52 protein-coding genes (2 of these 52 only partly in view) are annotated in these 56717 nt (G+C 66.2%); 41 read left to right on the top strand and 11 right to left on the bottom strand.

Features of this window, described 5'->3' with window-relative positions:
- The 3 genes from AC07UK_RS05725 to AC07UK_RS05715 all read left to right on the top strand — a co-directional run.
- A protein-coding gene (locus tag AC07UK_RS05725; RefSeq protein WP_494685924.1) for an aminotransferase-like domain-containing protein crosses the window boundary here: on the top strand, window positions 1-1514 show its 3' portion. 37 nt of this gene lie to the left of the window's left edge; 1514 of the gene's 1551 nt are visible here — the last part of the coding sequence; its start codon lies beyond the left edge, outside the window; the stop codon is at window positions 1512-1514.
- Window positions 1515-1637: 123 nt separating this feature from the next.
- Window positions 1638-3545 (top strand): molecular chaperone HtpG, encoded by a 1908-nt coding sequence (htpG, locus tag AC07UK_RS05720; protein ID WP_436222259.1) that lies wholly within the window; start codon window positions 1638-1640, stop codon window positions 3543-3545.
- A gap of 73 nt (window positions 3546-3618) precedes the next feature.
- Window positions 3619-4131 (top strand): DNA-deoxyinosine glycosylase, encoded by a 513-nt coding sequence (locus AC07UK_RS05715; RefSeq protein WP_494685923.1) that lies wholly within the window; start codon window positions 3619-3621, stop codon window positions 4129-4131.
- 18 nt (window positions 4132-4149) lie between these two features.
- On the opposite strand, the gene AC07UK_RS05710 is transcribed toward AC07UK_RS05715, so the two are convergent.
- The 3 genes from AC07UK_RS05710 to AC07UK_RS05700 form a co-directional block, all read right to left on the bottom strand.
- A complete protein-coding gene (locus tag AC07UK_RS05710) occupies window positions 4150-4944 on the bottom strand; it encodes a type IV pili methyl-accepting chemotaxis transducer N-terminal domain-containing protein (protein ID WP_494685922.1) in 795 nt (264 codons plus the stop codon).
- 13 nt (window positions 4945-4957) lie between these two features.
- Window positions 4958-5638, bottom strand: a complete 681-nt coding sequence (locus AC07UK_RS05705) for a methyl-accepting chemotaxis protein (protein ID WP_494685921.1) — start codon at window positions 5636-5638, stop codon at window positions 4958-4960.
- Between the two features lie 228 nt (window positions 5639-5866).
- A complete protein-coding gene (locus AC07UK_RS05700; RefSeq protein ID WP_494685920.1) occupies window positions 5867-6784 on the bottom strand; it encodes a LysR substrate-binding domain-containing protein in 918 nt (305 codons plus the stop codon).
- A 197-nt stretch (window positions 6785-6981) separates the two neighbouring features.
- On the opposite strand from AC07UK_RS05700, the gene AC07UK_RS05695 reads away from it, so the two are divergent.
- From AC07UK_RS05695 to AC07UK_RS05660, 8 genes are all read left to right on the top strand, one after another.
- Entirely contained in the window at window positions 6982-8427 is a 1446-nt protein-coding gene (locus tag AC07UK_RS05695) for an N-acyl-D-amino-acid deacylase family protein (RefSeq protein ID WP_494693864.1), read from the top strand.
- 83 nt (window positions 8428-8510) lie between these two features.
- Window positions 8511-9494, top strand: a complete 984-nt coding sequence (locus tag AC07UK_RS05690; RefSeq protein ID WP_494685919.1) for an MFS transporter — start codon at window positions 8511-8513, stop codon at window positions 9492-9494.
- Window positions 9479-9781, top strand: a complete 303-nt coding sequence (locus tag AC07UK_RS05685; RefSeq protein WP_494693863.1) for a hypothetical protein — start codon at window positions 9479-9481, stop codon at window positions 9779-9781. The genes AC07UK_RS05690 and AC07UK_RS05685 overlap by 16 nt, the downstream gene beginning before the upstream one ends.
- Window positions 9782-9807: 26 nt before the next feature.
- Complete coding sequence (locus tag AC07UK_RS05680) at window positions 9808-10563, top strand: alpha/beta fold hydrolase (protein ID WP_494685917.1); 756 nt, start codon at window positions 9808-9810, stop codon at window positions 10561-10563.
- 248 nt (window positions 10564-10811) lie between these two features.
- The gene (locus tag AC07UK_RS05675; protein WP_436222252.1) at window positions 10812-11249 is read left to right on the top strand and encodes a universal stress protein; all 438 of its coding nucleotides are present in this window, start codon (window positions 10812-10814) and stop codon (window positions 11247-11249) included.
- A 144-nt stretch (window positions 11250-11393) separates the two neighbouring features.
- A complete protein-coding gene (locus tag AC07UK_RS05670; protein WP_494685916.1) occupies window positions 11394-12530 on the top strand; it encodes a PLP-dependent cysteine synthase family protein in 1137 nt (378 codons plus the stop codon).
- 74 nt (window positions 12531-12604) lie between these two features.
- On the top strand, window positions 12605-13357 hold the full coding sequence (locus AC07UK_RS05665) for a tetratricopeptide repeat protein (protein ID WP_436222250.1): 753 nt from the start codon (window positions 12605-12607) through the stop codon (window positions 13355-13357).
- A 55-nt stretch (window positions 13358-13412) separates the two neighbouring features.
- Window positions 13413-14285, top strand: a complete 873-nt coding sequence (locus AC07UK_RS05660; RefSeq protein WP_494685915.1) for a class I SAM-dependent methyltransferase — start codon at window positions 13413-13415, stop codon at window positions 14283-14285.
- Window positions 14286-14337: 52 nt separating this feature from the next.
- On the opposite strand, the gene AC07UK_RS05655 is transcribed toward AC07UK_RS05660, so the two are convergent.
- The gene (locus AC07UK_RS05655; protein ID WP_494685914.1) at window positions 14338-15969 is read right to left on the bottom strand and encodes an ABC transporter substrate-binding protein; all 1632 of its coding nucleotides are present in this window, start codon (window positions 15967-15969) and stop codon (window positions 14338-14340) included.
- Between the two features lie 137 nt (window positions 15970-16106).
- On the opposite strand from AC07UK_RS05655, the gene trmB reads away from it, so the two are divergent.
- A complete protein-coding gene (trmB, locus tag AC07UK_RS05650) occupies window positions 16107-16793 on the top strand; it encodes a tRNA (guanine(46)-N(7))-methyltransferase TrmB (RefSeq protein ID WP_494685913.1) in 687 nt (228 codons plus the stop codon).
- A 66-nt stretch (window positions 16794-16859) separates the two neighbouring features.
- Here the strand turns inward: trmB and AC07UK_RS05645 are convergent, their stop codons facing one another.
- The 7 genes from AC07UK_RS05645 to AC07UK_RS05615 all read right to left on the bottom strand — a co-directional run bounded on the left by AC07UK_RS05645 (window position 16860) and on the right by AC07UK_RS05615 (window position 25611).
- Complete coding sequence (locus AC07UK_RS05645) at window positions 16860-18062, bottom strand: DUF2863 family protein (protein WP_013957431.1); 1203 nt, start codon at window positions 18060-18062, stop codon at window positions 16860-16862.
- A gap of 105 nt (window positions 18063-18167) precedes the next feature.
- Window positions 18168-18320: a hypothetical protein gene (locus AC07UK_RS05640; protein WP_013957430.1), complete on the bottom strand. Its 153-nt coding sequence runs from the start codon at window positions 18318-18320 to the stop codon at window positions 18168-18170.
- Window positions 18321-18557: 237 nt separating this feature from the next.
- Window positions 18558-21263, bottom strand: a complete 2706-nt coding sequence (gene acnA / locus AC07UK_RS05635) for an aconitate hydratase AcnA (protein WP_494685912.1) — start codon at window positions 21261-21263, stop codon at window positions 18558-18560.
- Window positions 21264-21542: 279 nt separating this feature from the next.
- A complete protein-coding gene (locus tag AC07UK_RS05630) occupies window positions 21543-22100 on the bottom strand; it encodes a hypothetical protein (protein ID WP_013957428.1) in 558 nt (185 codons plus the stop codon).
- A gap of 165 nt (window positions 22101-22265) precedes the next feature.
- Complete coding sequence (prpC, locus tag AC07UK_RS05625; RefSeq protein ID WP_494687452.1) at window positions 22266-23462, bottom strand: bifunctional 2-methylcitrate synthase/citrate synthase; 1197 nt, start codon at window positions 23460-23462, stop codon at window positions 22266-22268.
- 51 nt (window positions 23463-23513) lie between these two features.
- The gene (locus AC07UK_RS05620) at window positions 23514-24494 is read right to left on the bottom strand and encodes an HpcH/HpaI aldolase/citrate lyase family protein (protein ID WP_026200456.1); all 981 of its coding nucleotides are present in this window, start codon (window positions 24492-24494) and stop codon (window positions 23514-23516) included.
- A 133-nt stretch (window positions 24495-24627) separates the two neighbouring features.
- On the bottom strand, window positions 24628-25611 hold the full coding sequence (locus tag AC07UK_RS05615; RefSeq protein WP_010814614.1) for a malate dehydrogenase: 984 nt from the start codon (window positions 25609-25611) through the stop codon (window positions 24628-24630).
- A 410-nt stretch (window positions 25612-26021) separates the two neighbouring features.
- Here AC07UK_RS05615 and AC07UK_RS05610 point away from each other — a divergent pair, with 410 nt between their 5' ends.
- The 29 genes from AC07UK_RS05610 to AC07UK_RS05470 form a co-directional block, all read left to right on the top strand.
- Window positions 26022-26903: a GntR family transcriptional regulator gene (locus AC07UK_RS05610; protein ID WP_494687453.1), complete on the top strand. Its 882-nt coding sequence runs from the start codon at window positions 26022-26024 to the stop codon at window positions 26901-26903.
- 281 nt (window positions 26904-27184) lie between these two features.
- Window positions 27185-27595: a succinate dehydrogenase, cytochrome b556 subunit gene (gene sdhC / locus AC07UK_RS05605; protein ID WP_010814616.1), complete on the top strand. Its 411-nt coding sequence runs from the start codon at window positions 27185-27187 to the stop codon at window positions 27593-27595.
- A gap of 11 nt (window positions 27596-27606) precedes the next feature.
- On the top strand, window positions 27607-27972 hold the full coding sequence (gene sdhD / locus AC07UK_RS05600; RefSeq protein ID WP_010814617.1) for a succinate dehydrogenase, hydrophobic membrane anchor protein: 366 nt from the start codon (window positions 27607-27609) through the stop codon (window positions 27970-27972).
- A 3-nt stretch (window positions 27973-27975) separates the two neighbouring features.
- The gene (gene sdhA / locus AC07UK_RS05595; RefSeq protein ID WP_114132406.1) at window positions 27976-29754 is read left to right on the top strand and encodes a succinate dehydrogenase flavoprotein subunit; all 1779 of its coding nucleotides are present in this window, start codon (window positions 27976-27978) and stop codon (window positions 29752-29754) included.
- Between the two features lie 34 nt (window positions 29755-29788).
- A complete protein-coding gene (locus AC07UK_RS05590) occupies window positions 29789-30490 on the top strand; it encodes a succinate dehydrogenase iron-sulfur subunit (protein WP_010814619.1) in 702 nt (233 codons plus the stop codon).
- Between the two features lie 82 nt (window positions 30491-30572).
- On the top strand, window positions 30573-30860 hold the full coding sequence (locus AC07UK_RS05585) for an FAD assembly factor SdhE (RefSeq protein ID WP_013957423.1): 288 nt from the start codon (window positions 30573-30575) through the stop codon (window positions 30858-30860).
- 43 nt (window positions 30861-30903) lie between these two features.
- Window positions 30904-32205, top strand: a complete 1302-nt coding sequence (gltA, locus tag AC07UK_RS05580) for a citrate synthase (RefSeq protein ID WP_013957422.1) — start codon at window positions 30904-30906, stop codon at window positions 32203-32205.
- Between the two features lie 526 nt (window positions 32206-32731).
- Window positions 32732-33847, top strand: coding sequence for a branched-chain amino acid ABC transporter substrate-binding protein (locus tag AC07UK_RS05575; protein ID WP_436222242.1), 1116 nt, complete (start codon window positions 32732-32734; stop codon window positions 33845-33847).
- Window positions 33848-33932: 85 nt separating this feature from the next.
- On the top strand, window positions 33933-34859 hold the full coding sequence (gene livH / locus AC07UK_RS05570) for a high-affinity branched-chain amino acid ABC transporter permease LivH (RefSeq protein WP_494687454.1): 927 nt from the start codon (window positions 33933-33935) through the stop codon (window positions 34857-34859).
- Window positions 34860-34873: 14 nt separating this feature from the next.
- Window positions 34874-36154 (top strand): high-affinity branched-chain amino acid ABC transporter permease LivM, encoded by a 1281-nt coding sequence (locus AC07UK_RS05565; protein ID WP_436222241.1) that lies wholly within the window; start codon window positions 34874-34876, stop codon window positions 36152-36154.
- On the top strand, window positions 36151-36942 hold the full coding sequence (gene livG, locus AC07UK_RS05560; protein WP_436222240.1) for a high-affinity branched-chain amino acid ABC transporter ATP-binding protein LivG: 792 nt from the start codon (window positions 36151-36153) through the stop codon (window positions 36940-36942). The genes AC07UK_RS05565 and livG overlap by 4 nt, the downstream gene beginning before the upstream one ends.
- Window positions 36942-37643, top strand: coding sequence for an ABC transporter ATP-binding protein (locus tag AC07UK_RS05555; protein ID WP_436222239.1), 702 nt, complete (start codon window positions 36942-36944; stop codon window positions 37641-37643). The genes livG and AC07UK_RS05555 overlap by 1 nt, the downstream gene beginning before the upstream one ends.
- Window positions 37644-37990: 347 nt before the next feature.
- Entirely contained in the window at window positions 37991-39400 is a 1410-nt protein-coding gene (gene leuC / locus AC07UK_RS05550; protein ID WP_494687455.1) for a 3-isopropylmalate dehydratase large subunit, read from the top strand.
- A 19-nt stretch (window positions 39401-39419) separates the two neighbouring features.
- Entirely contained in the window at window positions 39420-40070 is a 651-nt protein-coding gene (leuD, locus tag AC07UK_RS05545; RefSeq protein WP_436222237.1) for a 3-isopropylmalate dehydratase small subunit, read from the top strand.
- Window positions 40071-40091: 21 nt separating this feature from the next.
- Window positions 40092-41159, top strand: coding sequence for a 3-isopropylmalate dehydrogenase (leuB, locus tag AC07UK_RS05540; protein ID WP_013957415.1), 1068 nt, complete (start codon window positions 40092-40094; stop codon window positions 41157-41159).
- A gap of 113 nt (window positions 41160-41272) precedes the next feature.
- Complete coding sequence (locus AC07UK_RS05535; protein ID WP_013957414.1) at window positions 41273-41404, top strand: hypothetical protein; 132 nt, start codon at window positions 41273-41275, stop codon at window positions 41402-41404.
- Window positions 41405-41494: 90 nt separating this feature from the next.
- Window positions 41495-42631 (top strand): aspartate-semialdehyde dehydrogenase, encoded by a 1137-nt coding sequence (gene asd, locus AC07UK_RS05530; RefSeq protein WP_436222236.1) that lies wholly within the window; start codon window positions 41495-41497, stop codon window positions 42629-42631.
- A 279-nt stretch (window positions 42632-42910) separates the two neighbouring features.
- The gene (locus AC07UK_RS05525; RefSeq protein WP_494687456.1) at window positions 42911-45772 is read left to right on the top strand and encodes a motility hub landmark protein FimV; all 2862 of its coding nucleotides are present in this window, start codon (window positions 42911-42913) and stop codon (window positions 45770-45772) included.
- A gap of 149 nt (window positions 45773-45921) precedes the next feature.
- Window positions 45922-46740 (top strand): tRNA pseudouridine(38-40) synthase TruA, encoded by an 819-nt coding sequence (gene truA, locus AC07UK_RS05520; protein WP_035818479.1) that lies wholly within the window; start codon window positions 45922-45924, stop codon window positions 46738-46740.
- Entirely contained in the window at window positions 46727-47470 is a 744-nt protein-coding gene (locus tag AC07UK_RS05515; RefSeq protein WP_436222234.1) for a phosphoribosylanthranilate isomerase, read from the top strand. The genes truA and AC07UK_RS05515 overlap by 14 nt, the downstream gene beginning before the upstream one ends.
- A 124-nt stretch (window positions 47471-47594) precedes the next feature.
- Window positions 47595-48788, top strand: coding sequence for a tryptophan synthase subunit beta (trpB, locus tag AC07UK_RS05510; RefSeq protein ID WP_436222233.1), 1194 nt, complete (start codon window positions 47595-47597; stop codon window positions 48786-48788).
- A complete protein-coding gene (locus AC07UK_RS05505; RefSeq protein ID WP_436222232.1) occupies window positions 48788-49714 on the top strand; it encodes a DNA-methyltransferase in 927 nt (308 codons plus the stop codon). Before trpB ends, AC07UK_RS05505 begins: the two co-directional genes overlap by 1 nt.
- A 1-nt stretch (window position 49715) precedes the next feature.
- Window positions 49716-50513, top strand: coding sequence for a tryptophan synthase subunit alpha (gene trpA, locus AC07UK_RS05500; protein WP_494687457.1), 798 nt, complete (start codon window positions 49716-49718; stop codon window positions 50511-50513).
- Between the two features lie 180 nt (window positions 50514-50693).
- Window positions 50694-51566 (top strand): acetyl-CoA carboxylase, carboxyltransferase subunit beta, encoded by an 873-nt coding sequence (gene accD / locus AC07UK_RS05495; protein WP_035818461.1) that lies wholly within the window; start codon window positions 50694-50696, stop codon window positions 51564-51566.
- A gap of 157 nt (window positions 51567-51723) precedes the next feature.
- Entirely contained in the window at window positions 51724-53034 is a 1311-nt protein-coding gene (folC, locus tag AC07UK_RS05490) for a bifunctional tetrahydrofolate synthase/dihydrofolate synthase (protein ID WP_494687458.1), read from the top strand.
- Window positions 53035-53142: 108 nt separating this feature from the next.
- A complete protein-coding gene (locus AC07UK_RS05485) occupies window positions 53143-53868 on the top strand; it encodes an SPOR domain-containing protein (protein WP_436222230.1) in 726 nt (241 codons plus the stop codon).
- Window positions 53869-53910: 42 nt separating this feature from the next.
- Window positions 53911-54408 carry a CvpA family protein gene (locus tag AC07UK_RS05480; protein WP_013957404.1) on the top strand — a complete coding sequence of 166 codons (498 nt, stop codon included), beginning with the start codon at window positions 53911-53913 and terminating at the stop codon, window positions 54406-54408.
- 104 nt (window positions 54409-54512) lie between these two features.
- On the top strand, window positions 54513-56045 hold the full coding sequence (gene purF, locus AC07UK_RS05475; RefSeq protein ID WP_114132418.1) for an amidophosphoribosyltransferase: 1533 nt from the start codon (window positions 54513-54515) through the stop codon (window positions 56043-56045).
- Window positions 56046-56385: 340 nt separating this feature from the next.
- On the top strand, window positions 56386-56717 hold the 5' end (the start) of the coding sequence (locus AC07UK_RS05470) for an O-succinylhomoserine sulfhydrylase (protein WP_494687459.1). It continues 874 nt past the right edge of the window; the window shows 332 of its 1206 coding nt (coding positions 1-332); its start codon is at window positions 56386-56388; its stop codon lies beyond the right edge, outside the window.

The raw sequence follows: 56717 nt of genomic DNA, 5'->3' as shown, positions 1-56717 counted from the left end.
AGACCGCCACCGTCGCCCGTCAGAAGGATAGCGGAGGCGACGCCAAAAGCACATCGGGGCATGCCTCCGGCCGCGCGCTGCGGCTGGTGGTGCCGCCCACCGAGCGCTTCCCGGATCCGATCCCCTCGGCGCAGATGACGCTGGTCGAGCAGCTGACCGAATGGGCCCGCATGCGCATCGACGAGCGCGTGTTCCGCGCCGGCATGCGCATGCCGTCGATCCGGCAGCTGGCGCAGGAGAAGGGCATCTCGCGCTTTACCGTGGTCGAGGCCTATGAGCGGCTGGTGGCGCTGGGCTACCTGGAATCGCGCCGCGGCTCCGGCTTCTACGTGCGCGAGCGCGCCCCGGCCGCGCCCGCGGCGCCGGTGTCCGGCGGCGTGGCGGTGGCGCGCAATATCGACGTGACCTGGCTGCTGCGCAGCATGTTCCATACCGCCGAGGCGCACAAGGCGCCAGGGCTGGGCTTCCTGCCCAATGACTGGCTCGACGGCGAACTGATTGCCAGCGCGCTGCGCGGGCTGGGCCGCCAGCCCGGCAACCATTTCCTGGCCAGCGGCACGCCGCAGGGGTTCCTGCCGCTGCGCCAGCAGTTGCGCACCCGGCTGGAAGAACTGGAGATCGGTGCCAGCGCCGAGCAGATCGTGCTGACCTCGGGCATCACCCAGGCCCTGGACCTGATTGCGCGGCTCTACCTGCAGCCCGGCGACACGGTGCTGGTGGGCGATCCGGCCTGGTTTGTGATGTTCGGCCGCTTTGCCGCGCAGGGCGCCCAGGTGATCGGGGTGCCGTACACCGCCGAAGGGCCGGACTTGGAGGCGCTGGAGCGCATCGTGCAGGCACGGCGGCCCAAGCTGTTCGTGATCAACTCGGTGCTGCACAACCCCACCGGCACCTCGCTGTCGGCGGCCAAGGCCTTCCAGCTGCTGCGCCTGGCCGAGCAGTACGACTTCCTGATCGTCGAGGACGATATCTACTGCGACCTGTGCCCGCCCGGCCACGCCGCCACCCGGCTGGCCAGCCTGGACCAGCTGCGCCGGGTGATCTACCTGGGCAGCTTTTCCAAGACGCTGGCGGCCAACCTGCGCGTGGGCTTTATCGCCGCGCACCCGGAGATGGCGTCGGCGCTGACCGACAGCAAGCTGCTGGCGGGGCTGGCCACGCCGGAGATCAACGAGCGCGTGCTGTACAAGGTGCTGACCGAGGGCCACTACCGCAAGCATGTGGAGCGCGTGCGCACCCGGCTGGACCGCGCCCGCGACGAGACCCGGCGCGAGCTGGAGCACCTGGGCCTGCGCCCCTTTCCCGGCCAGCACGCCGGCATGTACCTGTGGGCCGATACCGGCCGCGACACCAACGCGATCGCCACCGCGGGGCATGAAGAGGGCTACCTGTTCGCCCCGGGCAGCCTGTTCTCGCCGTCGCAGATGCCATCGGGCTGGATGCGCTTCAACGTTGCCAGCAGCGGCCACCCGGACATGCTGGCCTTCCTGGCGCGCCAGCTCGAGCGCCTGTAAGTCACATCCCGGCAGCACCCGGGCCTTGAAAAATGGCCCGGGCGGCCCTATGTCTGGCGGCACCGGCCACATGACCGTGGCCCCACCCACTTTCCAGATTCGCCTGTTTCCAAGAGGAGAACCATGACCGCACCGCACGAGACGATGAGCTTCCAGGCGGAAGTGAAGCAACTGCTGCACCTGATGATCCACTCGCTGTACAGCAACAAGGAAATCTTCCTGCGCGAGCTGGTCTCGAATGCTTCGGACGCCACCGACAAGCTGCGCTTCGAGGCGATTGCGAACCCGTCCCTGCTGGAAAACGACGCCGACCTGGCTATCCGCATCGAGGCCGACCCGCAGGCGCGCACGCTGACGATCACCGACAACGGCATCGGCATGAGCCGCGACGAGGCCATCCACAACCTCGGCACCATCGCCCGCTCGGGTACCAAGGAATTCTTCCAGCAGCTTTCCGGCGACCAGCAGAAGGACGCCGCGCTGATCGGCCAGTTCGGCGTGGGCTTCTACTCGGCCTTTATCGTCGCTGACAAGGTTACGGTGGAAACGCGCCGCGCCGGCCTGGGCGCCGAAGACGCAGTGCGCTGGGAAAGCACCGGCGACGGCGAGTTCACCATTGATGCCATCGCCCGCACCGAGCGCGGCACCACCATCACGCTGCACCTGCGTGAGGGCGAGGACGACTTCCTCTCGGCCTGGCGCCTGAAGGGCATCATCCAGAAGTATTCGGACCATATCTCGCTGCCGATCCGCATGCCCAAGGAGATCTGGGATGCCGAGGCCAGCGCCTACAAGCGCACCGACGAGTGGGAAAGCGTCAACCAGGCCAGCGCCCTGTGGACGCGCGCCAAGTCGGACATCACCGACGAGCAGTACACCGCCTTCTACCACCACATCGCACACGCGCACGACAACGAGGCGCCGCTGGCCTGGACCCACAACCGCGTGGAAGGCCGCAGCGAGTACACGCAGCTGCTGTACATCCCGGCGCGCGCACCGTTCGACCTGTGGGACCGCAACCACAAGGCCGGCCTCAAGCTGTATGTGAAGCGCGTCTTTATCATGGACGATGCCGACCAGCTGCTGCCCGCCTACCTGCGCTTCGTCAAGGGCGTGGTCGATTCGGCCGACCTGCCGCTGAACGTGTCGCGTGAACTGCTGCAGGAAAGCCGCGACGTAAAGGCGATCCGCGAAGGCTGCACCAAGCGTGTGCTGTCGATGCTCGAGACACTGGCGGATAGCGATGACGAAGCCGAACGCGCCAAGTACACCACCTTCTGGCAGCAGTTCGGCCAGGTGCTCAAGGAAGGCATGGGTGAAGACCCGGCCAACCAGGAGCGCATCGCGAAGTTGCTGCGCTTTGCCTCGACGCACAACGACACCGCCGAGCAGAGCGTGGCGCTGGCGCAGTACGTCAGCCGCATGAAGGAAGGCCAGGACAAGATCTACTACGTGACCGCCGACACCTGGGCTGCCGCGAAGAACAGCCCGCATCTGGAAGTGTTCCGCAAGAAGGGCATTGAAGTCCTGCTGCTGACCGACCGCGTGGACGAGTGGATGCTGTCCTTTGTACGCGAGTTCGACGGCAAGGAACTGGTCTCGGTGGCCCGCGGCGACCTCGACCTGGGCAAGCTCGCCGACGAAGCCGAGAAGGCCGAACAGGAAAAGGCTGAGAACGACTGGAAGGACGTGGTCGCCCGCGCCAAGGCTGTGCTCGACGGCAAGGCCAAGGACGTGCGCGTGACGCTGCGCCTGACCGACTCCGCCTCGTGCCTGGTTTCGGACGAAGGCGACATGAGCGGCTACCTGCAGCGCATGCTGAAGCAGGCAGGCCAGAAGGCGCCGGACGCGCAGCCGATCCTGGAGCTGAATCCGGACCACGCGCTGGTGAAGAAGCTACGCGACCTGCCGGAAGGGGATGCATTCGGCGATCGCGTGCAGGTGCTGTTCGACCAGGCGCTGCTGGCCGAAGGCGGCATGCTGGACGATCCGGCTGCATATGTGCAGCGCGTCAACAAGCTGCTGGCCTGACGCCCCGGCTGCCCTCGCCGCGCAGGCGGCGGGGGATTCCTATCTCAATGTGTTGTAACGGAGCGCGTGACCGATGACGCTGAAGCGGTGCTTCCCGCCTGTCGTTGACGCGGGCACGCGCATCCTTGTTCTTGGCAGCCTGCCGGGCGAGGCGTCACTGGCGCAAAGCCAGTATTACGCGCACCGGCAGAATCAGTTCTGGCGCCTGACCGGCGATGTTCTGGGCGAAGACCTGGTCCATATGGACTATGCCGCGCGGCTGCAAACGCTTCTGGCGCATCACGTCGGTCTGTGGGACGTGGTGGCGCAAGCGAAGCGTGAGGGCAGCCTGGACAGCAACATCCGGGATCACGCCGGCAACGACCTGGCCAGCCTGATCGAATCACTACCCAGGCTGGCTGTCATCGCCTTCAATGGCGGCACTGCTGCGCGTATCGGTTTGAAGGTGCTCGGGCAGCATGACGACCATCACCGGATCATCAAGCTTCCATCCAGTAGTCCCGCTCATACCTTGTCCTACCCGGAAAAGCTGCGCGCCTGGCAGGCATTGCAGGCGTGGCTGCCTGTCAAGCCGCCTCTGGCATAGCTCGTTCACGCACCCACGTTACCTGGGCATCCCTTCATACATGCCGGTGACGTCATCCATCACCTGAAGAATACGCTCGCTGGTCGTGGCGATGTTTCTCAACTGTTCCGCGCGACTGACCCCGGTCTGATTGAGTGCCTCTTCAAAGAACAGCCACTGAGAGCCGGCAAGCAGCAGTTCGCGACGGATTGCCTCGGTGTTTTGCGGCGCCGAGGTGAGAAGCTCCTGCGCGGCTGCGAATTCCCTGGTAGCCGTGTCCAGATCCTGCGCCATCTGGGGGGAGGTAATGCCCCAGGCGCGGAACATGCTGATCTTGGCGATTCTCTGCGAGAGCATCCGCTGGCGGCCGGCAACGTTGATCAGCTTGCCCGTCGCGGTGCCGGAGTGTTTCTCGAGCAGAAGGGTTCCCTGTTGCGCAAGCTTCAGCACATCCTCGCTCATTTTAGCGATGGTTTTCGCGCTATCGGGATTCGGATCGCCGCCGGACAGCAACTGTCTATAGGGAATCCATGTCTGCTCGAGCCTGGCGTAGGTGTCCTTGATCTCCGGCGTGGGCGCGAACGCCTTTAGCTCCATGAGCTGCTTGTCGAAGAGCGCCACGGACTGCTCAAGAATCTTCTTCGAACGTTCGACTTCAACGCCGAGGCCAGCCTGGCAGTAAGCCTTGGCCATGCGCTGAGACAGCATGCGCTGGCGGCCCGCCTTGTTGATCGCCGCGTTGATCGTCAGTGTTTCGGCGCAAGCGCTCCCGGCCAGGGCCAGCGCCAGGACACTGCAGGCAATCAGGCAGAAGGAACAGAGGTAACGTTTCAAGGGCGTCTCCGCATCAAACTCTGGTTGATCCTTTGGGCGCATCGTTCGAGCCGACGACGTGGCGGATCAGCTGATCCATTTCCTTGATGATGTCCGCAAGCACCTGCGTGATCACCGAGAACTCCCTGCCGTACTCTCCCGCCCGCGCAGCCGAGATGCGCGCATTCATTGCGACGATGTTCGCCTGCATCGAAATACCGCTGAGGCGATCGGCGAGGTCGGTCTGGCGTTTGCGCACAGCGAGCTCGCAACGGTGCATTTCCTCCTGGTAGGCCTGCGTGACGGTCTGCAGCAGCTCAAGTATTGGCGTGGCCTGCGTCACAAGCACATCGAGGGATGACGCTTGCCGGCTGGCGTCGGCCAGGGGTGGGTCTATCGCTGTTCTGACCCGGGCGATGAATTCACGGATACGCGCGTCAGCGCGCGCACTGCCAAAGTACAGTTGCTGCAAGGCGCCGGAGAATGTGCCGGGGAAACGCTCATTGCCCATCACGAGATCCGAATGCGCCGACTCGAACATTGACAGGCACTTGCGTGCGATATCGAGCGCCGCAGCGTCCCCCCGCGAAGCGAGCAACAACTGGAGGACGATCCGTTGCGACAGCATGCGCTGCCTTCCGGAAAGGTTGATCAATGCGCCGATGGTCTCGGCGGACACTTCGGTCTCGGGTGACTGAGTAGAGAGAGCGTTCATGCCATGCCTTGCAGGTAGTGTCGACGCAGACGCAAACCGCGCTGTCCGGCAAAGCAAAAGCGCCCCGAAGCGAGATGCCTGCGAACCGGTTGTCCGGTTCGCGGTCCATTCGCTTCGGGGCGTCGTTGCCCGGGATGCTCCTTTTCGGAGCATGTCATCGCGACTTGCCAGCTTGTTTCAAGGCCGCCGTTGGCCTGTGTGACCGCGTCGCAATATCTATGCCATAGCTCATGGAAGTTGCATCAGGCTTCCTTCGGCGGCACCTTCCTCGTGCTGCTGCAGCAGCCAGTCGCGAAACACCTTCAGCGCCCGCATCTGTGCCGACGCCGGCGGATACACCAGGTAATAGCCCTTCGGATGCTGCCAGGTTGCATCGGAAAGGCGCTCCAGCTTGCCGGAGGCCAGCAGGTCCCCGGTCATGTAGGCGGGCAGCAGCGCCACGCCCATCCCCGCCACGGAGGCATTCAACGCCATCGACATCACCTCGTAGCGCGGCCCTTGGTGGCCCGGGCTGGCTTCGATGCCTTGCTGTGCGAACCAGCCTTCCCATGCGTCGGGCAGCGTCAGGTGCTGGATCAGCGCGGACCGCGGCGTGCCGGCGCCGATCGCCTGGCCATGCGTGGCCACCCATGACGGCGCGGCATAGGGCGACAGCTGCAGCGGCACCACGAATTCGTTATGCAGGCCCGGCCGCTGGCCGTCACCGAACTCCAGCGAGGCATCCACGGCCGCGGTGCTGAAGTCAACCGGACCCACGCGCGTGCGCAGGTTCAGGGTGATCTCGCCGTGCGCGCGCGTAAAGGCGGGCAGGCGCGGAATCAGCCAGTAGCTGCCCAGCGACGCACCCACCGAGAGCGACAGGGCGCCGCCCCTGCCCTTGAGGGCCATCACGTTCATGGTGGCACGCTCCAGTTGCCGCAGCAGCGGTGCAATTTCAGCCAGGTATTCGCGCCCCGCATCGGTGAGCGCCATGGCGTCGCGCCGCCCGGCGAAAAGCGGTACGCCGAGGCGCTCCTCCAGCGTCTGGATCTGGCGGCTCACCGCGCCTTGCGTCAGGCTCAGCTCGCGCGCGGCGGCAGTGAAGGAGCGCAGCCGCGCGCTTGCCTCAAAGCACATCAGGGACTGGGTGGATGGTGCGCGAAACATGAAATAAGCACAGGAAGGCACGAGGACTTTGCTTGCAGTCCGGTGATCGTAGCAGAACGATCATGAGGAAAGCTCATGCTTATCGCAGTAAAAGTGGTTTGCCAGGCCATGGCCGCGGATCGGATTATCACGGCATGACTTCCTGACAGTGCCTCGCCACGCGGCAAGGGGCATGTCCGAACCTGGCGGACTGACTGATGTTTGATCTCATTATCGAAGGCGGCACCGTGATCGACGGCACGGGTGCGCCCAGGAAGGACTGCGACATCGGCGTCCGCGCAGGCCGGATTGCCGCACTCGGCGACCTGCGCAGCGCCGTAGCGAGCGCCCGCCAGGACGCGTCCGGCCGCATCGTCGCTCCCGGCTTCATCGATGTGCACACCCACGACGATCGCCTGCTGCTCGATGCGCCGCAGGGGGCGCATCCCAAGCTGTCGCAGGGCATTACCACGGTGATCACCGGCAACTGCGGCATCAGCCTGGCGCCGCTGCTGACGGATAACCCGCCAGCACCGCTGGACCTGCTGGGCGACGACGCCTGGCGCTTCGAGCGTTTTGCCGGCTACCTCGACGCACTGGAGGCCGGGGGGCCGGCGCTCAACGCGGCCTGCCTGGTCGGCCATTCGACATTGCGCGTGCGCCATATGGGCAGGCTCGACCGGCCGGCCACCGGGCGCGAAGCCGAGCGCATGGCGCGGGACCTGGCCGAGGCGCTGGAGGCGGGTGCCATCGGCATGTCGACGGGCCTTTACTATCCGCCGGCGCGCGCCGCCACGGCCGACGAGGTGATCGCCGTGGGCGCGCCACTGGCGGATGCCGCGGGCATCATCACCATGCATATCCGCGACGAGGGCGACGCCATCGAAGACGCCATGCGCGAGGCGCTGCATATCGGGCGCGAACTGGGCATCGACACCGTGCTGTCGCACCACAAGCTGGTCGGTCGCAGCAACCACGGCCGCTCGGTGCAGACGCTTGCCATGCTGGAGCAGGCCGCGCGCGAGCAATCGGTGTGCATCGACTGCTACCCCTACAACGCTTCGTCGACGATGCTGCTCGCATCGCGCGTGCGCCAGTCCGACGATGTGCTCGTGACCTGGTCCAGGTCCGACCCGTCCGCGGCGGGCAAGTCGCTGTTCAGGCTCGCGCGCGAACGCAATCTCGACCCGGAGGCACTGGCGCAGGCGCTGACGCCGGCCGGCGCGGTGTATTTCGCCATGAGCGAGGACGACGTCGAACGCATCCTGGCGCACCCGCTCACCATGATCGGCTCCGACGGCCTCGCCCACGATCAGAGCCCGCACCCGCGCCTGTGGGGCAGTTTCCCGCGCGTGCTGGGGCATTACGCGCGCCGGCGCGGACTGTTTTCGCTGGAAACGGCGGTCCACAAGATGACCGGGCTGAGCGCGCGGCGCTTCGGCCTGCCGCGCCCCGGGACCATCGCGGCCGGCAATTTTGCCGACCTGGTGATCTTCGACGAGGCTCGCGTGGCTGACCGCGCTTCCTTCGAGCAACCCACTGAAGTCAGCGCCGGTATCGACGCTGTCTTCGTCAACGGGCGCCTGGCCTGGGGGCACGGCCGCAGCTGGGATGTCCATGCCGGGCATGTGATCCGCCGCCGCGCCGGCGCGGGCCAGGATTGAAGCGCCGCCAGGCACGCACTGGTTCGAACGCGCCCCCAAAGCCGATCCACCCCACGATCCCATCCAATACACAAAGGAGACAGGTGAAGCATCCCGACAACCTGGGCGCGCCGGGCGCCCATCCGGCGGCGCCCGCGCCGCTCTATTCACGGCCGCGCAAGACGTTCCTGCTCGCCATGCTGTTGCTGTCATGGATTCTCGGCAATGCCGACCGCATGGCGATGAGCGTGTCGATCGTCCCGATCCAGAATGAATTCAGCCTCGACGCGCGTTCGGCCGGCCTGCTGCTGAGCGCCTTCTATGTGAGCTACGCGCTCATGCAGCTCGCCGCTGGCTGGCTCGGAGACCGCTTCGGTGCGCGCATCATCCTGGTGTTCTCGGTGGCATGCTGGTCGGTCTTCACCGGGGCCACCGGCATGGCCACCACCTTTGCCATGCTGTTCGTGGTCCGCGTGCTGTTCGGCATCGGCGAGGGCGGCTTCGCGCCGGCCAGTTCGGTGACCATTGCCGAGGCCTTTCCCAAGCCTGAGCGCGCGCGCGCCAAGTCGCTGGTGATCGGGGCTTCGTTCCTCGGCAGCGCGATCGGCTCGGGTGCCATCGCCGCGCTGATCCACAGCCATGGCTGGCGCTTTGCCTACCATGTCTTCGGCCTGTTCGGGATCCTCGTGGCGGTGGTGCTGTGGTTTGCCGTCAAGCGTCCGCCGCGGCGCCCGAAGCAGGCGGGCAAGGCAGCATTCAGCGCGCTGCTGCGCTCGCTGGTGCTGCGCAAGACCATGCTGATCTTCTTCTTTGCCAACATCGTGTACGTGGCGCTGGTGTCGTGGATGCCGTCCTTCCTCATCCGAGTGCGCCACATCGACATCCTGCACGCCGGCATCGCCTCGGTGGTGCCCTATGTGGTGGCCTTTGCCTGCCTGCTCTTGGTGGGCTGGCTGCTCGACAAGGTCGGCCAGGGCCGCGAACGCGTGTTCATGGCGGTCGGCGCCACCGCCATGGCCGTCTTCATCGCGCTGATGGCCTATGCCGAATCGCTGCCGGCGATGCTCACGCTGTGGAGCTTGCGCTGATGGGCTACACGGTGGTGTATGGCACGGTCTTTGCCATCCCGCTCAAGCATATTCCGGATGAATCGGTGGGCTCGGCCGCCGGCATCATCAACTTCGGCGGCCAGCTCGCAGCGGCCATTTCGCCGGCGCTGATCGGCGTGCTGATGGACGTGGTGCCCGGCTCCTACGTGCTGCCCTACGCGGCACTGCTGGTGTCCGCCCTGGGCGCGCTGGCGGTGGCGCTCACGTGGCGCCCGGGCAGCCATGCCAGCGGCGGGTCTGGCGAGGCCGCCGGCGTGGCTGCCTGAGCCGCAGAACAACAGGAGGCGCACGGATGAACGGTTCCCGTCCCGTCCTGATGCTGCTGCCCGGGCTGCTGTGCGACCATGCTGCGTGGGCCGGGTCCGCGCAGCGGCTGGCGGCGCTTGCGGACTGCCGCATTGCGTCGTGGGGCATGCTTGACAGCATCGAGGCCATGGCGTCGCACCTGTTGGCCAGCGTGCCGGAGCCGCGCTTTGCGCTGGCCGGCCATTCGATGGGCGGCCGTGTCGCGCTGGAAGTCATGCGCCAGGCGCCGCACCGCGTGGAACGGCTGGCCTTGCTCGACACCGGCTTCCAGCCGCTGCCGCCAGGCCCGCCGGGCGGCAGGGAGAGCGAAGCGCGCGGCGCACTGCTGGCTCAGGCGCGCAGTGTGGGCATGCGGGCGATGGGGCGCAGTTGGGCCACAGGCATGGTGCATCCCGATCGCGTCGGCTCGCCGCTGTTCGATGAGATTCTCGACATGATCGGGCGCAGCACCCCCGCACAGTTTGCCGCGCAGGTGCGGGCGTTGCTCGGACGCCCGGACGCATCGGCGCTGCTGGCGGCCATTACCAGCCCGACGCTGCTGCTGTGCGGCCGCCAGGATCACTGGAACCCCCTGGACAGCCACGTGGACATGCGCGAGCGGATCCCGGCGGCGCGGCTTGAAGTGATCGAGGATGCGGGACACATGATCACCATGGAAGCGCCGCAAGCGGTGGCCGAGGCTATCGCCGCATGGCTGACGGAGGATTCCGCGGCGATCCGGCGCGACCCCGGTGGGGCCTGACGCGGCCCGCAGCCAGCCAACGGTTTCGCAAATCGCCGGTATTGAATTCACCGGTGCGCATGTGACGCATGCCGGATTGCCGTGGGCCATGGCGCACCTATACTGGAGTCGAGCGACGAATCATTCGAAACCGGGGGTATCGGTCGCTGCTTGTTGTGCGCCTTGCGGGCTCGCACTTTCGGACGCATGGCGATGACGCATCGGAAGTGAGCGCCTTAGCCGGCAACTATGCTGGCAAGGAGGCAATCATGTTCAAGCATCTCCTGCTGGCGGTCGATGGCTCCGACCTGTCTGAATCGGCGTTCCGCAAGGCTCTCACGCTGGCGCGGGAAATGGGGGCGCGTACCACCGCGGTGCGGGTCTGTCCGAACTACCACGTCCTGACCTACCAGGTCGAGATGCTGGAGGAAACCCGCGAAACCTACGTGAAGCAAGCCTGGGAAGACGCGACCCGCTACCTGCGCGGACTGGCCGACGAGGCCGGCGCCGCGGGCGTGCCCTGTGAAACGGCATACGTCGTCAATGACCATCCCTACGAGGCAATCATCAAGACGGCCGAGGAAAAGGGCTGCGACCTGATCGTGATGGCTTCGCACGGGCGGCGCGGGGTCCAGGGCATGCTGATCGGCAGCGAAACCCTGAAGGTGCTGACCCACAGCAAGATTCCGGTACTCGTCTACCGGTAGTGCTGCGGACCGCGGCGGCGGCCACTGCCTGGGGTGCGCGCCGGCTGCAGAGCCGGCGCCGCCCGGGCTGTTTTTTTGCCGCGGGCGGTGGCTTCTGGCATCCTGACTGCCTGTCCCGATGCCCGGCCTGCCCGGAACACTGCCATGCCACTTTCCGACTGGACCCATGAGGCCATCCGCAAGATCGATGCGGATTTCAACCGCTCCGCCGACACCCACCTGATCCCGCTGGACCTGCCGGGCTACCCTGACATCCGCGTCTATTTCAAGGACGAGTCCAGCCATCCGACCGGCAGCCTCAAGCACCGGCTGGCGCGGTCGCTGTTCCTGTACGCGCTGTGCAATGGCTGGCTGCATGATGGCAGCACGGTGGTGGAGGCATCCAGCGGCTCGACGGCAATCTCCGAGGCTTACTTTGCGCGGCTGCTCGGGCTGCCGTTCGTGGCGGTGATCCCGGCGGGCACCTCGCGCGCCAAGATCGAGGCGATCGAGTTCTACGGCGGGCACTGCCACCTGGTGGACAGCCCGTCCGAGATCTACGCCGCCTCGCGCCGCATCGCGCAGGAGACGGGCGGGCATTTCATGGACCAGTTCACCTACGCCGAGCGCGCCACCGACTGGCGCGCCAACAACAATATCGCCGAGTCGATCTTCAAGCAGATGGCGCATGAAGAGCATGCGGTGCCGGCCTGGCTGGTATCGAGCGGCGGCACCGGCGGCACCATCGCCACGCTGGGGCGCTATGTGGCCTATCGCCGCCACCAGACCCGCGTGCTGTGCGCGGACCCGGAGAACTCGGTGTTCTTCGACTACTTCCGCAGCTGCCTGGAGGGCAAGCCGCAGCCGGACCTGACCCTGGCCGAGGGCTCGCGCATCGAAGGCATCGGCCGGCCGCGCGTGGAGCATTCGTTTATCCCGACCTGCATCGACGCCATGCTGAAGGTGCCGGATGCGCTCTCGTTCGCGGCCATGCGCTACCTCGCCGGGCGCTTCGGGCGCCGCGTGGGCGGGTCCACCGGCACCAATTTCGTCGGCGTGCTGTACCTGGCCCAGCAGATGCACGCGGCGGGTGAGGGCGGCGCCATCGTCAGCCTGCTGTGCGACAGCGGCGAGCGCTACGGCAACACCTATTACGACGATGCCTGGTACAGCGCACAGGGCATTGCGATCGAGGCGGCCGATGCGCTGGTGGCGCGCGCGGTCAATGGCGAGGCCGTGCTGACGTCGCAGGCGGTGGCGGGGCTGCAGTCGGCCGGCGCCGGCATTCCGGCGGGCGGCTGAAACCCGTCGCCCTGCCTTTCTGTCACAATGCCGGCGGCCGGCGCGCCGGCCATTGATTCAAAGGTGAATTCCCTATGCGTATCTTCGGCATCAGCATCCATATCATCGTCGCACTGTTCTTTGCGGTGCACGCGGTGCGCACGCACCAGAACATGTACTGGCTGCTGATCCTGTTCCTGTTCCCGGGGCTGGGCAGCGTGGTGTATTTCTTCGCGATCTACCTGCCCGGGCTGCGCCAGTCGCGCGGCGCGCGTGCGGCCACGCGTGCCATCACGCAACTGGTCGATCCGAACCGCGCGGTGCGCGAGGCCCGCTCAGACTTTGACCGCGCCCCGACGGTGGCGCACCGCATGCGCCTGGGCGCCGCGCTGCTGGCGGCCGGGCAGCCGTCGGAAGCCCTGCAGCACTACCAGGCAGCGGCCAACGGACCGTTTGCGACCGATCCGGCGCTGCTGCAGGGACTGGCACAGGCGCAGTTCGCCACCAACGATGCCGCCGGCGCGCTGGCAACGCTGGAGAAGCTGTTCGCCGCCAATCCGCAGTCGCGCCAGCAGCCCGATCCGGCCCTGCTGTTTGCGCGTGCGCTGGCGGCCACCGGCGCATCCGGCACGCGGGCCGCGTTCGAGCAGGCGCTGACCAGCGCCAGCGATGCCGCGCCGCGCTGCCTCTTCGCCGACTGGCTGGCGGCGCAGCCCGACGCCGCCGACCGCGAGCGCGCGCAGCAGCTCTATGCCGATATCGTCCACGACGCCCGCCACTGGCCGCGCCACGCCCGCGAACACAACCGCGAATGGCTGCAGCGCGCGCAGTCGGCGCTGGGCAAGTAATCCGCGTTTCTCCCCATCCATGCCGGAACGGGTGCTGAACGCCTTTCTCGACAACATGACCCTACTGAAACGCAAATCGATTGAAGCCGTGGCCTCGCGCCGTCCGGCACGTGGCATCCGCACCCGTGGCGAGGCGCCGGCACGCGAAGAAAAACGCATGACCCCGCGCTTCGCGCCGGTGACCTTCTCGGAAATGGAAGGGGTGCGCTACCTGCACTTCGGCACCGAGTGGGTGCAGGGCGCGATGCGCCTGCGCAAGCCCGATGCGATCGAACTGGAATACGCGCAGCAGATGATGGCCTGGCTGCTGTTCCTGTCGCCATCCGTTGAAGAATTCCACGTGGTCCAGCTTGGCCTGGGCGCCGCGGCGCTGACCAAGTTCTGCCACCGCCAGTTCAGCCAGGCGCGCGTGACCGCGGTGGAGCTGAACCCCGCGGTGATCATCGCCGGGCGCAGCATGTTCGGCCTGCGCGAGGACGACGCGCGCCTGACCGTGCGCGAGCAGGATGCCTGGGACTACGTCATGGACGGCACCCACGCCGGCGCCATCGACGTGCTGCAGGTGGACCTGTACGACGCCACCGCGCGCGGCCCGGTGCTGGACACCACCGCGTTCTACCGCGCCTGCCGCCGCACGCTGAAGGCACCCGGGGTGATGACCATCAACCTGTTCGGCGACCACGACAGCTTTCCGAAGAATATCGAACGCATCTGCGATGCCTTCGACAACCGCGTGCTGGTGTTCCCGGAAGTGCATGACGGCAACATCATCGCGATGGCCTTCAGCGGGCCGGGTATCGATGTGTCGTGGGAAGCGCTGGAGGGGCGTGCCGAGGTGGTGGAAAAGACCACCGGCCTGCCGGCGCGCGACTGGGTGCAGAAACTGCGCGCGGCGAATGCGCGGCAGGAAGAGCGGTTGAAGATCTGAGGAACTGCCGCTCTCCCGCTGCGCGGGAGAGCGGCTGCAGGCAGCCCCGCGCTCACTCCTTGTGGAAGAACTGCGCCAGCGACCACTCGTCGGTGCGCGCCTCGTACTTCAGTCCCTTCTTCATCGCCCACATCGCCAGCTGGCTGTGCGACGGAATGATCGCGTGGTCGGCCAGCGCAAACTTGGCCGCGGTGCGGGCATTCTCCTCACGCGCCTTGTCGCTGCTGACGGTGGTCAGCGATTTCTCGATCAGCTGGTCCAGTTGCGGGTTGCTGTACTTGCCCCAGTTCCAGGTGCCATAGCCGGTCTTGGGGTTGGGCGTGCCGGTAATCGAGCGCAGTGCCACGTCGGCCGCGGCCGAACCCCAGCCCAGCATCTGGAAGGCGAACTCGCCCTGGCGTGCGCGCGTGAAGTAGGCCGCCACCGGCAACGTCTCCACCTTGGTCTGGATGCCGATGCGCGTCAGCATGCTGGCGGTGGCCTGCGCCACCGCGGCGTCGTTCAGGTAACGGTTGTTGGTGGCGTGCAGCGTCAGGCCGAAGCCGTCGGGGTAGCCTGCGGCGGCCAGCAGCTTTTTCGCGCCTTCCGGGTCATAGGCTTCAGGCTTGGTGCCGGGATGCCCGAAGATCTGCGGCGAGACGATCGACGAGGCCGGCACCGCCAGCCCTTCCATGATGCGGCTGACGATGGCGTCGCGGTTCAGCGACTTGCTGATTGCGGCGCGCACGCGTGCGTCCTTGAACGGGTTCTTGCCCAGCGGCTTGCCGGCCTTGTCGGTGACAAAGGGCGGGTTGTCGCGCGACTGGTCCATCTGCCAGAAGATGGTGCGCCACGACACCTGCTGCTCGATCTTGAACTTCGGGTTCTGCTTTAGCTTGGCGACGTCGGCCGATGGCACGCTCTCGATCACGTCGACATCGCCCGCCAGCAGCGCGGACGAACGCGCGCCGTTGTCGGTGATGATGCGGAAGATGGCGCGGTCCCACTCGGGCTTGGGGCCCCAGTAGTTCGGGTTGCGCTCCATCACGATTTCCTGCCCGCGCGCAAAGCGCACGAACTTGAACGGGCCGGTGCCGATCATGACTTTGCCCGAATCAAAGTCCGCCTGCGTCAGCGTGGCGGCGACCTTCTTCGGCATGATCGGCACGCTGTTCAGGTCGTTGGCCAGGTTGGCGTAATTGGGCACGCTCATGGTCAGGCGCACCGTCAGCGGGTCGGGCGTGTCGATGCGCGCGATCGGCTTGGTGTAGCTGGTGAACGAGCCCGGGCTGTTGACCAGCTTCTCCGGGCGCTCCAGCGAGGCCTTGACGTCCTCGCTGGTAAAGGGCGAGCCGTCGTGCCACTTCACGTTGGGGCGCAGCTTGATCTCCCAGGTGATGGCGTTGACCGGCTTCCACGACAGCGCCAGGCCGGGGATGTAGCGCGCATTCTTGTCCATGAACACCAGCGACTCGAACACATGCAGCGCGATGGCGTTGTTGGGGCCCGAGTTGTTCCAGTGCGGGTCCATCGAGGTCACGTCGGCCGCCAGGCCGATGCGCAGGTCTTCGGCGTGGGCGGCTCCCGCCGGCAGCAGCGTGAAGGCGGCGCTGCCCAGCACCAGCGCGGTGGCGGCATGGAGCACGGCGCGGCGGGCAGGGCGGCGGGGCGGACGTTGCGGCGGCAGGGCGTGGGTCGGTGTCATCTGGCTGGCTCCTCGTACGGGTCCGCGCGGGCGCGGCCGGGTTCTCAGGCGGGTTTGTCCCGCATTGTGCCGCTAAAGTGGCTTGGCTGCAGCCTTTGGCGCGGGCTGCCAAGCCGATGCGGGGCGGCGCCGTTAGAATGGCGCCCATGTTTGCCAATTCCCGCACCATTGTCTCGGCCCAGTCCGATGTCCACGAACACCTGGCCCAGCGCGTCGCGCGCCACCTGGCCGAGCCGTTCCGCAAGCCCATCGGCGAAGCCAGCCGGCGCGAGCTCGGCGCGGCGCTGCAAAGCTGGCAGCAGGCCGGCGGCGCGCCGCTGATCCTGGATGCGGGCTGCGGCGTGGGCGAAAGCACGCTGCGGCTGGCGACGGCGTTCCCGGACCACTTCGTGATCGGCATCGACCAGTCCGAGAAGCGCCTGGCCGCCGGCAAGGACTGGTGGGGCGAGGCGCCGATGCCCGCCAACTTCTGCTGGGCGCGGGCCGACCTGGTCGATGCCTGGCGGCTGCTGCAGGCCGAGGCCGTGCCGGTGGCGCGCCACTACGTGCTGTACCCGAACCCGTGGCCCAAGATCGGCCACCTGGGGCGGCGCTGGCAGGGCCATGCGGTGTTCCCGGCGCTGGCTGCCTGCGGCGACTACCTGGAGTGCCGCAGCAACTGGCGCATCTATATCGATGAGTTTGCCCAGGCGCTGGCACTGGTGGGGCGCCCGGCGCAGGTGGAGGCGTGGGCGCCGGCGCAGCCGATGACGCCGTTTGAGCGCAAGTACGGGGCATCGGGCCATGGCTTGTGGCGCTGCGTCAGCGAGCGCAAGCCTGCTTGAGCGGCTCGCCAATGAGAAACGGCCCGCGCATGCGGGCCGTCTTTTTGCCTGGCGCAGCCGGGCGCGTCAGTGGAACAGCGGCTGCTGCGTCGGCGCGTCCTCGGGCAGTTCGGCGTGCACGATCTCGCCGTTGCGGTCCGCGTACAGCGGCGTGCCGCAGTCCTCGCAGTATTCCGGATCGAACAGCGCGGCGTGGCGGAAGATGTCTTCCACGCCGGCGTTGCGCAGTTCCTCGCAGATCTGCTCGAGCGGGTTGCCCTTTTCGTCGGCATCGACCTCGCCGGCTTCGCGGCCGTAGACCGGCCACACAATGCCGTAGATCACATCCTTCTCGCCGCGCATGGTGAAGCCCACGCGGTATTCCTCGACCACTTCCTCGCCGAAGGCAGCCACCACGGCGGCCAGCTGGCCGGCGGAGATGTCGAGCGTGCCGCACAGGTAGTTGACCGCGGCGCGCACGGTCAGCGGGCGGATGCTCTTGTCGGACTCGCGGCAGGACAGGAAGAAGGCGTCGGGCAGCAGCAGCTCGAACTCGCAGCCCGGCAGCAGCAGCGCCACCGACGGCTGCACCTGGGTGCGCCATTGGTCGAGGCAGGTCGAGCGCTCGGCGTGGTGATCCTTGGCGTCTTCCTGCCAGCGGAACAGCGCCTGCTCGTGCGGGGCCACCACCACGGCCAGCAGGTAGCGCGGATCGGCCAGGATCGGCGCGGTCTCGGGCAGGTCGCGCAGGTCGACCTTGGGTACCGTGCCGGCCAGGGCGGCCGCGGCCAGCTTGTGCGTGAGCGCAAAGGTGTCGCTGTGCGTGCGCGGCAGCTGGTCGATGCTGTAGAGGTAGGGCGACAGCGAGACCTTGGTGCCGGTGGCCAGCACATGTGCCTGCAGGTGCACCGCCAGCGTCTGCGCCAGCTCCGGCTTGAGCGAGCCGGAGGGAATCGCGTAGCGCGTGTGCGCCAGGATCGGGGCGGCGATCAGCAGCGCGTCATAGCGCTGGCCGTCGACCTCGATGGTGGCGGATTCGGCGAGCGTCTCGGCCTGCTCGGCCAGTACGTCGGAGGCGTCTGCATTGTGCTTGAACAGGTGTTCCAGCGCCGCGTCGAGCGCGGTCTGGCTCCCGTTCTTCAGCAGGCGGCCCAGGCGCTGCGAGAGCCGCCGTTCCCAGTACGCGTCCTCCATGCGGCTGCCCGAAGCGTCGAGGGCGAGCGCATCGGCCACCAGACGCTCGGCGTCAGGGGAGAGTCGTGGGGAAGCCTTGGGGCGAAAACCTGCCATAGAAAGAAACCGTCCGTTTATGCGTAAAACGGTATTCTACTCGTTGCGTTGACACGCAGGCCGCTATATGCGTGCAGCCTGTGCGGACGCGCCCGGGCGTGCGGCTTATTTCTGGGCCGGAGCGGCGCCAGGGGCTGCGGGCGCGTGGCTCTCGACGCTGTGCGACTCGCCGGACATGGAAACGTCGCTGCCGCCCTTGGTCAGCAGGTAGAGGGCCGCGCCGGCAACCACGACGAATGCGATAAGGATCTTAACCATGGTGTCTCCTGATTCTGGATGATGCCGGGCGGACCCGGCTTCCGGTCGTGCGACCGCTGTTCTTGTGGAATACAGTGTGGCAGTACTGGCTTGCGTGAAACTTACACGCGCCCGACTTCGTCCGGGGTGATGCAAGGGGCGCAGGACACCAATGAAAAACGCCGCCTGCCTGGGCCCCGCAACGGGGCCAGGCAGGCGGCGTCAGCCCTGGCAGGCTGCGGGCGCCTCAGGTGGAGCTCAGGCGGCCAGCAGCTGGCGCAGCACGAACGGCAGGATGCCGCCGTGGTTGTAGTAGTCGACCTCGATCGGCGTATCGATGCGCAGCAGCACCGGCACGCGCTGCTCGTCGCCATTGGCTCGATGGATCACCAGCACCACGTCCTGCTGCGGCTTCAGGTCGCCCTCGATTCCTTCGATATCGAAGGTCTCGTTGCCGGTGATACCCAGCGTCTGAGCACTGTCGTTGCCCTTGAACTGCAGCGGCAGCACGCCCATGCCGACTAGGTTGGAGCGGTGGATGCGCTCGAAGCTGCGTGCCACCACGGCCTTCACGCCCAGCAGCTGCGTGCCCTTGGCGGCCCAGTCGCGCGACGAGCCGGTGCCGTACTCTTCGCCGCCGAACACCACCGTGGGCGTGCCCTCGGCCACGTACTTCATGGCGGCATCGTAGATCGACATTTCGTCGCCAGTGGGCTGGTGCAGCGTGATGCCGCCTTCCACGCGCGAGCCGTCGGCCGTGGGCGGGATCATCAGGTTCTTGATGCGCACGTTGGCGAAGGTGCCGCGCATCATGACTTCATGGTTGCCGCGGCGCGAACCGTAGCTGTTGAAGTCGGCCTTCAGCACGCCGTGCGACAGCAGGTACTTGCCCGCGGGCGAGGTGTCCTTGATCGATCCGGCCGGCGAGATGTGGTCGGTCGTCACCGAATCGCCGAAGATGCCCAGCGCACGCGCGCCGCGCACGCTGGCGCTGGTGGCGGCGGGCTGCATGCTGAAGTCCTGGAAGAAGGGCGGCTCGGCGATATACGTCGACTTGGGCCAGTCGTAGACCTGGCCCTTGGTGCCCTTGATGCCGGCCCACAGCTTGCTCGGCTTCTTGACCTGTTCATAGTTGCCCTTGAAGGTCTTGGCATCCATCGCGTACTTCATCAGTGCGTGGATTTCTTCCGAGGTCGGCCAGATATCGCCCAGGTAGATGTCGCGGCCCTTCTTGCCCTTGCCCACGGGCTCGGTCATCAGGTCGCGCGTGACATTGCCGGCGATGGCGTAGGCCACCACCAGCGGCGGCGAGGCCAGGAAGTTGGCACGGATGTTCGGGTGGATGCGGGCCTCGAAATTGCGGTTGCCCGACAGCACGGCAGCGGCCACGAGGTCGTTCTTGGTGATGGCCTCGTTCAGCTCGGGCGTCAGGTCGCCGGCGTTGCCGATGCAGGTGGTGCAGCCATAGGCGGTCACGCCGAAGCCCAGCTTTTCCAGGTAGGGCAGCAGGCCGGCGGCCGTCAGGTATTCCGTCACCACGCGGCTGCCCGGGGCCAGCGAGGTCTTGATGTGCGGCGCCACCGTAAGGCCGGCTTCCACCGCCTTCTTGGCCAGCAGGCCGGCGCCCAGCAGCACGCTCGGGTTGGAGGTGTTGGTGCAGGACGTGATCGCGGCGATCAGCACGTCGCCGTTCTTCACCTCGAGGCCGTCGGTGGTGGTGTAGGCGCGGTCCAGGTCGGCCGCCTCCTTGTTGAAGCCGTTCTCGGCCACCGGCTTGCTGAACAGCGAGGCGAAGGTGCTCTTGACGTTGCCGATCTCGATGCGGTCCTGCGGGCGCTTCGGGCCCGCCAGCGACGGCGCCACCGTGCCCAGGTCCAGCGTCACCACCTTGCTGTAGTCGATCTCGCCGGCCTTGGGAATGCCGAACATCTTTTGTGCGCGGAAATAGCCCTCGAACGCGGCGATTTCCTCTTCGGTGCGGCCGGTGCCCTTGAAGTAGTCGATGGTCTTCTCGTCCACCGGGAAGAAGCCCATGGTGGCGCCGTATTCCGGCGCCATGTTGCCGATGGTGGCGCGGTCGGGCAGGGCCAGGCTGGCGGTGCCTTCGCCGAAGAACTCGACGAACTTGCCGACGACCTTTTCCTTGCGCAGCATCTCGGTGATGGTCAGCACCAGGTCGGTGGCGGTGACGCCTTCGCGCAGGCGGCCCTTCAGCTCCACGCCAACCACGTCCGGCGTCAGGAAATAGACCGGCTGGCCCAGCATGCCGGCCTCGGCCTCGATGCCGCCGACACCCCAGCCCACCACGCCGATGCCGTTGATCATGGTGGTGTGGGAGTCAGTGCCGACCAGGGTGTCCGGGTAGTAGACGCCGTCCTTCTTGTGCACGCCACGGGCCAGGTATTCCAGGTTGACCTGGTGCACGATGCCGAAGCCCGGCTGCACCACGCCGAAGGTATCGAACGCCTGCATGCCCCACTTCATGAACTGGTAGCGCTCGTTGTTGCGCTGGAATTCCAGCTGCATGTTCAGGTCCAGCGCCTTCTTTTCGCGGAAATGGTCGACCTGCACCGAGTGGTCGACCACCAGGTCCACCGGCACCAGTGGCTCGATCTTCTTGGGGTTCTTGCCCATCTTCTCGGCGACGTTGCGCATCGCGGCCAGGTCGGCCAGCAGCGGCACGCCGGTAAAGTCCTGCAAGACCACACGGGCCACCACGAAGGGAATTTCGTCGACGCGCTCGGCGTTCGGCTTCCAGTTGGCAAGTTGCCTGACGTGCTCTTCGGTGACCTTCTTGCCGTCGCAGTTTCGCAGCACCGATTCCAGCACCACGCGGATCGACACCGGCAGTCGCCCGATTGCCACGTCCAGCTCCTCGCCCAACTGGGGCAGGGAGTAATACTGGCCCTTGCCGGAAGAGCCGATCTTGAATTCTTTTAGCGTGTTCTTGAGGTTGTGGGGCATTGCCGTACTCCGATCGAAGGATGATGCGATGGCATTTGGCTCGGACCTGAATCAAGACCCCGGTGCGCTGCCGCGGCATTTGACCGCGGTCCGAGGCCGGCAGCGCACTGCAACTGCATACTCTAACCGCCGCGCGGCTTTGGCGCCACCCGGCTCGGCATCCCGCCGGCCGCAACGACACCGGCCCGACAGCATGCCCGCGCGGGATTGACCGCCCGGCAAGGCAAAAAAGGGCGCTGGCGGCCGGAATTCAGCGGCCGCCAGCGCCCCGGTACGGACTTACTGCTTGGGCGCTGCGGATTGCTGGGCGCCTTCCGGCACCTGCGTCGGGCCGCCCGGGGGCGTGACCAGCAGCGGGGTGGTGGCCGGGGCGCGCAGGCCGCCGGCCTGGGTCGGGGCTGCGGCGCCGGCCTGCATGGCGGCGCTCTGGCAGTCGTCGGCCAGGCGCTGGCCCAGGTTCTTGTTGAACAGCATGGCCTTGCTCGGGATCACCACCAGGTCCAGGCCGGTGCGGGCGTCGTAGTAGCGGTCGGCGCCGGTCACCGTGGGCTGGCGCGGCAGCTTGTAGTCACGGCCTTGCCAGTGCACGGTCAGGACCTCGTCGCGCAGCATGTCGCCGGCGATATACAGGTTGTTGCCCAGTTCACACTGCCATTTTTCGCCGTTCGGCGTGACCGCGGCAGCAGCGCCGGCCGCCGCGGCGGTCCCGGCAGCTGCCTTCTTCTTGCTCGAAGCCTTCTTGGTGGTGGTCTTCTTGGCAGGTTCCTGCGCCATCACGGCGGTGGCGGTGGTCAGGCTGAATGCGCCGATGCAGGCGGCAAGGACAAGATGTTTCATTTTGTGAGTGCCTTTCGGATACTGAAATCGATTTATGTTTCATTCGCCGCCTTCAAATCGGGCGGCGCCGGGACAAATTCCGCCGCTATTCTCTACGATTTGCCCAGGGCGGCGTAGTGCTCTGGTCTTTGGTTACATTATCGAAGGGGGCTAGTTGGCCCGGCTTCACTTGCGCTTGCCAATCGGCACAAACTTCAGGTTTTCCGGGCCGGTGTAGTTGGCACTCGGGCGGATGATTTTGTTGTCGATGCGCTGCTCGATAATGTGCGCGGCCCAGCCCGAGGTACGCGCGATCACAAACAGCGGCGTGAACATCGCTGTCGGCACGCCCATCATGTGGTAGCTCACCGCGCTGAACCAGTCCAGGTTCGGGAACATCTTCTTGATGTCCCACATCACCGTTTCCAGGCGCTCGGCGATGTCGAACATCTTCATCGAGCCGGCATCCTTCGACAGCTTCTTCGCCACTTCCTTGATCACCTGGTTGCGCGGGTCGCCGGTGGTGTACACCGGGTGGCCGAAGCCGATCACGACTTCCTTGTTCCCGATGCGGCGGGTGATGTCTGCCTGGGCCTCGTCGGGGTTGTCGTAGCGCTTCTGGATCTCGAACGCGACTTCGTTGGCGCCGCCGTGCTTGGGGCCGCGCAGCGCGCCGATGGCGCCGCTGATCGACGAATACATGTCCGAGCCCGTGCCGGCGATCACGCGGGCGGCGAAGGTCGAGGCGTTGAACTCATGCTCGGCGTACAGGTTCAGCGACGTGTTCATGGCACGCTCCCACAGTGCCGACGGCTTCTCGCCGTGCAGCAGGTGCAGGAAGTGGCCACCGATGGAGTCATCGTCGGTTTCCACCTCGATACGGCGGCCGTTGTGGCTGTAGTGATACCAGTACAGCAGCATCGAGCCCAGGCTGGCCATCAGGCGGTCGGCGATGTCGCGCGCGCCCGGGGTGTTGTGGTCTTCCTTCTCCGGCAGCACGGTGCCCAGCACCGACACGCCGGTGCGCATCACGTCCATCGGGTGGGCGCTGGCGGGCACCCATTCGAGCGCGGCCTTCACATTGGCGGGCAGGCCGCGCAGGCTCTTGAGCTTGGCCTTGTAGGCGGCCAGTTCGGATTTGGTCGGCAGCTTGCCGTGCACCAGCAGGTGGGCGATTTCCTCGAACTCGCAGGTCTCGGCGATGTCGAGGATATCGTAGCCGCGGTAGTGCAGGTCGTTGCCGGTGCGGCCGACGGTGCACAGCGCGGTATTGCCGGCGGTCACGCCCGACAGGGCGACGGATTTCTTGACCCGGGGCGCGGCTGGCTCGCTGCCCGTGGCGTCGGGTGCGGCGGCGGGTGCGGCGAACTTCGAGGCGGACATCCGTGTCTCCTTGGGCGCTGCCCTGTTTGTTTTTTGGTATGGGTATCGGCTTCAGGCGAAGAACAGCGCTTCCACATTGGCCGGCAGCGGCGTGCCGGTGGCCTGCGCGCGCTGCAGCAGCGACCAGTAGTAGCGGTAGCTGGCGCGGTCGTGCAACTGGCCGTCGTGGCGGATCGGGGCCCAGTTGTTCTCGTGCGCCGCCAGCAGGATCTGGCTGGCCGCGCCGATTTCTTCGGCGCCCGGGCGGAACGCCGCCACGATCGGTGCGATCTGGCCCGGATGGATGCTCCACTTGCGCAGGTAGCCGAACTCGCTGCGCGCGCGCAGCGCATCGTCGCCGGCGCGCTGCGGCGCCTGCACGTCGGTGCTGACGTTGTGCGACGGGACCTTGCCGTGGCGGTGGCAGGCGGCGGAAATCTCCAGCATGGCGCGGCGGATCAGCGGGTGTTCGAACTGCTGCGGCGAGCGCATGGCTTCGCCCGGGATGGCGCCATGATGGGCCGAGACAAAGTCCATCAGGCCAAAGCTCAGGCATTCCACCTGCACCAGCGCGGCAATATCGAAGGCCTGTTCCAGCGCGGCGTGGGTCTCGACCAGCACATGGATCGGGATATGCCGGGCGATGCCGGCATTGCGCGCCACCTGGTTGACGTGATCGGTCACGCGCGCGACCTCGACCACGTCGGTGACCTTGGGCACCACCACATAGGCCAGGCGCGCGCCGGCGGCACGCACCAGCACGTCGACGTCCTCACGCCAGCTCGGGTGGGCCGGGTCATGGATGCGCACGCCGACGCGGTTGTGGGCATTGAGCGGGCTGTTGACCAGCTGCGCGCACAGTTCGGCATGCTCGCGCTCATGGCCGACGGCGGCGCCGTCCTCGCAGTCGAAGGTGATGTCGAAGACGGGGCCAAGCTCTTGTTGCAGGGCAAGCGATTTGCGCATCAGCTTTTCGCTGCCCGCGTAGTGGTCACACACCGGCAACTGGACCGGGATGGCTTCGCCCTGGAACAAGACCTCGGAAGGATGCACGTTGATTCGGATCGGTTTGGGTTGACGGGGGAGAGCAGGGGCCATCGTAGCCCCTGGATATTAAAAAAACCGGGGTCCGCGCTGATTCGTGAATCGTTGCGGAACCCCGGTCTTTCCTCGAGCGATCGGAGGATCAGCCCAGCAGGTGCTGCACGCCGGCCTTTTCTTCTTCCAGTTCGTTCAGGGTGATATTGATCTTTTCCTGGCTGTAGGCGTCGATCTCCAGGCCCTTGACGATTTCGTACTTGCCGTTGGCGGTGGTCACCGGGTAGCCGAACATGGTGTCGGCCGGGATGCCGTACTCACCGTTCGACGGGATGCCCATGGTGACGACCTTGCCGTTGGTGCCCAGCACCCAGTCGCGCACGTGGTCGATGGCGGCGTTGGCAGCCGAAGCAGCCGACGACAGGCCACGCGCCTCGATGATGGCGGCGCCGCGCTTGCCTACGGTCGGCAGGAACACGTCGTTGTTCCACACCGGGTCGTTGATCAGGTCCTTGACGCTCTTGCCGTCGACGGTCGCATAGCGGTAGTCGGCGTACATGGTCGGGCTGTGGTTGCCCCACACGAACAGCTTCTCGATCGACGACACCGGCTTGCCGGTCTTGGCGGCGATTTGCGACAGGGCACGGTTGTGGTCCAGGCGCAGCATCGCGGTGAAGTTCTCGCGCGGCAGGTTCGGGGCCGACTTCATGGCGATGTAGGCATTGGTGTTGGCCGGGTTGCCGACCACCAGCACCTTGACGTTGCGGCTGGCGACTTCGTCCAGTGCCTTGCCCTGCACCGTGAAGATCTGCGCGTTGGCTTCGAGCAGGTCCTTGCGCTCCATGCCCTTGCTGCGCGGACGGGCGCCAACCAGCAGGGCCACGTCGGCGTCCTTGAAGGCAACCTTGGGGTCGTCGGTGATGACCACGCCGGCCAGCAGCGGGAACGCGCAGTCTTCCAGTTCCATCACCACGCCCTTGACGGCTTGCTGGGCTTGCGGGAGGTCGAGCAGTTGGAGGATGACCGGCTGGTCTTTGCCCAGCATGTCGCCATTGGCGATGCGGAACAGCAGGGAGTAGCCGATCTGGCCAGCGGCGCCGGTCACTGCGACGCGCATTGGGGCTTTAGCCATGAGTAAATCTCCAAACGATAGAAGGGGGGAAGCCGGTCGGTGGCATGCCGTTGCCGTAACAAGGGGCGCGGCGGGTCACCGGGTGCTGGTTGTCGCCACAGCGGGGAGCGGCCGTCCGCCGGAGCCAGGTGGCGAGGCCACGGGGCGGAACCGGTGAGGAGAGCCACAACGGGTCATGGTGATGCAACAAAGCGTTAGTCTACTGCGAAGCGAGGCGCCATTTCCAGACCGGAGCATTGCCGTCCGGTATCCTGGCTGCTGCTGGCGGGCCTGGGAGGGCCATCGCGGGCGTGGACCAGCGCGAGTGTAGGTCGGGCCTCCCGCGATGTCAATTCATATGTCTTATATAAGACATAAGACAATTAACGTAAGGCTGGACGTATCTTGCCCTTTTGTGGTGAAATCCCGCTATGTCCTCCCTGCCTACGTCCCTGACCGGCGCAGCCGCACCCGGCGCGCCGGAATCTGGCGCCGCCGCGCCTGGCGCCGGGACGCAGCCGCCTTCTTCGCCGCCCGCGCCTGTGCCGCACGCGGCCCCGCAATCTGGCCCCACCTCTGGTCTGCAGTCCGTGCCGTCGCCCACCTTCAGCCCGCTTTACCAGCAGATCAAGGCGCTGATCACGCGCAGCCTGCAATCCGGCGAATGGAAGCCCGGCGAGATGATCCCCAGCGAAATGGAGCTGGCCTCCCGCTACAAGGTCAGCCAGGGCACGGTGCGCAAGGCCATCGACGAACTCGCCGCCGAGAACCTGGTGGCGCGCCGGCAGGGCAAGGGCACCTTCGTGACCACGCACCATGAAGACGTGGTCAAGTTCCGCTTCCTGCGCCTCGTCCCCGACGAAGGCGAACCCCATTATGGCGCCAGCCGCGTGCTGGAATGCAAGCGCCTGCGCGCCCCCGCCGAAATTGCCCGGCTGCTCGACATCCGCACCGGCGACAGCGTGGTGCAGATCCGCCGCGTGCTGAATTTCTCGGGCGAGTCGACCGTGCTGGACGAAATCTGGCTGCTCGGCGCCAACTTCAAGGGCCTCACCGCTGAAAAGCTGACCGAGTGGAAGGGCCCCATGTATGCATTGTTCGAGGCCGAGTTCGGCACGCGCATGATTCGCGCCTCGGAGAAGATCCGCGCCGTGCCCGCCGACGAAACGGCGGCCGAGTTGCTGTCTGTCCAGGTAGGCTCGCCGCTGCTGTCAGTCGAGCGGGTGTCGTACACCTATGGCGACCGCCCCGTCGAAGTGCGCCGCGGCCTGTATGTGACTACGCGGCACTATTACCAGAACGACCTGAGCTGACGCCGGCGCATGGCATGATGCGCCCGCTGGCGTTGATTATTGTGGCGCTCGTCATGACGGTGCGGGCTGTTGCGCAGCGCGGGTGAAGGTTGCGCCTGATTGCCGGCGGATGTGATTAGTGTGCGATTGTCGGGCGGCACGTGTTGGTGCCTGATAGCTGAAAATTATTGGTGCAGCGCGCAACAAAGGCGCTAAAATCTCATGGATTTGCCCTAATGCATCCCGTTGCATGCAGGGCAATGGCAGTTTCGTTTTTTGTTTACCGCAAAATGGGGTCTCGCATGGCTGAAGCCGTCAAACAAGCCAGGCCGGAGTACCGGAATATCGGTATCGCGCAGATTGCGCGCTATCGGTTGCCCTGGGCCGGCAAGGTATCCATCCTGCATCGCGTGAGCGGTGCGTTGATGTTCCTCCTCCTTCCCTTCGTCCTGTATCTGTTTGAGCAGAGCATCACTTCGGAACTGAGCTTCGCAAAGTTCTCGGCGCTTCTGTCCGGCGGCTTCGTCAAGCTGGTTCTGCTGGTCCTGATCTGGGGTTATCTGCATCACTTCTGCGCGGGTATCCGTTTCCTGCTGCTGGACGTGCACGTCGGCGTTTCCAAGCCGGCCTCGGCCAAGTCTGCCATTGGCGTGCTGGTTGTGAGCCTGCTGCTTACCCTGATTTTCGGCCTGAAGCTGTTCGGCCTGTTCTGAGGAGAATCAAGGTGGCAAACAATAATATCGGTCCCAAGCGTCTTGTCGTCGGTGCGCACTACGGCCTGAAAGACTGGCTGGCGCAGCGCGTCACGGCCGTGATCATGGTGGTCTTCACCGTGGTCCTGGCCATTGCCTTCCTGCTGTCGAACGGCGCTTCGTATGAAGCGTGGGCAGGGCTCTTCTCCAACCAGTGGATGAAGATCATCACGTTCCTGACCATCCTGTCGCTGCTGTATCACGCCTGGATCGGCGTGCGCGACATCTGGATGGACTATGTGCGTCCGATGGCCGTGCGCCTCGTGCTGCAAGTTCTTACGATTCTGTGGCTCGTCGGTTGCGCGGGCTACGCTGCTCAGATTCTCTGGAGGGTGTAATAAATGGTCGCAGTCAAGACTGGATTGCCGCGTCGCCGTTTCGACGTGGTCATCGTCGGTGCTGGCGGCGCCGGGATGCGCGCATCCCTCCAGCTCGCGGAAGCCGGCCTGAACGTGGCCGTGCTGTCCAAGGTGTTCCCGACGCGCTCGCACACGGTGGCGGCACAGGGCGGCATCGGCGCTTCGCTGGGGAACATGAGCGAAGACAACTGGCACTACCACTTCTACGACACCATCAAGGGCTCGGACTGGCTGGGTGACCAGGACGCCATCGAGTTCATGTGCCGTGAAGCCCCGAAGGTCGTGTACGAGCTCGAACACTTCGGCATGCCGTTCGACCGCAACCCCGATGGCACCATCTACCAGCGCCCGTTCGGCGGCCACACCGCCAACTACGGTGAAAAGCCCGTGCAGCGCGCCTGCGCTGCGGCTGACCGTACCGGCCACGCACTGCTGCACACGCTGTACCAGCGCAACGTGCGCGCCAAGACCCACTTCTTCGTCGAGTGGATGGCGCTGGACCTGATCCGCGACCAGGACGGCGACGTGCTGGGCGTGACCGCGCTGGAAATGGAAACCGGCGAGGTCTACATCCTCGAGGCCAAGACCACGCTGTTCGCGACCGGCGGTGCCGGCCGCATCTACGCCGCTTCCACCAACGCCTTCATCAACACCGGTGACGGCCTGGGCATGGCAGCGCGCGCAGGCGTGCCGCTGGAAGACATGGAATTCTGGCAGTTCCACCCGACCGGCGTGGCCGGCGCGGGCGTGCTGATCACCGAAGGCGTGCGCGGCGAGGGCGGTATCCTGCGCAACAAGGACGGCGAGCGCTTCATGGAGCGCTATGCCCCGACGCTGAAGGACCTGGCGCCGCGTGACTTCGTCTCGCGCTCGATGGACCAGGAAATCAAGGAAGGCCGCGGCTGCGGCCCGAACGGCGACTACGTGCTGCTCGACCTGACCCACGTCGGTGCCGAGACCATCATGAAGCGCCTGCCGTCGATCCGCGAAATTGGCATGAAGTTCGCCAACGTCGACGCGATCAAGGAACCGATCCCGGTGGTCCCGACCATCCACTACCAGATGGGCGGTATCCCGACCAACTATCACGGCCAGGTCGTGGTGCCGAAGAACGGCAACCCGAACGAAGTCCTGAACGGTTTCTACGCGATCGGCGAATGCTCGTGCGTGTCGGTGCACGGCGCCAACCGCCTGGGCACCAACTCGCTGCTCGACCTGGTGGTGTTCGGCCGCGCCGCCGGCAACCACATCATTGCGCAGAACCTGAAGCAGAAGGAACACAAGCCGCTGCCGGCCGATGCCGCCGACCTCGCGATGTCGCGCCTGGCCAAGCTGCAAGGGACGACCTCGGGCGAATACACGCAGGACGTCGCCAACGACATCCGTAAGAACATGCAGTCGCATGCCGGCGTGTTCCGTACGCAGAAGCTGATGGACGAGGGCGTCGAGCGCATCCTGGAAGTCTCCGAGCGCGCCAACAGCATCCACCTGAAGGACAAGTCCAAGGTCTTCAACACCGCGCTGGTGGAAGCCCTGGAAGTGGCCAACCTGGTGGAAGTGGCCAAGGCCACCATGATCTCGGCGGCGGCTCGCAAGGAATCGCGCGGTGCCCACGCGCACAGCGACTTCCCGAATCGCGACGACCAGAACTGGCTCAAGCACACGCTGTTCTACAGCGAAGGCAACCGCCTCGACTACAAGCCGGTGAAGATGGAACCGCTGACGGTGGAAAGCGTGCCGCCGAAGGCCCGTACCTTCTGAGCACCGCATCGTAGAGATAACAGGACCCACAGAAATGAAGCGTATTTTCGAAGTCTACCGCTACGATCCGGACAAGGATGCGGCACCGCGCATGCAGACCTACGAGGTCGAGCTGGACGGTCACGAGCGCATGCTGCTGGACGCGCTGGTCAAGCTGAAGAAGCTGGACGAGACCATCTCGTTCCGCCGTTCGTGCCGTGAAGGCGTGTGCGGCTCGGACGCGATGAACATCAACGGCAAGAACGGCCTGGCCTGCCTGACCAATATGCGCGAGCTGCCGGACCGCATCGTGCTGCGTCCGCTGCCCGGCCTGCCGGTGGTGCGCGACCTGATCGTCGACATGACGAACTTCTTCAAGCAGTACAACTCGATCAAGCCGTTCCTGATCAACGACGAGCCGCCGCCCGAGAAAGAGCGCCTGCAGTCGCCGGAAGAGCGTGACGAGCTGGACGGCCTGTACGAGTGCATTCTCTGCGCCAGCTGCTCGACGTCGTGCCCGTCGTTCTGGTGGAATCCGGACAAGTTCGTCGGCCCCGCCGGCCTGCTGCAGGCTTACCGCTTCATCGCGGACAGCCGCGACCAGGCCACCAACGAGCGTCTGGACAACCTGAACGACCCGTACCGCCTGTTCCGTTGCCACAGCATCATGAACTGCGTCGATGTGTGCCCGAAGGGTCTGAACCCGACCAAGGCCATCGGCAAGATCAAGGAGCTGATGGTCCGCCGCGCGGTCTGACCCTGCGGCTGTCTGCAGTAGTTGTAAGCGGCACGTCAGCCCGAGCGGCTATATCGGGTTGGCGTGCCGGAAGTAGGAAGCCATGACTGAGAGTCCTGCCACCACTTTCTCCCATCAGGCCGATCCGCACAAGCGCGCCCGCCTGCGCTGGCGCGCCCGCCGCGGCCTTCTGGAGAACGACATCATCGTCGAACGTTTTTTCAACCGTTACGAGGAGAGCCTGTCCGACGAGGACGTGGCTTCGCTGAGCGTGCTGTTCGAACTCAGCGACAACGAGTTGATGGACCTGCTCCTTGCGCGCAAGGAACTGGACGGTGAGCTCGACACGCCCCCGATGCAGCGAGTGATCACCCTGCTGCGTACGGTCTGAGTTTTGGTCAACATTATTATTCACAGCATTTGAAGGATCCGACATGACGCCGTCCGATGTGAAAGCCACGCTATCGTTCTCCGATGGTTCCCCCAGCGTTGAGCTGCCGATTTACACGGGTACCGTTGGCCCGGATGTAATCGACATTCGCAAGCTGTACGGACAGACCGGTAAGTTCACTTACGACCCCGGTTTCATGTCGACGGCTTCGTGCAATTCCAAGATCACCTATATCGACGGTGACAAGGGCGAGCTGCTGTACCGCGGCTACCCGATCGAGCAGCTGGCGCAGAAGTGCAACCACCTCGAAGTCTGCTACCTGCTGCTCAAGGGCGAGTTGCCCAACGCCAAGCAGAAGGATGAATTCACCGGCCACGTCATGAACCACACCATGGTTCATGAGCAGCTGCAGTTCTTCATGCGCGGTTTCCGCCGCGATGCCCATCCGATGGCCGTGCTGACGGGCCTGGTGGGTGCCATGAGCGCGTTCTACCACGACGCCATGGACATCGATGATCCGCACCAGCGCGAGATCTCGGCCATCCGCCTGATCGCCAAGATGCCGACCATGGTCGCCATGGCGTACAAGTACAACATCGGCCAGCCGTACATCTATCCGCAGAACGACCTGTCCTACTCGGGCAACTTCCTGCGCATGCTGTTCGGCACGCCGTGCGCCCCGTACACCGTGAACCCGGTGCTGGAGCGTGCGCTGGACCGCATCTTCATCCTGCACGCCGACCACGAGCAGAACGCGTCGACCTCGACCGTGCGCCTGGCCGGTTCGTCGGGCACCAACCCGTTCGCAGCCATCGCCGCCGGCGTGGCCTGCCTGTGGGGCCCGGCCCACGGCGGCGCCAACGAAGCCGCGCTGAAGATGCTGGAAGAGATCGGCAGCGTCGACAACATCAACGAGTTCATCAAGCAGGTCAAGGACAAGAACTCGGGCGTGCGCCTGATGGGCTTTGGCCACCGCGTGTACAAGAACTACGATCCGCGCGCCAAGCTGATGCGCGAAACCTGCCATGAAGTGCTGGAAGAACTGGGCCTGCACAACGACCCGCTGTTCAAGCTGGCCATGGAGCTGGAAAAGATCGCCCTGGAAGACGAGTACTTCGTCAGCCGCAAGCTGTACCCGAACGTCGACTTCTACTCGGGCATCGTCCAGCGCGCGCTGGGTATCCCGACCTCGCTGTTCACCTGCATCTTCGCGCTGGCCCGTACCCCGGGCTGGATCTCGCAGTGGGAAGAAATGATTACCGATCCGGAATACAAGATCGGTCGTCCGCGCCAGCTGTTTGTTGGCGCAGCTACCCGCGACGTGCCGGACGTTGCCAAGCGCTGATCGCTGGCTTTTCATCCGGTGCTGCGCGATGCAGCAATCACAAACGCCCCGGCCCGCCGGGGCGTTTGTGTTTCTGGGCCGGAGCGCCTTGTGCGTCGCAGCAGGGCAGGGAGCAGGAAATTGCCGGATAAGTGGTGAGAACGGCAATTTGCGGAGAATTGTGTCTCAGTCTGTCAATTCGGTTCCGCATTTGTTGTGCGATTTTCGCCTGTGGCAGGAAATTTGACCCTATAATGCGGGCTGCTTTGCCGACGGCAGCCGGGCCACCCTTCCGGCGTGCGGTGCGGCAAGCGGGGCAGGCGAATCGCTTGCGCAATAGAGAACGCATCAAACGTTGTCTTTCCGAACCTTGGTCCCGACACCCAGCGGGACTGACACATGCCGGGCCCCGCATACGCTGTCTCTCCCTTGCAGGCCCGTCTTCCGCGTCTCGGGCGTCTTTATTCGTAGTCCGCGGGTGTTGTTCGATTGCGCAGGTCACACCGTTTCTGCCCGGTTGACCCAAACATAAATCGAGGAGCTCCTGATGACGCTGTCCCGTCTTACGTCCATCTCGCTGGCCACCATGCTGGCCACCATTGGCGTCGCTGCCAATGCCGAAACCGTGAAGATCGCCATTGCCGGCCCGATGAGTGGCTCGGTGGCGCAGTATGGCGACATGGTCAAGGCCGGTGCGTTGACCGCCATCGAACAGATCAACGCAGCTGGCGGCGCCGGCGGCAACAAGTTCGAAGTGGTGATGATGGACGACGCCTGCGAGCCGAAGCAGGCCGTGGCGGTTGCCAACAAGATCGTCAGCCAGAATATCAAGTACGTGATCGGCCACGTCTGCTCGGGTTCGACCATCCCGGCCTCCGACATCTACGAGAACGAAGGCATCGTCATGGTGACGCCGTCGGCCACCGCGCCGCAGCTGACCGAGACCAAGAAGCGCAAGTTCATCTTCCGCACCATCGGCCGCGACGACCAGCAGGGCCCGGCCGCTGCCCAGTACATCATCAGCAAGGTCAAGCCGAAGAAGGTTGCGGTGCTGCACGACAAGCAGTCGTACGGCCAGGGCATCGCCAGCTCGGTGAAGAAGGACCTGGAAGCCGCCAAGATCCCGGTGGCCGTGTTCGAAGGCATCAACGCCGGCGATTCGGATTACTCCGCCGTCATCACCAAGCTCAAGTCGCAGGGCGTGGACTTTGTCTACTTCGGCGGCTACCACCCGGAAATGGGCCTGCTGCTGCGCCAGGCGCGCGAGCAGGGCGTGAAGGCCGCGTTCATGGGCCCCGAGGGCGTGGGCAACAAGGACGTGACCGCGATTGCCGGCCCGTCCTCGGAAGGCATGCTGGTGACGCTGCCGGCCGACTTCTCGGCCGATCCGGCCAACGCCGCGCTGGTGAAGGCCTTTGCCGACAAGAAGCGTGACGCCAACGGTCCGTTCCAGATGCCGGCCTATGCCGCCGTCAAGATCATTGGCGACGCCATTGCCGGCGCCAAGAGCACCGACCCGGCCAAGGTTGCGGCGTACATGCACAAGAACGCCTTCACCACCCCGATCGGCAAGGTCGAGTACGACGACAAGGGCGACCTGAAGTCCTTCAAGTTCGTGGTCTACACCTGGCACAAGGACGCCAGCAAGACTGCCGCCAACTAAGCCGGCGCTTTCCCACGCACACGCCCCGCCCGGACCCCGGGCGGGGCGTTCTGGTATCGGGCTTCAAGTTCCTGAGGCTTCCCCAATGAATGAATTCCTTCCACAGTTCACCCAGCAGCTGGTCAACGGCCTGACGCTGGGTGCGATCTATGCGCTGATCGCCATCGGCTACACAATGGTCTACGGCATCATCGGCATGATCAATTTCGCGCACGGCGAGATTTACATGATCGGTGCCTATGTCGGCCTGGTCACGCTCACCGCGATCGGCGCCCAGGCAGGCTACCCCCTGCCGCTGGTGCTGGGCGCCGCCTTGCTGGTCTCGGTGCTGGTCACCGGGGTGTACGGCTATGCGGTCGAGCGGGTGGCATACCGGCCCTTGCGGGGCGGACCGCGGCTGGTGCCGCTGATCTCGGCCATCGGCATGTCGATCTTCCTGCAGAACTATGTCCAGATCGGGCAGGGCGCGCGCGACGTGTCCGTGCCGGTGCTGATCTCGGGCGCCATCGAGTTCCAGATGGGCAGTGACTTCACCGTGACGGTGCCGTACTCGCGCCTGCTGATCGTCGGTGTGACGCTGGTGCTGATGATCGCGCTGACGTTGTTTATCGGCCGTTCGCGCATGGGTCGTGCCTGCCGCGCCTGCGCCGAAGACATGCGCATGGCCAACCTGCTGGGCATCGACACCAACAAGGTGATTTCCTTCACCTTCGTGCTGGGCGCGATGCTGGCGGCGGTGGGCGGCGTGCTGATCGGGCTGACCATCGGCAAGCTCAATCCCTTTATCGGCTTTATCGCCGGCATCAAGGCCTTTACCGCGGCGGTGCTGGGCGGCATCGGCAGCATCCCGGGCGCGATGCTCGGCGGCGTGCTGCTGGGCCTGGCGGAGACCTTGGCTTCGGGCTATATGCCGGCCGAGTACAAGGACGTGGTTGCGTTCAGCCTGCTGGTGCTGGTGCTGCTGTTCCGTCCGACCGGGCTGCTGGGCAAGCCTGATGTCGAAAAGGTCTGAGGGAGGACGAGACCATGACCAACAAAATTAGCGCGATGCCCGCGGGGCAAGCCGCCCGCGCGGCCGTGCCCGGGCAATCGCTGAAGAACGCGATCTTCGCGGCCGTGATGACGGCCATCCTGACAATTCCCATCCTGGGCCTGCAGCTCAAGCTGGAGGGCTACAAGGTAGTGCTCGAGCCGCACTGGCGGCCGGTGTGGATCGCCGTGGCGGCGGTGTTCCTGTTCCAGTTGTTCAAGCCGCTGCTGTCGCGTGCCGGCAGCGCGGTGCGCCTGCCGGCGGTGCCGCAACTCGGGGCGCGCCAGCAGCGCGTGGCGGTGTGGGTGCTGCTCGCGGTCGGGCTGGTGTGGCCGTTTTTTGGCTCGCGCGGCGCGGTCGACGTGGCCACGCTGGCGCTGATCTACGTGATCCTGGGGCTGGGCCTGAATATTGTGGTGGGCTATGCCGGGCTGCTCGACCTGGGCTATGTCGGCTTCTACGCGATCGGCGGCTATAGCTATGCGCTGCTGAACCAGTACTTCGGGCTGGGCTTCTGGGAATGCCTGCCGATCGCCGCGGCAATGTCGGCGACCTTCGGCTTTATCCTTGGCTTCCCGGTGCTGCGGTTGCGCGGCGACTACCTGGCCATCGTGACGCTGGGCTTCGGCGAGATCATCCGCCTGCTGGCCAACAACCTGACCAGCCTGACCGGCGGCCCGGACGGCGTCTCGGGCATCCCGAAGCCGACCGTGTTCGGCATCGAGATGGCGCGCAGTGCGAGCGTGGAGGGCACCAGGACTTTCCATGACCTGATCGGCCTGGACTACAGCGGTCAGCACATGGTGATCTTCCTGTACCTGCTGGCGCTGCTGCTGGTCGGCTTCACGCTGTTCGTCACCAGCCGCCTGATCCGCATGCCGATGGGCCGCGCCTGGGAAGCGCTGCGCGACGACGAGATCGCGTGCCGTTCGCTGGGCATGAACCCGACCCGCATCAAGCTGTCGGCGTTCACGCTGGGCGCATCGTTCGCCGGCATCGGCGGCGCGTTCTTCGCGGCGCGCCAGGGGCTGGTCAATCCGGAATCGTTCACCTTTATCGAGTCGGCGCTGATCCTGGCCGTGGTGGTGCTGGGCGGCATGGGCTCGCAGCTGGGCGTGATCCTGGCGGCGATCCTGCTGACGGTGCTGCCCGAAGTGGCGCGCGGCTTTGCCGAATACCGCATGCTGATCTTCGGCCTGGTGATGGTGCTGATGATGATGTGGCGTCCGCAGGGCCTGCTGCCCGCGAGCCGTCCCCACGTGGAGTTGCCGCGATGAACAATGTGCAACAAGCGGTGCAAGCAGCCGAGCTGCTGAAAGTCTCCGGGCTGCAGATGCGCTTCGGCGGCCTGCTGGCCGTCGATGGCATCGATTTCGATGTCCGCAAGGATGAGGTCTTCGCCATCATCGGCCCCAACGGCGCCGGCAAGACCACGGTGTTCAACTGCGTGGGCGGCTTCTACAAGCCGACCGCGGGCGATGTCACGCTCGACGGCCGCGACATTGCCGGCCTGCCCAGCCACAAGGTGGCGCGCCAGGGCCTGGTGCGGACCTTCCAGAATATCCGCCTGTTCAAGTCGCTGACGGTGGTGGAAAACCTGCTGGTCGCGCAGCACCTGCAGGTGCAGTCCGGTATCCTGCGCGGCCTGTTCGCCACGCCGGCCTACCGGCGCGCCGAGCGCGAGGCGCTGGAGCGCGCCGCGGTCTGGCTCAAACGCATGGGCCTGACCAAGGTCGCCAACCGCGAGGCCGGCACGCTGTCTTACGGCCACCAGCGCCGGCTGGAGATCGCGCGCTGCATGATCACCAAGCCGCGCCTGCTGATGCTGGACGAGCCCGCCGCCGGCCTGAACCCGCAGGAGAAGATCGAGCTGCAGCAGCTGATCGACCAGCTGCGGCGCGAGTTCGGCATCTCGGTGCTGCTGATCGAGCACGACATGAGCCTGGTGATGGGCGTGTCCGACCGCATCCTGGTGATGGAGCACGGCAAGCCGATCGTGATTGGCAAGCCGGAGCAAGTGCGCAACGACCCGCGCGTGATCAAGGCCTACCTGGGAGAGGACTGATGCTGAAGCTGGAACAGGTCCATACCCACTACGGCGCCGTCGAGGCGCTGTCGGGCGTATCGATCGAAGTCAACAAGGGGGAGATCGTCACCCTGATCGGCAGCAACGGCGCCGGCAAGACGACGCTGATGATGACCGTGTGCGGCACGCCGCGCGCGTCCAGCGGGCGCGTGACGTTCGAAGGGCAGGACATCACCAACCGGTCCACGCACGAGATCATGCGCTTGGGGCTCGCGATCTCGCCCGAGGGCCGGCGCGTGTTCCCGAGCCTGACGGTGCTGGAGAACCTGAAGATGGGCGCTTTCTTCGCCAAGCGCGACGAGATCGAGGCGGGCATCGAACATGTCTTCAAGCTGTTCCCGCGCCTGAACCAGCGTTCGGGGCAGCGCGCCGGCACCATGTCCGGCGGCGAGCAGCAGATGCTGGCGATCGGCCGCGCGCTGATGAGCCGGCCGCGCCTGCTGCTGCTGGACGAGCCCACGCTCGGGCTGGCGCCGCTGATCATCGCGCAGATCTTCGACATCATCCGCACTATTCGTGACGAAGGCGTCACTGTGTTCCTGGTCGAGCAGAACGCCAACAAGGCGCTGCAGGTGGCGGACCGCGGCTATGTGCTCGAAACCGGCAAGGTGGTGCTGGCCGATACCGGCGCCAACCTGCTGGCCAACGACCGGATCAAGGCCGCCTACCTGGGCGGCTGATCCGGAGAGGCCGCCGCCTCAGCCGCCCCCCCGGGCGGGGCGGCGGCCTTTTTTCCTTTTCGCGATCCGCGAAATCCCCCTTTCGCCAATCACATTACATCGCAGCCGCCGCCCGGGCCAGGCAGGGGGCTGAGTGCCACACCCCCTGTGGCATAATCGATTGCCAAGTCAAGCATTGCGGCAACGCTTGAAATAACGCTCGCTTCAGGCGGCTTCCGGCGCGATCATCGCTATCGCCACCCGTGTTCGCCACCGCGACCGAAGCGAACAAAAACCCCTGCAAACTACTGCGCGGTCACCGCGGACTTCTCCTGCAAAGGGTTGGTCCTCCGGCCCGCCATCGCATCATGGCCAAGACGCTCTACGACAAACTCTGGGATGACCACACCGTCCACGTCGAGGAAGACGGCACCACGCTGCTCTATATCGACCGCCACCTGCTGCATGAAGTGACCAGCCCGCAGGCGTTCGAAGGGCTGAAGCTGGCGCAGCGTCCGGTATGGCGCATCAGCGCCAACCTGGCCGTGTCGGACCACAACGTGCCGACCACCGACCGCAGCCAGGGCATTGCCGATCCGGTGTCGAAGCTGCAGGTCGACACGCTGGACGCGAACTGCGACAGCTTTGGCATCACCCAGTTCAAGATGAACGACCACCGCCAGGGCATCGTGCACGTGATCGGGCCGGAGCAGGGCGCCACGCTGCCGGGCATGACGGTGGTGTGCGGCGACTCGCATACCAGCACGCACGGCGCTTTCGGCGCGCTGGCGCACGGCATCGGCACCTCGGAAGTGGAGCACGTGCTGGCCACGCAGACGCTGCTGGGCAAGAAGGCCAAGAACATGCTGGTCAAGGTGGAAGGCAAGCTGCCGCGCGGCTGCACCGCCAAGGACGTCGTGCTGGCCGTGATCGGCAAGATCGGCACCGCGGGCGGCACCGGCTACACCATCGAGTTCGCCGGCTCGGCCATCCGCGACCTGACCATGGAAGGCCGCATGACGGTCTGCAACATGGCTATCGAAGCGGGTGCGCGCGCCGGCCTGGTGGCGGTGGACGACGTCACGCTCGAATACGTGAAGGGCCGCCCCTACGCGCCGCAGGGCGTGGAGTGGGAGCAGGCCGTGGCCTACTGGCGCACGCTGCATTCGGATGCCGGGGCCAAGTTCGACCAGGTGGTCGAGTTGCGCGCCGAAGACGTCCGTCCGCAGGTGACCTGGGGCACCTCGCCGGAAATGGTGATCAGCATCGAAGACCGCGTGCCGGATCCCGAGAAGGAAAAGGACCCGAACAAGCGCAACGCGATGGAGCGCGCGCTGGAGTACATGGGCCTGCAGCCCAACGTGCCGGTCGAGAGCATCAATATCGACAAGGTCTTCATCGGTTCCTGCACCAACAGCCGCATCGAAGACATGCGCGCCGCTGCGTGGGTGGTGCAGAAGCTGGGCCGCAAGGTTGCTGCCAACGTGAAGCTGGCGATGGTGGTGCCGGGTTCGGGCCTGGTCAAGGAACAGGCCGAGCGCGAAGGCCTGGACAAGATCTTCAAGGCCGCCGGCTTTGAGTGGCGCGAGCCGGGCTGCTCGATGTGCCTGGCGATGAATGCCGACCGCCTCGATCCGGGCGAGCGTTGCGCCTCGACTTCGAACCGCAACTTCGAAGGCCGCCAGGGCGCGGGCGGGCGCACGCATCTGGTGAGCCCGGCGATGGCAGCGGCTGCCGCCATCGAAGGCCATTTCGTCGATATCCGCAAGCTGGGCTGAACAAGCAAGGAAAGAGAACATGGACAAGTTCACCGTACACAGCGGCCTCGTGGCGCCGCTCGACCGCGAGAACGTCGACACCGACGCCATCATCCCGAAGCAGTTCCTGAAATCGATCCAGCGCACCGGCTTCGGCCCCAACCTGTTCGACGAGTGGCGCTACAAGGACGTCGGCCAGCCCGGCATGGACAACAGCAAGCGTCCGCTGAACCCGGACTTCGTGCTGAACCAGCCGCGCTACCAGGGCGCGTCGATCCTGCTGGCACGCCGCAACTTCGGCTGCGGCAGCTCGCGCGAGCATGCGCCGTGGGCGCTGACGCAATACGGCTTCCGCGCCGTGATCGCGCCCAGCTTTGCCGATATCTTTTTCAACAACTGCTACAAGAACGGCCTGTTGCCGGTGGTGCTGACCGAACAGCAGGTCGACCACCTGTTCAACGAGACCAACGCCTTCAACGGCTACAAGCTGACCATCGACCTGGACAAGCAGGTGGTGCTGACAGCGGGCGGCCAGGCGTATGAGTTCGACATCGCCCCGTTCCGCAAGTACTGCATGCTGAACGGCTTCGACGATATCGGCCTGACCCTGCGCCATGCCGACAAGATCAAGGCCTATGAGGCCGAGCGCGTGGCCAAGATGCCGTGGCTGAACAACCGCCTGGTCGGATAAGACTCAAGAGGAAAGACAACAATGAAGATCGCAGTCCTGCCGGGTGACGGCATTGGTCCTGAAATCATCGCGGAGGCCGTCAAGGTCCTGAACGCGCTCGACGAGAAGTTCGAACTGGAAACCGCCCCGGTGGGCGGCGCCGGCTACGAGGCCGAAGGCCATCCGCTGCCGGAGAACACCCTGAAGCTCGCCAAGGAAGCCGACGCCATCCTGTTCGGCGCCGTCGGCGACTGGAAGTACGACAGCCTGGAGCGCCCGCTGCGTCCGGAGCAGGCCATCCTGGGCCTGCGCAAGCACCTGCAGCTGTTCGCCAATTTCCGTCCGGCGATCTGCTATCCGGAACTGACCGGCGCCTCCAGCCTGAAGCCCGAGCTGGTGGCCGGCCTGGATATCCTGATCGTGCGCGAACTGAACGGCGACATCTACTTCGGCCAGCCGCGCGGCGTGCGCGAAGCGCCGGATGGCCTGTTCAAGGGCGCGCGCGAAGGCTTCGACACCATGCGTTACAGCGAGCCGGAAATCCGCCGCATCGCCCATGTGGCATTCCAGGCCGCGGCCAAGCGCGGCAAGAAGCTGTGCAGCGTCGACAAGGCCAACGTGCTCGAGACCTTCCAGTTCTGGAAGGACATCGTGATCGAGGTGCACAAGGAGTACCCGGAGGTCGAGCTGTCGCACATGTATGTCGACAACGCGGCCATGCAGCTGGTCAAGGCGCCCAAGAGCTTCGACGTGATCGTCACCGGCAATATGTTCGGCGACATCCTGTCGGATGAGGCCGCCATGCTGACCGGCTCCATCGGCATGCTGCCGTCGGCGTCGCTGGATGCCAACAACAAGGGCCTGTACGAGCCGTCGCACGGCTCGGCGCCGGACATCGCCGGCAAGGGCGTGGCCAATCCGCTGGCCACCATCCTGTCGGCGGCGATGATGCTGCGCTACTCGCTGAACCGCGCCGAGCAGGCCGACCGCATCGAGAACGCCGTCAAGAAGGTGCTGGCCCAGGGCTACCGCACCGGCGACATCCTGACGCCGGGTTGCAAGCAGGTCGGCACCCGCGAGATGGGTGACGCGGTGCTGGCGGCACTGTAAGTCACACCGGAAGGGGGCGCTGCGCAGGTAGTGCCCCCTTTGTCTGATTTGTCCCCTTTATTTCCCGTATCTGCACGCTGCGGCAGCGCCGCAAAATCGTGTAGACTCTGACGATGGCCCGATTTTCCCAGTCCACCCTGACTGCTGTTGCTGCCCTGACCGCTACCCGCGGCCCGGTCGGCACGATTTCGCTCGGCCAGACCGCAACGACGATTAAAACCATTATTAAAACCGCGATCGCCTAGATCCGTTCGTCGTGCCTGCCCGTCTTCCCCGCGCAGCCACGCCGGGCGAGGAAAATGGCGGGGAAGTAAAAATCACATCCGAGGTAAATCATGATTGTAGGTCTCGTCGGTTGGCGGGGAATGGTCGGCAGCGTCCTGATGCAGCGCATGCAGGAAGAGCGTGATTTCGACCATATCGAGCCCGTCTTCTTCAGCACGTCCAATGCCGGCGGCAAGGCGCCCGCCATGGCGAAGAACGAAACCACGCTGAAAGATGCCAATGACATCGAAGCGCTGAAGAAGTGCGACGTGGTCGTGACCGCCCAGGGCGGCGACTACACCAACGAGGTTTTCCCCAAGCTGCGCGCGGCCGGCTGGAAGGGCTACTGGATCGACGCGGCGTCCTCGCTGCGCATGAAGGACGATGCCATCATCGTGCTGGATCCGGTCAACCAGGGCGTGATCAAGGACGCGCTGTCCAAGGGCGTGAAGAATTTCATCGGCGGCAACTGCACGGTCAGTTGCATGCTGATGGGCCTGGGCGGCCTGTTCGAGGCCGACCTGATCGAGTGGATGACCTCGATGACGTACCAGGCCGCATCGGGCGGCGGCGCGCAGCATATGCGCGAGCTGCTGACCCAGTTCGGCACCCTGAACGCCTCGGTCAAGCCGCTGCTGGACAACCCGGCCTCGGCCATCCTGGAAATCGACCGCACCATCCTGGCAACCCAGCATGGCCTGTCCGCCGAAGAAACCAAGCAGTTCGGCGTGCCGCTGGCCGGCAACCTGATCCCCTGGATCGACAAGGACCTGGGCAACGGCCAGTCCAGGGAAGAATGGAAGGGCGGCGCCGAGACCAACAAGATCCTGGGCCGCGGCGAAGGCTTCCTGGGTGCGACCGGCGCCACGCCGATCGCCGTGGACGGCCTGTGCGTGCGCATCGGCGCGATGCGCTGCCACTCGCAGGCGCTGACCATCAAGCTGCGCAAGGATGTGCCGCTCGATGAGATCGAAGGCATGCTCGCCGCCCACAACCCGTGGGCCAAGGTGGTGCCGAATACGCGTGAGGCCAGCATGACCGACCTGACGCCCGCTGCCGTGACCGGCACGCTGACCATCCCGGTCGGCCGCCTGCGCAAGATGCAGATGGGCGGCGAGTACCTGTCGGCCTTCACCGTGGGCGACCAGCTGCTGTGGGGCGCGGCCGAGCCGCTGCGCCGCATGCTGCGTATCCTGATCGAATCCTGATCCGGCGCTCCGCCTGGTTGCGTCCGTTGCAGCCAGGCAACAGAATGCACCGCTTTGCCGACAACGCCGCGCCCATGCGCGGCGTTGTTGTATCCGGGCGCCTATTTCCCCGGGCGATGCGTCACAATACGCCGGCATGCGCCTCGCGCCGGCAGTTGCCGGCGCCGCTCGCGCGGGCTGGCAAAGGGGCCGTTCAGAATGTCCCGCCAGCCGGGCGGACCTGGTTTATGGGGTCGGTTTGTCGATTTATATCGCTACTAAAACATAACGGAGCACAAGGTGAGTGTGAGCCAACATCGCCGGAAAGATGCGCCTACTGCCCGTCAGCGCTGGTCAACGCTGGCCGTCACGGCACTGGGCCTGCTGCTTGCGCAGCCGGCCGCATATGCCGCGGGGTTCGGGCAATTGCGGGTTCAGTCGAATCTGGGGCAGCCGCTGCAGGCTGAGATCGACATCAGTGGGGTCAGTGCCGAAGAGGCCACCGGGCTCAATGTCAAGCTGGCGTCGCCAGCGGCGTATGCCGCGGCCGGGCTGACCTACCTGCCGGCCGTCAGCAGCCTGCGGCTGGAGGTGGAGCGCCGCCCGAACGGCAGCTATGTGGCCCGGGTCCGCTCCAGCCAGCCAATCAGCGAGCCCTTTGTCGACATCCTGGTCGACATGAGCTGGGCCAGCGGCAAGGTCTCGCGCGCCTATACCTTCCTGCTTGACCCTGCCGGGGCCAAGCCTTCGAACCAGACTTTCTCGCCAGCGACGGTGATGCAGGCGGCGACGCCGGATGCGCCTCCCGTAACGGCACCGGCACCTGCCGCCGCGCCGCAGCCTGCGCCGGCCCAGGAAGCCGCACCCGCCGCGGCTGCCGAGGCAGTCAAGCCAGCCGCGCCCGCGCGCCCGGCCCGCCAGAGCGCAAAGCGGGCACCGGCGCCGGCCACCAGCGGCAGCACCGAGATGGCGCCCGGCGGCGGCTACACCGTGCAGCGCGGCGACACGCTCTACGCCATCGCCGGCGAAGCCGTGCAAGGCCAGGAATCAGTCTCGCTGGACCAGATGCTGGTGGCGCTCTACCGCAACAATCCCAACGCCTTTATCGGCGGCAACATGAACCGGCTGCGCAGCGGCGCGGTGCTGCAGGTCCCGACCCAGCAGCAGGCGCAGGCCGTCGCACCCAAGGCCGCCCGCCGCGAGGTGGTGGCGCGCACGCAGGGCTTCAATGCCTACCGCAGCCGGCTGGCCAGCGCTGCCGCGGCCAAGTCGGTCGAGCCCGACAGCGGCCGCCAGCAGTCCGGCAACGTGACCGCCCGGGTGCAGGAGCAGGCCGCCCCGACCGACGGCCCGCGCGATGAACTGAAGCTCAGCAAGGCCGCGCGTGGCGCGCAGGCCGATGCCGCGGCCAAGGCCGAAGCCGGCGTCGCGCGCGAGCGCGAGCTCAAGGAGGCGCAAGCCCGCCTGGCGCAGCTGGAAAAGAACGTCGGCGACATGCAGAAGCTGCTCGAGCTGAAGAACGCCGAGATCGCCAAGCTGAGCCAGGCCAACCAGGCGGTGCTGGCCGAGAAGGAAAGGGCTGACGCCGCGGCCAAGGCCGCGGCGGCGGCGCCGACCGTGGTGGCGGCCCAGCCGCCGAAGGCCGATGCCGTGGCCCCGGCCCCGGCCCCGGTCGCGGCGGCCGCCGCGACGGCTGCCGCAACCGCAGCAACCGCAGCCAGCGCCCCGGCAGCGGCCGGCGCCAGCGCCGCGGACGCCGTGGCGCCCGCGGCAGCCTCCGCCGTGGCAGCCGTCCCAGCCTCGCAGCCGGCTCCGGCCGTCCCTGCCAGCGCAGCGCAGGCCGCAGCGTCGGCCCCCGCGGCCAAGCGCCCGCCGGTGGTGGCGGCCCAGCCCGAGCCGGTGCCCCAACCGTCGTTCATCGATGGCCTGCTGGCCAACCCCATGCTGCTGCCCGGCGGTGGCCTGCTGGTGGCGCTGCTCGGCGTCTATGCGATCTATCGCCGCCGCCAGCAGCAGAAGGCGGGCGAGGCGACCGGCTTCGGCGACAGCATCCTGTCGCAGGAAAGCACGGTGATGGCCGGTGCCAATTCGCTGTTCGGCACAGCCGGGGGGCAGAGCGTCGACACCTCGCAGCACAGCGTGTTCGGCGCGGACTTCCGCATCGGCAACAACACGCCGGAAGCCAACGAGGTCGACCCGATCGCCGAGGCCGAAGTCTATATCGCCTATGGGCGCGATGTGCAGGCGGAGGAAATCCTGCGCGAAGCCCTGGAGAAGAACCCGGAGCAGCAGCCGGTGCGGCTCAAGCTCCTGGAGATTTACGGCAACAGACAGGATGTGGAAGGTTTCCGCGTGATTGCAGAAGAAATGTTCGCCCAGACCGGCGGACACGGGGCGGAATGGCTGAAGGCAGCAGAAATGGGGCGCGCGCTCGAGCCGGGCAACGCGCTCTTCCTGGCGGTGACGCCCGAAGCGGCGGGGCCGGATACGACATCGCCGGCAACCGACCAGTGGCGCACCCAGGACCCGTCGCAGAATCCGGCCTCGATCGCGCGGCTGGAGCCGTCGCTGGGTGACCTGGCGCTGCCGCTGGACGCCTTCCCGGCCCCGGCGGCCGGCGAGCCGATCGTTGCGCCTGCTTCCGCGGCGATGGTGTTTGGCGCTGACGCGCACGACGCCGGCGAGCCGGTGCGGCTGGATCTCGGCCTGCCGGGCACCGGCGCCGACCCGCTTGCCGACGACGTGCCCACCCTTGACACGCCGACCCGCAGCCGTCCGCTGGAGTTCGACATGTCGGGGCTGTCGCTTGACCTGGGCAGCGCCGCGCAAGCCGACGCCCCCGGCAAGGATGTGCTGGACGAGGCCACCATGCCGCTGCCCGCCACCACCATGCTGCGCGACGGCAAGCTGGCCGACCCGATCGACCTGTCGCGCGTGGCGCCTGAAACCGGCGGCGACCTCACGCACGGGGGTTCGCCGAGCACGCTGTCGGTCGACGGCGTGGACGGCGGGCGGGACATGCAGATCAAGCTTGACCTGGCTCGTGCCTATATCGAGATCGGCGACAAGGAAGGCGCGCGCGAACTGCTGCAGGAAGTGGTCGAGCAGTCGCAGGATCCGCTGCAGGCAGAGGCCCGTTCGCTGCTGCAGGAAGTGGCCTGAGCTATCATTGACGGTCCGGCCGCGGCACGCGCTGCCGCAGCCTGAAGCGATGCGCCGGAAGCGTCCCTTCCGGCGCATTTGCTTTTTCGGCGGGCCTGGCGTGAACCACTGCGCCCGGACGTACCCGCCGCCTTGCCCAATCCCCTGACATGAACCGCATCGCTCTTGGCCTGCACTACGACGGCGCCGCCTTTTCCGGCTGGCAGTCGCAGCCGCACCGCAATACCGTGCAGGATCACCTGGAAAACGCCATCGAGCGCTTTGCCGGGGTGCGCCTGCTGACCACCGTGGCGGGGCGCACCGATACCGGCGTGCACGCGCTCGGCCAGGTCATCCACCTGGACACGGCGCTGGAGCGCGAGCCATTTTCCTGGGTGCGCGGCGTCAACGCCTTCCTGCCGCCGTCGATCGCGCTGCAATGGGCGCTGCCGGTGGACCAGGGCTTCCATGCCCGCTTCCTGGCGTTCGAGCGCATGTACTACTACGCGCTCTACACCGGGCCGCACCGCGTGCCGCTGGTGCATGGCCGCGCCGGCTACCAGATGCTGCCGCCTGGCCAGCGGCTGGATGTCGACGCCATGCGCGAGGCCGCCGCGTGCCTGCTCGGCGAGCACGATTTCTCCGCCTTCCGCGCCGCCGAATGCCAGGCCAAGTCGCCGGTCAAGACCATGTACGACGTCACCATCAAGGATGACGGCAACTGGGTGTTCCTGCGCTTTCGCGCCAGCGCCTTCCTGCACCACATGGTGCGCAACCTGATGGGCTGCCTGGTGGCGGTGGGACGCGGACGCTACCCGGCGCCATGGCTGGCACAGGTGCTGGCCGGGCGCGAGCGCAAGCTGGCGGCGCCGACCTTCATGCCGGACGGCCTCTACCTGGTCGGCGTCAAGTATCCTGATCCTTACCAGATCCCCGCGGCCGATCCGTCCGCGAGCCTGTTCCATGGAGTGTTCGATGACGCAGCCTGAGGCCGCCGAAGGTAGTACGGCGGGCAGCACAGTGCACATGCCGGCCCGCACCCGCATCAAGATCTGCGGCCTGACGCGCGAGGACGACGTGCGCGCCGCCGTGGACGCCGGCGCCGACGCCATCGGGCTGGTGTTCTACCCGAACAGCCCGCGCTGCGTCGACGTGGCGCGCGCCGCGGCGCTGGCCGAGGCCGCCGGACCGTTCGTGGCGATCACCGGGCTGTTCGTCAATGCCGACCTGGAAGACATCGCCCATGTGGCCGAGCGCGTGCCGCTGACGCTGCTGCAGCTGCACGGCGACGAGACCCCGCAGTTCTGCTCGCAGGCGTCGCAGCGCTGCCGGCTACCGTTCCTGCGCGCCGCCCGTGTGCGCCAGGGCCTCGATTTGGTAGAATTCGCCGATCAATACCGTGATGCCGCTGCCTTGCTGCTCGATGCCTTCGTCGAAGGCTACGGCGGTGGCGGCCACGTCTTCGACTGGACCCTGATTCCCCCGGCATGGCTTCCGCCTACTCCCCCGGTACCAGCTACCGGCAACCCGAACGCAAGCGGCGCTCCTCGCATCGTTTTGAGTGGTGGGTTGAACGCGCAAAACGTCGCTGGCGCGATTGAACGCGTGCGGCCCTACGCTGTGGACGTCAGCAGCGGGGTAGAGGCCGCCAAGGGCGTGAAGGACCACGCCCGCATCGCCGCGTTCGTGCGTGCTGTGCGCAGTGCCGAGGCAGGATGAACCGGGCCGTCTCCCGCGTCTTTCCCCATGCCGCCCGTGGCCTGCCGCATGCGCGCACACGCATCGCAGTCAACCATGCGCCCTTGCCGGATGAGGCAAGGCCGCTGTTCCGAAGAGTCTAGACATGTACGACTTGCCCGATTCCCGTGGCCATTTCGGCCCCTATGGCGGCACCTTCGTGTCCGAAACGCTGGTCCACGCGCTCGATGAGCTGCGCGAGGCCTATGCGCACTACCAGAAGGATCCGGAGTTCGATGCCGAATACCGCCGCGAACTTAAGCACTTTGTCGGCCGCCCGTCGCCGATCTACCACGCGCAGCGCTGGAGCGAGACGCTCGGCGGCGCGCAGATCTACTTCAAGCGCGAAGACCTGAACCACACCGGCGCGCACAAGATCAACAACGTGATCGGCCAGGCGCTGCTGGCCAAGCGCATGGGCAAGCCGCGCGTGATCGCCGAGACCGGGGCAGGGCAGCATGGCGTGGCCACGGCCACCATCGCCGCGCGCTTCGGCATGGAGTGCGTGGTCTACATGGGGGCCGAGGACGTCAAGCGCCAGGCCGCCAACGTCTACCGCATGAAGCTGCTGGGCGCCACCGTGGTGCCGGTGGAAAGCGGCTCGCGCACGCTCAAGGACGCGCTCAATGAAGCCATGCGCGACTGGGTCACCAACGTCGAGAACACCTTCTACATCATCGGCACCGTGGCCGGCCCGCATCCGTACCCGATGATGGTGCGCGACTTCCAGTGCGTGATCGGCGAGGAATCCAAGGTGCAGATGCCGGAGATGACGGGCCGCCAGCCGGATGCCGTGATCGCCTGCGTCGGCGGCGGCTCCAATGCCATGGGCATCTTCTACCCGTATATCGAGCACCAGGACGTGCAGCTGATCGGCGTGGAAGCCGCCGGCGACGGCCTGGACACCGGCCGCCACGCGGCCTCGCTGACCGGCGGCACGCCAGGCGTGCTGCACGGCAACCGCACCTACCTGCTGCAGGACGCCAACGGCCAGATCATCGAGACCCATTCGGTGTCGGCCGGCCTGGACTACCCGGGCGTGGGCCCCGAGCATGCCTGGCTCAAGGACAGCGGCCGCGCGCAGTACGTGCCGATCACGGACGAGGAAGCGCTCAAGGCCTTCCACGACTGCTGCCGCATCGAGGGCATCATCCCGGCGCTGGAATCGAGCCACGCCATCGCCTATGCCTGCAAGCTGGCGCCGACGCTGGCCAAGGACAAGCTGCTGCTGGTGAACCTGTCCGGCCGCGGCGACAAGGACATGCACACCGTGGCCGAGCGCGCGGGGCTCAAGCTCTGATGCGCGCGCTGCCTACGACCGGACTTGCCGTGGGCGGCGCGGGTGCACCGGATGCGTCCGGTGCACCCGATTCCGCCCAGTTGCGCCTGTTCCAGGAAGACATGTTCGAGGGCATTGCCCGCCTGCCAGACGGCTCGGTCGACCTGATCGTCGCCGATCCGCCCTACGGGCTGGGCAAGGACTACGGCAACGATTCCGACCTGCTGTCGGGCCAGGAGTATCTGGACTGGTCCGAGCGCTGGATGAACGCGGTCGTGCCCAAGCTCGCGCCCAAGGGCACGCTCTACCTGTTCTGCACCTGGCAGTATTCGCCCGAGCTGTTCGTGATGCTCAAGCGGCGCCTGACCATGATCAACGAGATCATCTGGGACCGCCGCGTGCCCAGCATGGGCGGCACCACGCGCAAGTTCTCGTCGGTGCACGACAACATCGGCTTTTTTGCGCGCGCGCGCGACTACTACTTCGATCTCGACCCGGTCCGCATTCCCTACGACCCCGAGACCAAGAAGGCGCGCAGCCGTCCGCGTTTCGAAGGCAAGAAGTGGCTGGAGGTGGGCTACAACCCGAAGGACCTGTGGAGCGTCTCGCGCATCCACCGCCAGGACCCGGAGCGCGCCAACCACCCGACGCAGAAGCCGCTGGAGATCGTCGAGCGCATGGTGCTGTCAAGCTGTCCGCCGGGCGGCCTGGTGCTGGATCCGTTCGCCGGCAGCGGCACCACCGCGGTGGCCTGCCTGCGCCACGGACGGCGCTTTGCCGGCTTCGAGATCAATCCGGAGTATGTGCAGGTGGCATGCGATCGCGTGTCTGCCGCCGCTGCAGCCCTTGCCGTCACGAATGCAGCCGCCGAGCCTGCCGCCACCCCAACCCTGGCCGCCGCCAACGACGATGTCTCGCCGGCGCCGCGGCCTCACCTGATTCCCTGATATGTCCCGTATCCAGAAGACGTTCGCGGCGCTGGCCGCGCAGCAGAAGAAGGGCCTGATTCCGTTTATCACTGCCGGCGATCCCGAGCCCGGCCTGACCGTGGCGCTGATGCGCGCGCTGGTTGCGGGCGGCGCCGACGTGATCGAGCTGGGCGTGCCGTTCTCGGACCCGATGGCCGACGGCCCGGTGATCCAGCGCGCCTCCGAGCGCGCGCTGGCGCAGGGCGTGTCGCTGACCCAGGTGCTGCAGTGGGTGCGCGAGTTCCGCCAGACCAATGCCGACACCCCGGTGGTGCTGATGGGCTACGCCAATCCAATCGAGTGCATGGGCGAGCAGGTCTTTGCCACCGCCGCGCGCGAAGCCGGCGTGGACGGCGTGCTGGTGGTCGACTATCCGCCCGAGGAGTGCGAGTCGTTCGCCACGCTGATGCGCGACAACGGCATGGACCCGATCTTCCTGCTGGCGCCGACTTCGACCGATGCCCGCATCGAGGCCGTGGCGCGCGTGGCCAGCGGCTACCTGTACTACGTGTCGCTCAAGGGTGTGACCGGCTCGGCCGCGATCGACCTGGACAGCGTGGCGGCGCGCCTGCCGCTGATCAAGCAGCATGCCAACCTGCCGGTGGGCGTGGGCTTCGGCATCCGCGACGCGCAGACCGCGCGCGCGATCGGCAGCGTGGCCGATGCCGTGGTGATCGGCAGCCGCCTGGTGCAGTTGCTGGAGGACACTCCGCGCGAGCAGGCGGTGGCGACGCTGCAGGCGTTTATCGCCGAGATCCGCCAGGCGCTGGACAGCTGAAGTGATGTAATGCCGGCCCGGCAAACCTTGTGGAGTGATGTGTTGTGCGCAAATCGCGCGTTGCGCTTCGAGGTCACCGGGCCGGCATGGTAAATTCGCGGGTTGATTCCCTGCCATCCGCCAACAGGCGTCCCGACACCGGGTTTGCCGGCGGACCGCAGTCATCCGAAAGGAGCTTTCATGAGCTGGTTGGATAAACTCCTGCCCCCCAAGATTCAACAGACCGACCCCAGCACCCGCAAGGGCATCCCTGAGGGGCTGTGGGTCAAGTGCCCGTCGTGCGAGTCCACCCTGTACCGGACCGACGTCGAGGCCAACCTGCACGTCTGCCCCAAGTGCGACCACCATATGCGCATCGGCGCACGGGCGCGCCTGGACGGGCTGCTGGACGCCGAGGGCCGCTATGAGATCGGCCAGGAGATCGTGCCGGTCGACGCCCTCAAGTTCAAGGATTCCAAGAAGTACCCGGACCGCATCAAGGCCGCCATGGACGACACCGGCGAGACCGATGCCATGGTGGTGATGGGCGGTGCCATCCACACCATCCCGGTGGTGGTGAGCTGCTTCGAGTTCGAGTTCATGGGCGGTTCGATGGGCTCGGTGGTGGGTGAGCGCTTCGTGCGCGGCGCGCAGGCCGCGCTGGAGCAGAAGGTGCCGTTCATCTGCTTTACCGCAACCGGCGGCGCGCGCATGCAGGAAAGCCTGCTGTCGCTGCTGCAGATGGCCAAGACCACCGCGATGCTGAACCAGCTGACTGCGGCCAAGCTGCCGTTCATCAGCGTGCTGACCGACCCGACCATGGGCGGCGTGTCGGCCAGCTTCGCCTTCCTGGGCGATGTGGTGATCGCCGAGCCCAAGGCGCTGATCGGCTTTGCCGGCCCGCGCGTGATCGAGCAGACCGTGCGTGAGAAGCTGCCGGAAGGCTTCCAGCGCTCGGAATTCCTGATCCAGAAGGGCGCCATCGACATGATCGTCGACCGCCGCAAGATGCGCGCGGAACTGGCGCAGCTGCTGGCGCTGCTGCAGAAGCAGCCGGCCGACGCGGTGGCATAACAACGTCTGCATGGCAGATCAAGGGCGCGGGTGGTTGACGCGCCTTTCGCTTTTCTTGGCCGTTCCGGCCGCTATCTCGGGGCCGGGCGCAAGCCTGGCCTTGACTTTGCCGCTGGCTGGCCAAATCTGGTAGCAACAGCTTTTCCTCGCACCCCACATGCCTGTCTTCCATACGCTCCCCGAATGGCTTGCCCATCTCGAAACCGCCCATCCCGTGGGCATCGACATGGGCCTGGCGCGCATCACGCGCGTGAAGGAGGCCCTCGGGCTGCGCATCGACGCCGTGGTGTTCACGGTGGGCGGCACCAACGGCAAGGGCTCTACCTGCGCGATGCTAGAGCGCATCCTGCTGGAGGCCGGCTACAAGGTGGGCTGCCATACCTCGCCGCACCTGATCTCGTTCAACGAGCGCGCCCGCATCAATGGCGATATCGCCACCGATGCGCAGCTGCTGCCGCATTTCGAGGCGGTCGAGCGCGCGCGCAACAGCTTTGCCGACCCGGTCAGCCTGACGTACTTCGAGTTCACCACGCTGGCGATCATCCATGCCTTCGCCGCGGCCGGGCTGGACGCGATCATCCTGGAAGTGGGCCTGGGCGGGCGCCTGGACGCGGTCAACGTGATCGATACCGACTGCGCCATCGTCACCAGCGTCGATATCGACCATACCCAGTACCTGGGCCATACGCGCGAGGAAATCGGCTTCGAGAAGGCCGGCATCTTCCGCCCGGGCGTGCCCGCAATCTGTGGCGACCCGATGCCGCCCAAGTCGCTGGTGGCGCACGCCGAAGCCGTCGGCGCCGAGTTGTGGCTGGTGGGGCGCGATTACCATTTCCACGCCGCCAAGGGCCAGGAGCGCCAGCAATGGGACTGGAGCGGCGGCGGGCGCAAGCTTAACGGCCTGGGCTACCCGGCGCTGCGCGGGGCCAACCAGTTGCTCAACGCGGCGGCGGCGCTGGCCGCGCTGCAGGCCATGCGCCAGCGCCTGCCGGTCAGCGCACAGGAAGTGCGCAACGGGCTGGCCTTTGTCGAACTGCCGGGACGCTTCCAGGTGCTGCCGGGCCGCCCGGCCGTGATCCTGGACGTGGCGCACAATCCGCATGCGGCGGCCACGCTGGGGCAAAACCTGGAGAACATGGGGTTCTTCCGCTACACCTATGCGGTGTTCGGCGCGATGCAGGACAAGGACATCGCCGGGGTGCTGCAGCACGTGGCCGACAAGGTCGACCACTGGTGCCTGTGCGACCTGCCGACCGAGCGCGCCGCCAGTGCCGCGGACCTGCTGGCCAAGCTGGAGGCGGGCGGATTCCGCCCCGGGCCGGACGCCACCGCGGCCTGCTTTTCCAGCCCCGAGGCGGCATTCCGCGATGCCATCGAGCGAGCCACCGAGAATGATAGAATTCTGGTCTTCGGATCGTTCTATACCGTCGCCGGCGTGATGGCCTATCGTGCCACGCAGGCTAACTGAAGCAGGCGCCCCGGCGCCCGCTGACCTGGCAACCCCGGCGGCCTTGGCCGATCAATGAGCGGCAAACGCAACGAGCGGCCCCACAAGGCCGTATCACCGAACCAATCTATGGGCCTGCTTTCGCTGTTTTCTTCCCGCAAGGGCAACGACCCGGCACCCGAGCGTGCGCGGCGCCAGCGCACCAACACGGGTGCAGGCATCGCCTCGTCGCGCCGCCTGGCCGATGACTATGCCGACGATACGCTCGACCCCGAATTCCCGCAGAAGCAGCGCGCGCGCCGCCGCCTGATCGGCGCCGTGGTGCTGATGGTGGCCGCCGTGATCGTGCTGCCGATCGTGTTCGAGACCAAGCCGCGGCCGGTGTCCGAGGACGTCTCGGTAAAGGTCGCAAACGGGGTCACGGGCGCGCAGGGGGCGCAGAAGCCCCGCGTCGAGCCGCGCAAGGCCGACCCGCTGCCGCCCACGCCGGCGGCGCGCAATGATGCCGAGGCGCTGGACGCCGGCGAGGAAATCGTCAGCGCGCCCAAGCCTGCGGCCACCGCCGCAGCCGCCGCGGACAAGCCCGCGCAACGGGCTGAAGCCAAGCCCGAAGCCAAGCCGGGCAGCGGCAAGTACATGATCCTGATCGGCGCCTTTTCTTCCGAAGAGCGCGCCAAGGGCTGGCTGGCCAAGCTCAAGGCGAGCAAGGTCCCGGCCTATGTCGAAAAGAAAATGCTGGCCGATGGCGAGCGCATCCTGCTGCGTGCCGGCCCCTTCAGCGACCGTGACGCCGCCGACGCCGCCGACAAGCGCGTGCGCGCGGTGGGGCTGACCTCGAAGGTCGTGGAACAGTAAGGGGCAAGCACGGCCGGCGCCTGTGCCCGGCCGCAAGCAACGATGCAGCCGACTTTCTTCGACTATGCCGTGGTCTTCATCCTGCTGGCCTCGGGCGTGCTCGGCGTGCTCCGCGGCCTGGTGCGCGAGGTGCTCTCGCTGATCGGCTGGGTGGTGGCGTTCTGGGTGGCGTTCCGCTATGGCGCGGTGGCCGCGGGCTGGATGCCTGAATCGATGCCCGGCGGCGAGCTGGCGCGCCATGCGCTTGGCTTCGTGGTGCTGCTGATCGGCACCGTGCTGGGCGCCTCGCTGGCCGGCATGGTGGTCGGGCAGTTGCTTGAGAGCACCGGGCTCAAGCCCGCCGACCGCGGGCTGGGACTGGTGTTCGGCCTGCTGCGCGGCGTGCTGCTGGTGATGGTGATGGTCACGCTGGCGAGCCTGACGAAATTGCCGGAAGAACCGTTCTGGCGCGACGCGGTAAGCCGCCCTTATGTGATGCAGGCCATGGAATCGGTGAAGCCATGGCTGCCGCCGGAGCTGGCGAAGTACGTCAAGACATGAAGCCGGGCATGGTGCCCGGTCGGTAGTACGCAGGCCTTTGGGTCCGGGGGATTTCCGGACCAGGCTGCGCCCCCTGATTCAAAGCCTTTCCTGGGAGCTTGGCAATGTGCGGTATCGTCGGTGTGGTTTCAGCCACGCCTGTCAACCAATTGATTTACGACAGCCTGCTGTTGTTGCAACATCGCGGACAGGATGCTGCCGGCATCGCCACCGCCAACGGCAGTACTTTCCACATGCACAAGGCCAACGGCCTGGTGCGCGATGTCTTCCGCACCCGCAATATGCGCAGCCTGCCCGGCGCCGCCGGTATCGGCCAGGTGCGCTATCCGACCGCCGGCTCGGCATCCAGCGAGGAAGAAGCGCAGCCGTTCTACGTCAACGCGCCCTATGGCGTGATCCTGGCGCATAACGGCAACCTGACCAACTGGGAGCAGCTGCGCGAGGAGATGTTCCGCCGCGACCGCCGCCACATCAACACGCACTCGGACACCGAAGTGCTGCTGAACGTGCTGGCCGACGAGCTGCAGCGCGCCAGCAACGGCATGGCGCTGGACCCGGACACCATTTTCACGGCGGTCAGCGGCCTGCACCGCCGCGTGCGCGGCTCGTACGCCATCGCCGCGCAGATCGCCGGCTACGGCATGCTGGCGGTGCGCGACCCGTTCGGCATCCGCCCGCTGTGCCTGGGCAGTGTCGAGACCCCGACCGGCAAGGAATGGATGGTGGCATCCGAATCCGTGGCGCTGGAAGGCATCGGCTACAAGCTCGAGCGCGACGTGGCGCCGGGCGAGGCCATCTTCATCGACCTGGACGGCAAGCTCTACACCAAGCTGTGCGCCGAGAACGCGGTGCTGACGCCGTGTATTTTCGAGTACGTCTACCTGGCCCGCCCGGATTCGTGCATCGACGGCGTGCCGGTCTATGACGCGCGCCTGCGCATGGGCGACTACCTGGCCGAGAAGATCCGCCAGGAAGTGTCCGCCGGCGACATCGACGTGGTCATGCCGATTCCCGATTCCAGCCGTCCGGCCGCGATGCAGGTGGCCAACCGCCTGGGCGTGAACTACCGCGAAGGCTTCTTCAAGAACCGCTACGTCGGCCGCACCTTCATCATGCCTGGCCAGGCGGTGCGCAAGAAGTCGGTGCGCCAGAAGCTCAACGCCATGGGTGTGGAGTTCAAGGGCAAGAACGTGCTGATCGTCGATGACTCGATCGTGCGCGGCACCACCTCGTTCGAGATCGTGCAGATGGCGCGCGACGCCGGCGCCAACAAGGTGATCTTCGCCTCGGCCGCGCCGCCGGTGAAGTACCCCAACGTGTACGGCATCGACATGCCGACCCGCAGCGAGCTGGTGGCCCATAACCGCACCCACGAAGAGATCGCGAAGATCATCGGCGCGGACAAGCTGGTGTACCAGGACGTGGAAGCGATGAAGCAGGCCGTGCGCGACATCAACCCGGCGCTGAAGGACTTCGATGCTTCGTGCTTCGATGGCCGCTACATCACCGGCGATATCGACGAGGCCTACCTGAACCGCCTGGAAACGGCGCGCAGCCAGGCCGACCGCGACGGCACCAATGGTGGTGACACCGAGCGCTCGCAACTGCACCTGCAGCGCTCCGGCGGCAACGAGTAAGCCGTGCCGCCGCTGTCCGCGCGTTGACGAATGCGGAGCCCGGTCGTAACATGGCCGGGCGTCGATTTGATAGTCAGCTTGCGGACGCGGGTCCAGCCCGAAACAGCTAAAGAGATGGCGGTCAGCAACGATTTCCGATGCGCAGTGCCTTCGCGGCGCAGCGATTTTCGGAAGCCGGGCGCCACAGCCTGAAGCCGAAGGCCATTCGCAGAACAGCAAGCCCGTCGATCCGACCACCCGATCGCACGGGCTTTTTTCATGGCCGCGCGCCTGTCCACCTGGCCGGCGCCGGCTCGTCGAAACCATCGCATTCGCGCGGGTACGACCGCGCCCCACCAGCATGAACGAACCGCTCAACCCCGAATCGCTCGGCATCGACACCCTCGGCGTGCGCGCCGGCACGCTGCGCAGCGAATTCATGGAGCACTCCGAGGCCATCTACCTGACCTCGAGCTTCTGCTTCAACAGCGCGGCCGAGGCCGCCGAACGCTTCGCCAACTCGGAAGAGGGCTTCACCTACTCGCGCTTCACCAACCCCACGGTGTCGATGTTCCAGTCGCGCCTGGCCGCGCTGGAAGGCGCGCAGGCCTGCATGGCCACCGCCTCGGGCATGAGCGCGATCCTGTCGGTGGTGCTGTCGTCGATGCAGGCGGGCGACCACCTGGTCAGCTC

The organism is Cupriavidus sp. GW821-FHT07C08 (genome assembly GCF_059419025.1).
Note: the sequence above shows the minus strand (reverse complement) of the source record. Positions and strands in the feature narration are given on the sequence as shown.

Bases quoted from the DNA above. Each gene is read 5' to 3' on its own strand.
- AC07UK_RS05675 (WP_436222252.1), top strand. From the start codon at position 10,812: ATGTTCAAGCATCTCCTGCTGGCGGTCGATGGCTCCGACCTGTCTGAA.
- trmB (WP_494685913.1), top strand. From the start codon at position 16,107: ATGGCGCCCATGTTTGCCAATTCCCGCACCATTGTCTCGGCCCAGTCC.
- asd (WP_436222236.1), top strand. From the start codon at position 41,495: ATGATTGTAGGTCTCGTCGGTTGGCGGGGAATGGTCGGCAGCGTCCTG.
- AC07UK_RS05715 (WP_494685923.1), top strand. From the start codon at position 3,619: ATGACGCTGAAGCGGTGCTTCCCGCCTGTCGTTGACGCGGGCACGCGC.
- AC07UK_RS05645 (WP_013957431.1), bottom strand. From the start codon at position 18,062: ATGGCAGGTTTTCGCCCCAAGGCTTCCCCACGACTCTCCCCTGACGCC.
- AC07UK_RS05555 (WP_436222239.1), top strand. From the start codon at position 36,942: ATGCTGAAGCTGGAACAGGTCCATACCCACTACGGCGCCGTCGAGGCG.
- AC07UK_RS05660 (WP_494685915.1), top strand. From the start codon at position 13,413: ATGACCCTACTGAAACGCAAATCGATTGAAGCCGTGGCCTCGCGCCGT.
- folC (WP_494687458.1), top strand. From the start codon at position 51,724: ATGCCTGTCTTCCATACGCTCCCCGAATGGCTTGCCCATCTCGAAACC.
- sdhA (WP_114132406.1), top strand. From the start codon at position 27,976: ATGGTCGCAGTCAAGACTGGATTGCCGCGTCGCCGTTTCGACGTGGTC.
- leuB (WP_013957415.1), top strand. From the start codon at position 40,092: ATGAAGATCGCAGTCCTGCCGGGTGACGGCATTGGTCCTGAAATCATC.
- AC07UK_RS05615 (WP_010814614.1), bottom strand. From the start codon at position 25,611: ATGGCTAAAGCCCCAATGCGCGTCGCAGTGACCGGCGCCGCTGGCCAG.
- trpA (WP_494687457.1), top strand. From the start codon at position 49,716: ATGTCCCGTATCCAGAAGACGTTCGCGGCGCTGGCCGCGCAGCAGAAG.
- AC07UK_RS05670 (WP_494685916.1), top strand. From the start codon at position 11,394: ATGCCACTTTCCGACTGGACCCATGAGGCCATCCGCAAGATCGATGCG.
- prpC (WP_494687452.1), bottom strand. From the start codon at position 23,462: ATGTCCGCCTCGAAGTTCGCCGCACCCGCCGCCGCACCCGACGCCACG.
- AC07UK_RS05630 (WP_013957428.1), bottom strand. From the start codon at position 22,100: ATGAAACATCTTGTCCTTGCCGCCTGCATCGGCGCATTCAGCCTGACC.
- acnA (WP_494685912.1), bottom strand. From the start codon at position 21,263: ATGCCCCACAACCTCAAGAACACGCTAAAAGAATTCAAGATCGGCTCT.
- AC07UK_RS05705 (WP_494685921.1), bottom strand. From the start codon at position 5,638: ATGAACGCTCTCTCTACTCAGTCACCCGAGACCGAAGTGTCCGCCGAG.
- livG (WP_436222240.1), top strand. From the start codon at position 36,151: ATGAACAATGTGCAACAAGCGGTGCAAGCAGCCGAGCTGCTGAAAGTC.
- AC07UK_RS05590 (WP_010814619.1), top strand. From the start codon at position 29,789: ATGAAGCGTATTTTCGAAGTCTACCGCTACGATCCGGACAAGGATGCG.
- leuD (WP_436222237.1), top strand. From the start codon at position 39,420: ATGGACAAGTTCACCGTACACAGCGGCCTCGTGGCGCCGCTCGACCGC.
- AC07UK_RS05505 (WP_436222232.1), top strand. From the start codon at position 48,788: ATGCGCGCGCTGCCTACGACCGGACTTGCCGTGGGCGGCGCGGGTGCA.
- trpB (WP_436222233.1), top strand. From the start codon at position 47,595: ATGTACGACTTGCCCGATTCCCGTGGCCATTTCGGCCCCTATGGCGGC.
- AC07UK_RS05565 (WP_436222241.1), top strand. From the start codon at position 34,874: ATGACCAACAAAATTAGCGCGATGCCCGCGGGGCAAGCCGCCCGCGCG.
- AC07UK_RS05640 (WP_013957430.1), bottom strand. From the start codon at position 18,320: ATGGTTAAGATCCTTATCGCATTCGTCGTGGTTGCCGGCGCGGCCCTC.
- AC07UK_RS05480 (WP_013957404.1), top strand. From the start codon at position 53,911: ATGCAGCCGACTTTCTTCGACTATGCCGTGGTCTTCATCCTGCTGGCC.
- AC07UK_RS05695 (WP_494693864.1), top strand. From the start codon at position 6,982: ATGTTTGATCTCATTATCGAAGGCGGCACCGTGATCGACGGCACGGGT.
- purF (WP_114132418.1), top strand. From the start codon at position 54,513: ATGTGCGGTATCGTCGGTGTGGTTTCAGCCACGCCTGTCAACCAATTG.
- AC07UK_RS05575 (WP_436222242.1), top strand. From the start codon at position 32,732: ATGACGCTGTCCCGTCTTACGTCCATCTCGCTGGCCACCATGCTGGCC.
- leuC (WP_494687455.1), top strand. From the start codon at position 37,991: ATGGCCAAGACGCTCTACGACAAACTCTGGGATGACCACACCGTCCAC.
- gltA (WP_013957422.1), top strand. From the start codon at position 30,904: ATGACGCCGTCCGATGTGAAAGCCACGCTATCGTTCTCCGATGGTTCC.
- AC07UK_RS05655 (WP_494685914.1), bottom strand. From the start codon at position 15,969: ATGACACCGACCCACGCCCTGCCGCCGCAACGTCCGCCCCGCCGCCCT.
- truA (WP_035818479.1), top strand. From the start codon at position 45,922: ATGAACCGCATCGCTCTTGGCCTGCACTACGACGGCGCCGCCTTTTCC.
- livH (WP_494687454.1), top strand. From the start codon at position 33,933: ATGAATGAATTCCTTCCACAGTTCACCCAGCAGCTGGTCAACGGCCTG.
- AC07UK_RS05585 (WP_013957423.1), top strand. From the start codon at position 30,573: ATGACTGAGAGTCCTGCCACCACTTTCTCCCATCAGGCCGATCCGCAC.
- htpG (WP_436222259.1), top strand. From the start codon at position 1,638: ATGACCGCACCGCACGAGACGATGAGCTTCCAGGCGGAAGTGAAGCAA.
- AC07UK_RS05610 (WP_494687453.1), top strand. From the start codon at position 26,022: ATGTCCTCCCTGCCTACGTCCCTGACCGGCGCAGCCGCACCCGGCGCG.
- AC07UK_RS05665 (WP_436222250.1), top strand. From the start codon at position 12,605: ATGCGTATCTTCGGCATCAGCATCCATATCATCGTCGCACTGTTCTTT.
- AC07UK_RS05680 (WP_494685917.1), top strand. From the start codon at position 9,808: ATGAACGGTTCCCGTCCCGTCCTGATGCTGCTGCCCGGGCTGCTGTGC.
- accD (WP_035818461.1), top strand. From the start codon at position 50,694: ATGAGCTGGTTGGATAAACTCCTGCCCCCCAAGATTCAACAGACCGAC.
- AC07UK_RS05515 (WP_436222234.1), top strand. From the start codon at position 46,727: ATGACGCAGCCTGAGGCCGCCGAAGGTAGTACGGCGGGCAGCACAGTG.
- AC07UK_RS05485 (WP_436222230.1), top strand. From the start codon at position 53,143: ATGGGCCTGCTTTCGCTGTTTTCTTCCCGCAAGGGCAACGACCCGGCA.
- AC07UK_RS05700 (WP_494685920.1), bottom strand. From the start codon at position 6,784: ATGTTTCGCGCACCATCCACCCAGTCCCTGATGTGCTTTGAGGCAAGC.
- AC07UK_RS05535 (WP_013957414.1), top strand. From the start codon at position 41,273: ATGGCCCGATTTTCCCAGTCCACCCTGACTGCTGTTGCTGCCCTGACC.
- sdhC (WP_010814616.1), top strand. From the start codon at position 27,185: ATGGCTGAAGCCGTCAAACAAGCCAGGCCGGAGTACCGGAATATCGGT.